The organism is Nonomuraea sp. KM90, from assembly GCF_052246675.1.
GTDB lineage: Bacteria > Actinomycetota > Actinomycetes > Streptosporangiales > Streptosporangiaceae > Nonomuraea.
This window is the reverse complement of record NZ_JBQQCB010000091.1, coordinates 1-44358: the sequence shown is the minus strand read 5'-3', so window position 1 is coordinate 44358 and position 44358 is coordinate 1. Positions and strand designations below refer to the sequence as shown.

The following is a 44358-nucleotide window of genomic DNA, read 5'->3' as shown; positions in this document are numbered from 1 at the left end:
AAACTCACCAGGCCCGGCCCCGGACGCCCCAAAGGATCAAGGAACCGGCCGAAAGACAAGCGCCCGCCCTACCGCAAGACCGTAGCCGCCGACAACGAACACCGAGAGTGACGTTAAATCGCAAGCTTAGTGGTCCGGCTCGTAAGTCATTCGAGGGTTCACGCGGCCGCCGGTAGTGCGACAAGCTGGTGATCGTAGCCGGTGAGCTGCTGGAAGTAGCGCTCGTTCTGTTCGTGACGCTCGGTCCGGGCCAACAGGTCCTCGAGGTCGGCGGGGTGAACTTCCATCTGAAGGGCCGGGCGGTCTCGTTGTAACGGCGCTCGAAGGCGATCAGCCGGTCTTCGACCTGGTCATGGCCGGTGAAGTCGTTGGATGTGACCACCTTGCGCTGCACGATGGAGAAGAAGATCTCGATCTGGTTGAGCCAGGATGCGTGCACGGGGGTGTGGATCATCACCGCGTTGGGGAACCGGGCGGTGCGGCTTCTGGCCGCGTGGCTTTCACACCGGAGCGGGACGGAAGGGATCACATGCGGCCGGCCGGTGTGTTCCGCCAGGTGCGCGGGTGCACCACATGATCGAATGGAGAGGTTCAGCGATGATTCGGCAGGCAGTCGATTGACAGTCGGTTGACTACGCCGCTCGGACCCGCGCCGGTTGAGACGGCTGAGGCAGGGTGAAGCCCTTGGCGAACAACCAGATGGGCAGTACCAGGACTTCGAACAATCCGCCCGGCGCGAGCAAGAGCATGCCTGCTCCCGCGTCCATGTCCAGGACGCCGAGCAGGTCCAGCGGCACTCCCAGCAGCAGCAGGGCGTAGCCGATGAGGCCGAGGGCCGCGATGGGCTGCGGGACGATGCGTGAGACGAACAGCAGGTAGGTGAACACCAGGCCGCCGATGGCCGTGGGGATGTACACCCACAACATCGTGTTGGGGACGGCTTGCAGCTGCGTCAGCAGGTAGACGCCGCAGGTGGCGGAGACCGCGAGCTCGATGACCCTCATGACGGGGTACCACAGGGCCAGTTTCTGGTTAAAGCCCTTCAGGATTCGGTACATGAGCAGGCCGATGCCTACCACGGCCAGGCCCGAGCAGATCATGAGCGCGACGCCGGTCGTCAGCGCTGTTTTGTCTGGGTTGCCGTCGATGAAGGCCCGGGTGAGGGTTGTGCCGATCATGGCGGAGATCATCTGGAAGATGAACAGGGCTCCTACCGTGACTGCGATTTGCCGGGATGTCATGACTGGGCTGTCCTTTCTCGGTCTGGTTCGGCATGCTCTGCCGTCTCTGGTTCGGTGATCAGCCGACGGCCGCTGATGGGCCGTCAGAAGATCAGCGCCACTTCACCGGAGGTGAGCAGAGCGATGTTGAGCGAATGGGCCGGGACCAGCACCAGGTCGAGCCCGGCGATCACCAGCAGGATGCCGATCACGCGCGGTGGGCTGCCCCATGCGCGGGAGAAGGTCAGCCTCCGGCGGGGATCGAGCGGAGGGCGGGGTCCTCGCTGGAGGTGGTGGGCTCGCTGGGGGAGGTGCCGGGGTCGTCGCCGCCGAGATCGAGCCGGAAGGGCGGGTAGCGGTCGGTCATCAGCGCGGTGTAGCCGCCGACGCGCAGCGCCCAGCGGTTCAGGCCGAGAATGAGGTCGAACAGGGGGCGCGGGTAGGTGCCGGTGACCGCGAGCAGGATCGCGGCGACCAGGACGAGGAGTCCGGTCACTCCGCCGCCGCCCCAGAGCCAGGCCTGGTCGCCGGCCTGCCAGGTGAGCCAGCCGCCGCCGCCGAACAGAACGCCGACGATCAGCAGGTGTGGGATGGCCAGGAGCCATTTCACCAGGACGAGACCGCGGTGCAGCCGCGCCGGGTAGTCGACGGTGAGGCCGGCCGGGTAGCCGGGGACCTCCGCGAGGGTGAAGGGCGGGTAGCGGTCGGTCGCCAGCGCGCTGTAGGCGTAGTAGCCCACCCGCCAGCTCCAGCGCAGCACGCCGACGTTGAAGTCGAAGATCGGCCGAGGGTATCGGCCGGTGGCCACGATCGCGACCAGCGCGACGAGGCTGAGCAGCAGGAAGGCGATCCATAACGGGAGCAGCACCAGCGCGTGGGGCAGGATCAGCAGCCACTTCACCAGCCACAGCCATCGCGATGGAGGGCTGTCCGGGTGGGCGTGCACCCGGAGGGGGTACGGCCGTTCCCCATGATTGGGGGCGCGGGGGCTCATTGGAGTCGTGGAGCTCACGATGATTTCCTCTCAGGCCGACACCGGCTCGGGGGTCGGCTGGGTTGGTGCCGGAGGCGCCGGATGGGCGTGCGCCTCACAGGGTGATGACGACCTCGCCCCGGGCGCGGCCTTCGCGTACGTACCGGATGGCCGCGCGGGTTTCGTGCAGCCGGCGCATGCGGGCGGCGCCGCCGACCCTAAGGAGCCCCGCCTGGCAGCAGGTGGGTCGACTGCCAGACAGGGGCGGGTCCGGGTCAGGGCGCGGTGGTGGGCCCTGGCGTGTCGGGCTAGGGCGTGTATTTGGTTGTGATCAATCTGCGGGATCCGCCCTCGTTTCGGGGTCCGATCCGGTAGATCGTTTTGCGTGACGCGAGTGCAATTGACGGATGTGGAGTGGGAGTTCATCGAGCCCTACCTGCCGATCGGTGGGTTCGGCCCGTACCCCGAGCGGCTGCGGCAGCAGTTCGAGGGCGTGATCTGGCGGTTCCGGACGGGCGGGCAGTGGCGGGAGATGCCGGTGGAGTTCGGTGCCTGGTCGACAGTGCACAACCGCTTCCGGCAGTGGAGGGACGCCGGTGTCTTCGAAGCTCTGCTGGAGGGCATGATCGCGGAAGCCGCAAAGCGGGGCGAGGTGGACTTGTCCCTGGTCAGCGTGGACTCCACCACCGCGCGGGCTCACCACGACGCTGCCGGGATGCACCTCGGCCCAGATGTCGTCACCGCCCTGGAGAAGGCCGCCGAGGAGGAGAAGGCCCGGCAAAAGGGGGCGGCTCGGAAGGAGACGGGCAGAGCCGCGCAGAGGACCCCGAGAGGGAAGAACGGCGACGCATCCGGTGCCGGCGCAAGCTCCGGTTGAAGGCCGCCCTGCTCGGACGATCGAGGGGCGGGCAGACCAGCAAGGTCCACCTCGCCGCTGATCGCAGGTGCCGTCCGCTGGCGTTCGTGCTGACCGCGGGACAGGCTGCCGATAGCCCGCAGTTCATCCCCGTGCTCAACAAGGTACGTATCCGCGGGCCCATCGGCCGTCCGCGTACCAGGCCTGACCGGGTCGCCGCGGACAAGGCCTACTCCTCCCGCGGCAACCGCGCCTACCTCCGCAAACGCCACATCAAAGCCGTCATCCCGGAGAAGAAGGACCAGGTCGCCAACCGGAAGAACAAGGGTGGCAGGGGCGGCCGGCCCATCAGCCACGACGCAGAGGTCTACGAGGATCGCAACACCGTCGAGCGTCTGATCAACAAGCTGAAGGCCTGGCGAGGCATCGCCACCCGCTACGACAAGACCCCTGAGAGCTACATCGCCGGCCTCCACCTTCGTGGCGCGATGATTTGGATCAAAGACCTCACACGACCCACCCCTTGATCACAACCCAATACACGCCCTAGTTCTCCTGATAACCCGAGATAACCCTGAAGATCCGTTCAGGGCCTCACCAGCGAGCAACGATCTACCAGCTGCCTGCGGTCCCTGCGAGGATCTCGAAGATCCGTCCGACCGAGCGAAGGGACCATGCGTGAACACTGGAAAACCGCCGATCACCGGCTTGCGCGAGCACTACCGGCACCTCCGTACCAGCCACCCCTGGCTGGACGAGGCCATGTGCTGGACCGTAGTGGTGCCGGACAGCGGACGTGCATTCAACCTCGACGAGATCGCCGTCCGGCTCAGCGGGGGCACGCCATACCAGCTTCACGAGCCGGCATCATTCACGGCCGCCGGGCCTCCTACCGAGGACGCCTATCCCGTGCTCGTCGACTGGTGCGGTACCGCCGCCATGCTCCTGGAGATCGACTACCTCGGATCAGTCCCTTCCGTGCTGCAGCGGCTCAGCCAGGGAGCTCGGGCCTACAGCGCTTGGTGGAACGTCAACCTCCACAATCGGCTGAGCTTCGCAGCCGGAGGCGAGCTCATCTTGGCGATCGACGCGTTCTTCCCCGGGACCTCGGAAGACTATCCCGGCATCGGCCAATGGCCTGAACTGCAGGCGATGACAGACTTCTTCGTCGAGTTCGAGGAACGTGACGAGGACTACGACTGGATCGCCGCCTGGCTCGCGGTCATTGAGCAGACCACTGGAGCAAGGCTGACCAGCGAGTGGCTGGAACAGGCACACCCGTACATAACGGTCCGTATGCCCGACGCGGCACGCTGAATTCCCGGATGCTCGGCTGGGAAACGATCACGAGCATCTTGGGAAGCGATCTTTGCTCGTTTGTCATCGTCGCTGCTCAGCCACACTCGTGAACACCCCCAGTCGCTGCTGGGAGGCGAAGCATTGCAGGGCCTTGGTTTTGGCGTCGAGGAGGTCGGGGTGATCCCATGAAGAACACATCGAGAACCAGGACAAGGGCTTGCCGTGGGGGTGTTCACGAGACGTGGCACGCCGCACCGATGGCGGGCTGCATGTGCCCGAAGGTGAGGTCGCCGAGTCGGTTCCCGCCCGGCCCCTGACGCTTTTGCTCCGCGAAGGCCGGCCGGCCTTGCCCGACGTGCCGCCGAACGCTGCCGCCGTCCTGGGCACCCAGGCCGAGCGGCCCGCCACCTCGGCGGGTGTGGGTGGGCTGTTCCTGGCTGCCACCGCGTTCGACCCGGACGGGGCCGGAGATCCGCGGGCGGCCAGGCTGCGCGCGGATCTGCTCGATAACGTCGTGGTGGTGGACAACCCGGAGGCGCTCGCTGCCATGTTGGGCGGCACCGCAGATGGCCTCCTGGTCGAGCTCGCGCAATGGCATCAGCGCAGTGTGGGGGAGAGCGCCTGAACGGTCGTCGCCCCGGGCGATGGGGATTGCCGGAGACAATCACAGCCGTCCACTGCCCCAGGGATCTGCCATTGCCGCGGGAGACCCCTGCACCATCGGGGCCACCTGGACACCAGAGATCGCCTCGGAAGAGGCGACGGCGACCTGATCGTACGCCGCAGGCCGTGCGGCCCGCCTCCGGCAGGTCCAGTACCGTGCGCCGGAACTCCGGCGGGTGGCCTCGCCGTCCCATGCCACTTCCTCTCATCAAGCGGCACAAGAATCCAGAAATCCACCTCTACTCAACCCGGGACACACCAAAGTCTCCACCGAACCCGGGGCGATTTACTAGCTGGTCAGTGCCGATTGGATGGACTTCGTCACCACGCTGGCGGCGTCGTGCGGGGGCAGGCGTCCCGCGCGTACCTCGTTGGCTGCGCCGTGCAGGATGAAGTGGGTCATGCTGACCAGCCAGGTGGCGGGCAAGTCGGTGCGGAAGACGCCTTGCTCCTGCCCGCGGCGGATCAGCTCGGCCATGCGCTCGGCGGGTTCGGCGTGCAGCTCTTGTACCCGTCCTGTGGGGAGGACCCCTTCGGCGGCGGTGAGCAGGGCCGCGGATTCGGCAACGAGCTCCCAGCTCGAGGCCAGTAGGCGGGCCATGGCTTCGCGTGCGTCTCCGGTCAGGTCGATGGAGGCCAGGGTTTCCTCGCCGGCTCGCAGCGCGTCCATGAGTGCGGACTCGATGAGGTCGGCCCGGGTGCGGAAGTGCCCGTACAGCGTCATCCGTCCGACGCCGGCGGTTTGCGCGATGTCGTCGGTGGTCGCATTCGGGTTCGAGCTCAGCAGCTCGCGCGCTGCGGACACGATGCGGGCGATGTTGCGCTCGGCATCGGCACGGTGTTTGGAGCCCGCAGGAGTAGCAGCCATGCCACCACCTTAACTCGTATGCGCGGATACGGCTTATAGTGAGGCGTGGAACTCGTATATGGACATACGAGTTAATGCATGGAGGTTTCGATGACCCGACCCGCAGTGCAACAGACAGTGGCCCAGGAGCCGCATCCGGCGCGGTGGCGCATCCTCGGCTTCCTCGGCGTGGCACAGCTCATGCTGATCCTCGACGTCACCGTCGTGGCCATCGCGCTGCCTCACATGGAGACGGACCTCGGCCTCAGTCGCGAGGCGCTGACCTGGACGGTCAGCGCCTACACGCTCACCTTCGGCGGGCTGATGCTGCTCGGCGGGCGCATCACCGACATTCTGGGCGCCAAGCGGATCGTGCTCGCTGGGCTGCTGCTGTTCACCACGGCGTCGCTGCTCACGGGACTGGCAGGATCCGCAGGCATGCTGCTGGCCGGCCGCGTGGCCCAGGGTGTCGGGGCCGCGCTGCTGTCTCCCGCGGCACTGTCACTGGTGGTGGCCCTGTTCGACGGGGAAGAGCGAAACAAGGCCCTGGGCGTCTGGTCCGCGCTCGGCGGTGGGGGCGCCGCACTCGGTGTTCTGCTCGGTGGCCTGCTCACGGCCGGCCCTGGATGGCCATGGGTGTTCCACGTCAACGTGCCCATCGGGCTGGCGATCGCCGTGATGCTCGCCGTTCTGCTTCCGGCCCGGCCTCCGGTGTCAGCCAACCGGCCCCGGCTCGACGTCCTCGGCGCAATCTTGGTGACTTCCTCCTCTGCGTCGTTGATCTACGCGCTCATCGCCGCCGGGGAGCAGGGGTGGCTGAGCGCGGTCACCGGATGGCTCGTACTGGCGGCGGCCGCGGGCTACGTGCTGTTCGTGCTGTGGCAGAGGCGGGCGCGCTCGCCCCTGATGGATGTGCGACTGCTGGCCCGTCGGCCTGTGGCGGTCGGCGCCTTCCTCATCTTGATGGCGACCGCGCTGATGATCGCGGTGTTCTTCCTCGGAACCTTCTACTTCCAGCACGCTCTGGGATACGGCGCGTTGCAGGCAGGACTGCTGTTCCTGCCGGTGTCGCTGGCGACGATGCTCGGCGCTAACCTGACCGGACGCCTGCTCGGCCGATGGGGTGGGCGCGGCCTGGCCGTCGCGGGTCTGATGGTCGCGGCGATCGGCATGGCCGTGCCGGCGGTGTCGATGAATCCTGTCAGCGTCGTGGCCGGCGTGGCCGTCGCGGCGGCGGGTACGGGAGCGATGTTCGTCATCGCCTCGGCCACCGCACTCGGTCAGGTGGCGCCGTACGAGGCCGGGATCGCGTCCGGCATCGTGAGCACCTTCCACGAGTTCGGCGCCTCCATCGGCGCCGCCGTCGTTTCGAGCGTCGCAGCCGCGAGCCTGACCGGGACCACCTTGAGCGGCTTCACCAGCGGGTTTACCGTGGCCGCGGTCGCGGCGGCGGCCGGCGCTGTCGCTGCCGCGCTGGTGACGCCCGGGCGGGCGGCTCAACCGGCGGGAGCCGGCTCCCAGTAAGGAGCCGAGAGGGAGGGCGGCGGCGTGAGGGCCGCCCTCGCAGCCGGAGGACCAGGTCGGCAGCACGGCGCGCACGACATCGGGGCATTCCTCGGTGACGGTCCGGCGGCTTCGCCGTCCGCGTCGAGGAGGTGGCGAACTGGCGAGGTGATGAGCCTACGGTGCGGCTGTCCGATTGCGATCATAGTGGCGGGCGGCCTTGGTGCGGCTGCCGCAGCCGTCCATGGAGCACCAACGCCGGGTGCCGTTGCGTGAGGTGTCGTAGAAGTACAGGACGCAGGCGGGGTGGGCGCAGCGACGAATCCGTGACGGTTGCCGGCGCAGCAGTTCCAGGTAGTTGTCGGCCGCCCGCCAAGCCGGCAGCCAGCCGTCCTCGACATGGACTTCTTCGTCAGGCGCGCCGTCGCGCAGGGTGTGACGCACCGCGCCGCGGGCAAGGACGGCGTTGAATTGCTCCTCGGAGCGATCCCCGCGGCGTTCAAGAACGTCGCGTAGGGCCGCGCGAGCGTGCCGCAAGGGAGTCTCGGCAAGGTCGACCGCGCCAGGCAGTTGGTGCTCAGCCAGCCAGGCGGACAGGCCGCCGGGTTCGTCGAACAGGTCGAAGCTGCGGCCTCGGTCCACCCATTGCGTGTTCACGAGATCGAGGGCGAGAGGCTCGCCGACCAGTGGTCGCTGCATCATTCCCCAATCTTACCGTCGTTTGGGGTTTGACAGGTAAGACAGAAGAGCACTAGCGTTCTAACCGTTCAAAGTCCGTACAGAGGTTAGAGGAGTTTGGGATGTCGCGTACGCCCGACGCCTGCTCGCCGGTCTGCCGGTTCACGGATCGTGGCGGGTGACGATGCTGGTGATGACAGTCGCGTTCGGGCTCAACACCGGCTCGGGGTTGTCCTCGCCTCCTGATTTCGGGGCCGAATCTGGTGGTCTTGTTCTGCGCCAGCCGGGCGTCGATCCGACCTCACCTGCCATCCCCTGATCCACGGCCACGGTCAACCGGCCGCTGTCCACCACCCCAGAAGGAGAACGTCATGAGCAACACCACACCCGGGACCGCCGTCGGTGGGCCTGCCGTCCACCACCGCACCGCCACTGTCAACGATCACACCGTGTTCTATCGGGAAGCCGGTGACCCCACAGCGCCGACCCTGGTGCTGCTGCACGGATTCCCCACGTCCTCGCACATGTTCCGCCGCCTGATCGTCGACCTCGCCGACCGGTACCACCTCATCGCCCCCGACCACATCGGCTTCGGCTATTCCGACGCCCCGGCCGTCACCGACTTCGACTACTCCTTCGAAAACCTCACCGCCATCACCCTGAGCCTGCTCGACAAACTCGGTCTGGACCGCTTCGCGCTCTACATCCAGGACTACGGCGCCCCGATCGGGTTGCGAATCGCTTCCCGCCAACCTCAGCGGGTCACCGCACTGATCGTGCAGTCTGGTAACGCCTACACCGAAGGCTTCACCCCGTTCTGGGAAATATTGTTCGCCTACGCCAAAGACCGCGCCGCGAACGAGCCGGCCGTCCGCAAGCTCCTGGAGCTCGATGCGACCCGGTGGCAGTACACCCACGGCGTGCCCGACCACCGGCTCGACCGGCTCACCCCGGACACCTGGACTCTCGACCAGGCCCTGCTGGACCGGCCCGGCAACAAGGAAGTTCAGCTGCAGCTGTTCTTCGACTACCAGTTCAACCTCGACGCCTACCCCTCCTTCCAGGAGTACTTCCGCACCCATCGGCCACCCACCCTGATCACCTGGGGCGAGCACGACGAGATCTTCGGCGCCGACGGCGCCCGCGCATTCACCCGCGACCTGCCCGACGCGGACCTCCACCTGCTCGACGCCGGTCACTTCGCCCTGGAGACCCACGGCGACGAGATCGCCGAACTGATCCGCGACTTCCTCGGCCGCACCCTGCACTGATCAACGCGACGTTCGAGCACTGGTGCACGACCGGATCGGGCTGCCCGCCTTCGACCTGGTCGCGCACGACCTCGGCGGTGGAGTCGGATTCCAGTACGTCTCGCAGTTCCCCGCCACCCGCCCCACCCTGGCGCCGTTGCCGCGGAACATCACGCGCGCGGTCGAGGTGCCCGAATCGGGGCATTGGCCGGCGGAGGAGAATCCCGTGTTCGTGGTGCGGGAGATCCTCTCGTTCACCGGCAGGTGACGTACGGGGGTCGCGGCAGCCCCAGAGGGCGCCACACGAGCCGCGCCCGCACCCGGCCCGGCACCCGTCGCCAGCACCAGTAGCGCCGTGTCGGAGTCGGCGGCGTCGTCTCTAGGGCTTTTCTAAGGTTCGCCGACGGCGTGGTGAAGGTCGGCCCGGTTGGCTGGCGGCAACCGCCGGCCCAGAGGTGCCGGCCGATCGGGGCAAGGAGCGGCGACATGGACAGACGGATGGCGGGCCTGGCAGCGGGGATGGTCGCGGTGCTGGTGCTGGGAGGGTCGGGAGCCCTGGCGGCTTCACCTCAGCGCAACCTCGACGGCGATCCGTGCACCGGAACGGCGACGTGCTCGCCCACCGACCTCGCGAAGGCGAAGGAGGCGGCTGCGGCCAAGGCGGACGACCCCGGCAAGGGCGGGTCCGGCTGCTCGCCCGAAGGAGAGCGGCCCGGGACCCTCGAATCGGAGAACCTCTCTCAGAGGCTCGCCCAGGCGCTGGCCGACGCGCTGGGCGTCGGGCTCGACCGGGCGAGCGCCGCCGTGCACGGCCTGAACGCGCTTTCCCAGAATGGCGGGATACGTCCTGACTCGCCGGAGTTCGCCGCCGTAGCCGAGCGCCTCGGCGTGTCGGCGGAACGGCTGCAGGAGGTGCTGAAGGAGTTCAAGCGGGCGAACGAACCACAGGGCGCCAAGCCCGGCCCCGGCAAGGCGCCGGACTCCTGAGCATCCGGACGGCCGGGTGGGCGCTCGTCCCGGGCGATGCCCGGGGACGGGGCGACGGCCATCCCGCCCGGCGGTCCGGGACGTGAAGGCTGGGCGGGGACGGGGTTCGGCGAGGAGAGTGGCATCATGCACGTCCTTGTGGCCGACGACGATGAGGCGGTACGCCGTTCGCTCGCGCGTGCGCTCACCCGCGAGGGCTACCACGTGAGCACCGCCGCCGACGGCCTGCGCGCGCTGGAGAGCGCCGGCGGCGGACGTCAGGACGCGGTGGTGCTGGACATCATGATGCCCGGGCTGGACGGGCTGGAGGTGTGCCGCCGACTCCGGGCGGGCGGCGATCGTACGCCGATCCTGATGCTCACGGCCCGCGACCTCGTCGCCGACCGGGTGGCCGGGCTGGACGCCGGGGCCGACGACTACCTGGTGAAGCCGTTCGCGCTGGAGGAGCTGCGGGCCCGCCTGCGCGCCCTGCTGCGGCGCAGCGGCGCGGCGGAGGAGGTGTTGCGCTTCGCCGGCGTGGAGCTGGACACCGCGGCCTGCCGGGCCTCCCGCGGGGCGCGGCCGCTCGACCTGACCAGGACCGAGTACACGCTGCTGAAGGTGTTCATGCGCAACCCGAACCGGGTGCTGAGCCGTGTCGTGATCTTCGACGCGGTCTGGGGGTACGACTTCGGCCCGTCCTCCAACGCGCTGTGGGTCTACATCAGTTACCTTCGGGCCAAGCTGGAGGCCGGCGGCGAGCCGCGGCTGATCCAGACAGTGCGCGGGCTCGGATACGTGCTGCGGGAGGAGCCGTGAAGCTGCGGACCAGGGTCGCGCTGGCGGGGGCGGCCGTGGTGGGAGCGGCGCTGCTGGCGGCCTCGCTCGTGCTGTATCCGTCGATGGAGGCCGGGCTGGCCGCCCAGCACGACGGAGAGCTGGTGGTGGCCGCCGCTGAGGCGCCCCGCCTGCTGCGATCGTTCAAGGCCAACTCCACGGAGGTGCCCACACGCCCCGTCTCCGCGGGCGGCACGCTGCTGCAGTTCGTCCCGCATCCCGCGGAGCCGGGCGCGGCGGGAGACCTCGCCCCGCTCACCGGCAGGGACCTCGACGTCGCGTTGGGCATGAGCCCCCCGTACTTCCAGAACGTGAGCCGCGACGGGGTGCTCTACCGCGTCTACACGGCTTCGCTGGGCCAGACCGACCTGGCACTGATACGCACCGCGTTCACGCTGGACCGGGACGACCCGACGCTGAACACGCTGAAGGTCCTGCTGGCAGGGCTGACACTGGGCGGCGCGTTGCTCGCCGGAACGGGCGCGCGGCTGCTCGCCGGGCGGGTGCTGCGCCCCATCGGCCGTCTGACCGAGGTGGTCGAACACGTCACCGCCACCCGTACGCTCACCGCCGCCGGCCTGGACGGCAACGGGCGCGACGAGGTGGCCCGGCTGGCCCGCGCCTTCACCACGATGACGGGCGCGCTGAACGAATCCCTGCTGGCCCAGCGGCGCCTGGTCGCCGACGCGTCGCACGAGCTGCGTACCCCGCTGACCAGCCTCATCACCAACCTGGAGCTGCTGGCGGAAGGGCGGGGCACCGCCGACCCGCAGGCCCCGGCCCTGGTGCGCGAGGCTCACGAGCAGGCCGAGGAACTGCGAGTGCTGGTCAACGACCTCGTGGAGCTGGCCAGATACGGCGACATCCAGATCCACATCGAGGACGTCCGCCTCGACCTGGTGGCCGAACGCGTGCTGGACAGGGCGCGGGCGCGCGCGCCGCACGTACGGCTGCGGGCCGAGCTCGCCGAGTGCCTGGTGTCCGCGGACCAGGACGCCGTCGAACGCGCCGCCGCCAATCTCGTCGACAACGCGATCAAGTGGAGCCCGCCGGGCGGCGAGGTACTGGTGCGGGTGGAGCCAGCCGGCACGCTGTCGGTCGCCGACCAGGGACCCGGCATCGCGGCCAAGGACCTGCCCTTCGTCTTCGACCGCTTCTACCGCGCCGAGGCGGACCGTTCGTTGCCCGGCTCGGGGCTCGGCCTGGCCATCGTGCGGCAGATCGCCGAGGCGCACGAGGGGACCGTACGCGCCGAGCCGCTCCGGCAAGGGGTCCGGCTCGTCCTCTGCCTGCCCGTCGCGACCTGAGCCCGGCTGCCTGGCAGGAGACGCCGGTGGGCGGCCCGCGTCCCCGATCCCGGTTTCGATGCGGTTGCACCCAGAAAGGCCCTCCGATGGTCATCTGGGGTGGTCGAGCGAAATGGGGCGATCACAGGACGAGCACGAGCTTGCCGCCGGGCCGGCGTGACTGGCTGAGCTCGGCCGCCTCGTGGATCTGGTCGAGCGTGTAGGTGCGGGCGAGCGATACGACCAGGACGCCTTCGCCGGCCAACCGGGCGAACTCGCCCAGCAGGTCGTACCGCAGGTCGATCTGGGTGGTCCGGGTGCCCAGCTCGGCCGCCGCGGCGAAGTCCGAGACGGTGAGGACGCGGTCGGGGTCCCCGGTCAGCTCGATCAGGGCCGGCAGCGAGCCGCCGGCCGGGCTGGGCTGGTCGGTGCGGTCGATCCGGCCGCCGCTCGGGGCCGTGTCCAGGGCGCGGTCGAAGCGGCCTGCGGCCAACCCGGTGACGCGTTCGGCCATGCCGTCGCCGTAGCCGGTCACCTGGGCGCCGATCGCCCGCAGGGCGGCGGCCCGTGTCGGCCCGGCGGTGGCGATCACCCGGACACCCCGGTGCAGCGCCAAGCGCACCGCCGCCTCACCCACGGTGGTGCCCGCGCCGTGGACGAGCAGCAGCTCGCCCGGCTGGACGCCGAGGTCGTCGAGCGCGCGCCACGCCGTCTCGGCCGCCATCGGCAGCGCGGCGGCCTGCTCGGCGGTGACGCCCTCGGGAATGCGTGCCCACGCCACCATCAGCGCATACTCGGCGGCTCCGGCCGTCGGGCCGTCGAAGGTCGCCGGCCCGAACACACGGTCGCCGATCTCGACGCCGGTGACGCCCGCGCCCAGGGCATCGACGGTGCCCGCCATCTCGAGGCCGAGCCCGCGCGGCAGCGGCGGCAGCTGGTCGGCGAAGAGGCCGTCGACCACCGCCCAGTCGGCCGGGTTCAGGCCGCACGCCCGTACGGCGATCCGGATCTGGCCGGGTCCCGGCTCCGGCTGCGGGACGTCGCGGAGCACGATCACGTCCGGGGAGCCGAATCGGTCGAACTGCAGGGCCTTCATGACAATCTCCCAAGTGATGACAGCATCTGCTGTCATTGACCCTAGCACCCGCGATGACAGCCTCTGCTGTCATATCCTGGTGGGCATGCCGAGATGGGAGTCCGACGCAAAGGGCCGGCTCGAGCGCGCGGCGCTCGAGTTGTTCGAGACGCAGGGGTACGAGCGCACGTCGGTCGCGCAGATCGCGCGCACCGCCGGTCTGACCGAGCGCTCCTTCTACCGCCACTTCCCCGACAAGAGGGAAGTGCTCTTCGCCGGCAACGAGCTCGAGGCCCATCTCGTCGCCCAGGTCGAGGCGGCCGACCCGGGCCTCACGCCGATCGAGGTGCTGCTGGCCGCGCTGGGCACCGGCGACGAGGTCTTTCGCCCGCGCGAGTTCCTGCTGCGCCGCGTCAGGGTGATCGCCGCCAGCCCGGCACTGATCGAGCGCGATCTGATCAAGCTCGCCGACATCGCCGACGCGCTGGCGCGGGCGCTCGAACGCCGCGGCGTCGAGCCCGGCGAGGCACGCTTCGTCATCGACGTGGCGATAGCGATCTCCCGGCGCGCCACGTCCCGCTGGCTGGCCGCCCCGGACGCGAACCTCTCCGAGTTCGTCGCCCAGGCCGCCGCCGAGCTGTACGAGGCGGTCGCGCCGCTGGCCCCGACGGTCCGCTGAGCCCGCCGCGAGGAGAGCGGCACCCATCTGGCCGGCCGCGACCCTGCGGTGTGGCGCCCGGGCAGGGTTTCCAGCCAGTCACCACGACGGGATTGCCGCGCGTGGTGGCGTGATCGCCGTCGCGATCAGCCAGTCATCCGGGGATCATCCGGGCCGTTCAGGCGTGCAGGGAATGCATCTCGGAGGTGGCGCTCGTCTGGCGGCTGTGCTCGAGGAGTTGCCGGTAGTCGCCGGCTACGCCCCGGAGTAGCGTTTCGACTGCGTGCTCGATCTCCCTGTCGTCGACCGGGAGGTGGCTGAACAGAACGCGGTAGTACACGAACGAGCCGAGGAGGTCGAGGACGACGGCCGGGTCGACCTCCTCGCGCAGGTCGCCGCGCTCGTAGGCTCGGGCGAGCGTCCGCTGGACGGCCGTGCGCGGCGGCTCGAACAGTGTCGTCATGAACGTCTCCCGCAACTCGCGGTCGCCGGCGCAGTCGGCGAGGAGCGGTCCGAGCACGTCTGGCGAAATGCACTGGAACGCCCGAGCGAACAGCTTCAGGCATTCGTCGAGGTCGCAGAGCGTGCAGCCGGTGTCCGGCGCCGTGACAGCACCCAGGCGGGAGCCGAGCGCGGCGAGCACGAGGTGCGAGCGGCCTGGCCAGCGCCGGCGGATCGCCGGCTTGGTCGTACCGGCCTGTCGTGCCACCTCCTCCAGGCTCAGCCGGGTGTAACCGACGCTGAAGAGCGCCGCCAGTGTCGCCTCGAGCACCGCGACGTCGATCGCGGGGTCGCGCGGACGCCCGGCCCGCACGGTGTCTGGGGAGGTTTCGCTTGCCGCCATCATCGCGTACCACGATACGGCAGTTTCGTTGCGGTGGGGAACGTAATTGGGCCAGTGTCGCGGCCCCCGGAAGAGGCCTCGTTGCATGCCCGGAAGCATTACGTTACGTTAGGTATCGGAACATTATTAAGCGACTTCGCTGTTTCGAGGGCGGAGCGAGACCGTGGATCAGCTCGGTCTCAAGCCGACACCGCACTCGGCCGGCCGACCGACCCCCAGGAGTGTGCCAGGCATGTCCGTCAGCGCATCGCGGCCCATCGCCATGCGGGCCGGTCCACGGGAGTGGACCGGCCTCGCCGTTCTGTCCCTGGCCGGCGTGTTGATCGCCATGGACAACACCGTGTTGTTCCTGGCGCTGCCGCACGTCACCGCGGATCTCGGTGCCTCGGGACCACAGATGCTGTGGATCCAGGACGTTTACGGCTTCCTAGTCGCTGGGCTGCTGATCACCATGGGCACGCTCGGCGACCGGATCGGGCGCAGGCGGCTGCTGATGCTCGGCGCGGCCGGGTTCGGGGTGGCGTCGGTGCTGGCCGCGCTCTCCACCGGCGCGGAGATGCTGATCGCCGCCCGCGCCGTCCTGGGCATCGCGGGTGCGGCGCTGGTGCCCTCGATCCTGGGCATCCTGCGCAACGTCTTCGCCGATCCGAAGCAGCGCATCGCGGCCATCTCGGTGCTGATGACCTGCTTCACAACCGGTGGTGCAATCGCCCCCTTGATCGGTGGTCTGCTGCTGGAGAGCTTCTGGTGGGGTGCGGTGTTCCTGGCCGCTGTCCCGGTGATGGCGTTGATCCTGCTGCTCGCGCCGATCCTGTTGCCCGAGTCCGCGGACCCCGGTCCCGGAAGGCTCGACCTGCCCAGCGTGGGACTGTCGGTGGTCGCCATCCTGCCGACCGTCTACGGCGTCAAGGAGTTGGCCGGCCACGGCATGTCCTTGCCCGTGCTGCTCGGCCTCGTGATCGGCGCCACCTTCACCGTGTTGTTCATCCGCAGGCAGAACCGGATGGACAGCCCACTGCTGGACCTCCAGCTGTTCCGCGGCCGTACGTTCAGTGTCGCGCTGGGAGCGTTGCTGGTGGGGCAGTTCGCGATCGGCGGCGTGTTGTTCCTGATGCCCCAGTACTTCCAGTTGGTGCTCAACAAGTCACCGATCCAGGCAGGGCTGTGGCTGCTACCGGGAACCGGGATCTTCGCGCTGATGGCCCTGGTCATCCCTCCCATCGCGGGGAGGCTGCCACGCGCATGGCTGATGGCAGGCGGCCTCATCGTCGCAGCAGCCGGGTACGGCCTGCTCGCCATGGTCGACCCAGGGTCGGGCCACGGGACCCTGGTCGTGGCGATGGTGCTCGTCCTGGCCGGCATGGCCCCGCTGGTGCTGCTGGTCACCGACCTGGTGGTGGCCAGTGCTCCGCAAGACAAGGCGGGCTTTGCCGCGGCCATGTCGAGCACCAGCATCGAGCTCGGGCTCGCGCTCGGCGTCGCGTCCCTGGGCAGCGTCCTTGCCGCCGTCTACGGCAACGGGATGAGCGACGTGCCGGCCGGCGTGCCAGCGGGGAGCGCCGATGCCGCACGAGCAAGCCTCGCAAGCGCGAACGGCGTGGCGCAGCAGCTGCCCGACCCGGTAGCCACGAGCCTGCTCACAACGGCCAGGGAGGCGTTCATCGCCGGGTTCAACGTCGTCGGCGTGATCAGCGCCATGACCGCAGTCGGCGCGGCGGTCGCTGTCGCTTGGCTGCTGCGAGACATCACGGCGACCGCAAGGGGCCGACGGCTCGGGCCGCACCGGCGTTCCGGTCCCACCTCATCAGCACGCTGACCGGCGCGGCGCCTGTTGCGGATGCGTGCCGCTCAAACCCGGTGGGCCGCGCGCACCGGGTCGCGCCGCGGCGTCCCCGGCTTCGGCGGGGTCAGCACCGAGCGGAGGTGCCGGCGCGAGCTGACCCCGAGCTTGGCGAAGACGTTGCCGAGGTGCCACTCCACCGTGCGCGGGCTGATGAACAGCTGGGCGGCGATCTCGTCGTTGGTGTGCCCGTCCCTGGCCAGGCCGGCGATCTGGGCCTCCTGGCTGGTGAGCTCGGCGACGGCGGCGACCGTGCGCTTGCGTACGGTCTCCCCGGTCGCCTGCAGCTCCCGGCGGGCACGCTCGGCGAAGCCGCCCGCCCCGGCCCCGCTGAACGCGTCGTAGGCGGCGCGCAGCTGGGCGCGGCCCTCCAGGCGGCGGTTGCGGCGACGCAGCCACTCGCCGTACAGCAGCTGGGAGCGGGCCAGCTGGACGGTGATCCGGCAGCGTCGGAGGTGCTCGATGGCCTCCCGATAGAGCGCATCGGCCTGCCGGCCGTCGCTGAGCAGCGCGCGCGAACAGGCTTCCGTGCCCAGGGCCCATTCGGTCCCGCAGGCGCGGGTGCGCTCGGCGAGCTGGTCCAGCGCCGCGGCGGCGGTCTCGGGCTGCCCGCTGCGGGCGGCCGCTTCGATCAGTTCGAACAGTGCCCAGCCGAAGAATCCCAGGTCCTCGTACTGACATGCGCGCGTCGCGGCGGCCAGCGCGGCGTCGTAGCGGCCGAGGCCGTTGTACAGCACCGCGGTCGCGTACTCGGCCAGGCTGAGCGCGCGCCCCTCACCCCGGGCGCCCACCTCCACGACGGTGCTCCGGATGAGGTCCAGCGCCTGGGACTCCTGCGCCCGCCAGGCGCCGAGCACCAGCGACGTGTACATCATGGGCGCGCCGCCCGTGGCCTCCGAGATCGCCGTCGCCTCGTCGATCAGGGCCGCCGCGGCGTCGAACTCGCACGTGTGCACGAGGAAACACGCGTGGTACGTCAGCGCCATGGGGAGCACGGCGAGCGCCCCCGCCTCGCGGGCGATGCCGACGGCACCGGTCGCCAGCTCGTGCCAGGCGTCGTCGTCCCACAGCTCCGGCGCGATGGGCTCCGGCGTCACCCGGAACGCCAGCCACAGCCAGCGCCGCTCCGCGTCCGTCGCGCCGGATCTCTGCTCCTGCCGGACCACCCGCAGCGCCCGCCTGAGGGCGTCGCCGCCGGCGGCGTGGCCGTCGAGGATCAGGCCGGCCATGCTGTCCAGCAGGACGTCGACCATCCGCGGCGGCGTCGGGGGAGGCGGTCCGGCGCGGGCCGCCTCGGCCACCTCCCGCTGCCCGGGTCCCTCGCCGAGCCGGCCGGCGAAGATGGCGGCGCCGGTCGCCTCCAGCAGGGTGTCGCGGGCGAGGGCTGCGTCGAGTGGCGCCAGCCGGCGTGCGGCGTCCAGCAGCAGCCGGGGCGCGTCGTTGCCGCGTACCTGGGAGAACACCAGCCGGGCGCGCAGCCGTTCGAGCCGGGCGCGCTGCAGGTCGTCCAGCGGTCCGGCCTCCGCGGCCGCCAGCAGGCTGTCGGCCTGGTCCGCCCCGCCCGCGTCGATCGCGGCCTGGGCGGCGGCCAGCGCACGGGTGACGCGGTCCGCGGGATCTGGCGTCAGCTCCGCCGCCCGCCGCAGGAACGAGGCCGCCGCCGGGCGGCTCGACCCCGAGCCGCCCGGCCACCCGGTGCGGGGAGGAGGCCCTCGATTCCACCGGCGTCCCCGTCCGCGCCGCAGCCACCGCCTGCTGACAGGGCACGCACAGGCTCTGCTTGACGTCGCTTCGCCGTGCTCGCGGACGCGCGGGCGGCTTGTCGTTTCCGGTCTCAGCCTTTGCCCGCCGCCGCGACGGGCGGGGTAGGCATCCCGACATGAGTCTTCCCGCCGCCGTCAGGCTGCGAGGCGAGGGGTGGCTGCGGAAGCAGGTGACGCACGCCGATCAGCTCACGCGCGATGCGCCGGGGTCGCCGAGGAGAGTCGGAAGGAGGGCGGCCGATGGTTGCCGACAACCTTGTTCTCGTCGCCGGCGCCGGTGGCACGGGCCGCACGGTGCTCGGCCGACTGCGGGCGCAGGCCGTGCCGGTGCGCGCGATGGTCCGCCGCGACGACGAGCGTGCGGCTGAGTTGCGTGCCCTCGGGGCGGACGTCGTCGTCGGCGACCTGACCCGGCCCGAGAACGTCGCGGCCGCGCTGGAAGGCGTCGGGCGGATGTACTTCTCGATGCCCGTGTCACCGGACCATCTGCTGGCGGCGACCGTGGTGGCCACCGTGGCGCGGGAGCGCGGGGAGCTGACCGCGCTGGTGGACATGTCACAGATGACGGTGTCGGAGATGACCGCCACCGGCGCCGGCAAGGAGGAGTCGCACCAGCACCGGCTGCACTGGCTGGCGGAGCAGGTGCTCGAATGGTCGGGCCTGCCGGTGGTCCACATCCGGCCGACCGTCTTCCTGGAGAATCCGCTGTTCACCACGTTGGCGGCCCGGTCGATCCGGGAGAACGGCACGATCGCGCTGCCGTTCGGCACCGGACGCACGGCGCCGGTCGCCGTGGACGACGTCGCCCGGGTGGTCACCACCGTGCTCCGCGACCCGGCTCCGCACGTCGGGCACGCGTACGAGCTCACCGGGCCACGCATGGTCGACATGACCGAGATGGCGGAGGAGTTCTCACGGGCCTTGGGGCGTCCGGTGCCCTATGTGGATGTGCCGCTGGACCGGTGGCGGGCCGAGGTGCTCGCCAAGGCGGGCCTGCCGCCGCACGTCGAACAGCACCTCGCCACCATCTTGACCCGACTGCACCAGGACAACCGCTACGACGCCGCGTCCGACGACGTCGAACGCGTGACGGGCGTACCCGCCCGGACGATCGAGGCGTTCGTGGCTGCTCGCAGGGACTTCTACCTGGGCTGAGCCGGGTGTGGGACACCGCGCCTGCCGGGAGTTCCATGCCGGCGCACGTTCGGGTCGGTGACCCGCCCGCTCCTCACGCGATGCGCCGCTCCGCCCTCGGCGGCGCGAGCACACGCCAGAGACCCAGTACGGCCAGCAGGGACGCCGCGCCCGCCGCGCCGACGACCAGGCCGGGCGCCACCAGCTCGCCCAACGCCCCGCCGCCGGCCGCGAACAGCCCCTGCGACGTCATGGTCCCGGTCAGCGCCAGCCCGAAGGCCTGGCCTCGGTTCGCCTCCGGCACCGCCGCCAGGAAGCGCCGGGCCAGCCCCAGCTGGTACGCGACCCCGACCCCGGACACGGCCAGCAGCAGCGCCGCGATGACCGGCCCGGGCGAGAGCACGAACCCGAGCAGCGGCGCGCCGAGCAGCAGCGCCAGCGGCCCGGCCAGCCGTTCCCTTCGCTCCGGGGTGACCAGCCGGCCGATCGCGAGGTCGCCGGTGAGCATGCCGAGCGCCACGGCGGTGAACAGCAGCCCGGCCGAGTCCGGCGTGCCGACCCGGACGGCGTACGGGACGAGCACTCCCTCGGCGCCGACCACGAGCGCGGGCGGCAGCCACTGGGCCAGCAGCAGCGAACGGATCGCCGGCGTGCGCAGCAGTTCGCGATTGACGCGCCAGGTCTCGCGTACCGCGTACCCTGCGGCCGTGCCGCGGCGCGGCCGCTCGGCCAGCCGCAGGCGCAGCAGCGCGGCGGACAGCAGGCAGCTCGCCACGGTGATCCAGAGCGCGCCGTACGGGCCGAGCGCCGCGATCAGCGTCCCGCCCACGGCGAAGCCGAGCACCTGCGTGCCGCCGGCGGCCATGGAGAACACGGCCCGGCCGAGCACGTACCGGTCGCCGTCGAGCAGTTCGGGCAGCAGCGCGCCGCGCGCCGCGGAGGCGACCGCGCTGGGGATGCCTGTGACGAACACCAGCACCAGCATCGCGGTGGGGGAGAGCCGCCCGGCGGCGAGCACCGCGGCGACCGCGGCGCGGACCAGGTCGTAGCCGACCATCACGGCCCGCGGCGGCCACCGGTCGGCGTACGCCAGCAGCAGCGTGCCGCCGAGGGCGTAGGGCAGGAAGCCGGCGACGTAGGCCAGCGCGGCCAGCAGCGGCGAGCCGGTCCCGGCGTAGACGGTCACCGAGAGCGCGAGCATCTTCACCGTCTCGCCGCCGAGGAAGAGCGTGTAGCCGGTGAACAGCACGCGGAACTGGCCCACTGCGAACACCTCGCGGTAGGTGGCCCGCGCCGGTGCGGCCTGGAGCGTCGTCATGCGGGCCAGTCTCGGGGCGGTGGGGACGGAGGCGTTAAGCTTTCGTGTGGAGGCGAAAGATGCTTGCCATCGAAGTCGGGCCGGTCGACGTGGCGCACACCCGATACGCGATCTCGCCGCTGGGTGAGGCAATGAACGCGCTGCGGGTCGCGGCGGGCAAGCAGCCGGCCGGGCCGCTGCGGCCCTGGGCGGAGCGCATCGCGCCGCGGTACGCGCGGCTCCTCCGCGAGACGCCCGCGGTCGGGGCGCTGACGACGCTGTTCCGCCGCGGCGGCTACAACGCCGACTTCATCCATCCTCCGCCTTCGGGCTCCGGCGGCGACTTCGCCGTCGAACTCGCCGCGGTGCGGGCGACCCCGCTGCCTCAGGTTCGCGCGGAGATCGCCCGCAACCTGGTCGGGCTGCGTACGCCGCCGCGCCACGTCCAGCAGATCCTGGCCGCCCCGGACGTGCTCACCCGGCTTTCGGACGCGATGGAGGCGACCTGGCACGCGCTGGTCGAGCCCGACTGGCCACGGCTGCGTACGGTGCTGGAGCGCGACCTGGTGCACCGCGCCGGGCACCTCGCCATGTACGGCTGGGCCGCGGCGCTGTCCGACCTGGATCCGCGGGTGAGCTGGCGCTCCGAAGGGGCCGACGGTGTGATCGAGGTCCACACCGGCCCCCGGAACGAGTGGGAGCGGCACCGGCTGGGCGGCAAGGGGCTGCTGCTGATGCCGACCGTCTTCGGCACCCTCATCAGCTACGTCGAGCCGCCCTGGCCGTACGCCCTGGTCTATCCGGCGCGCGGCGTCGCGGACCTGCTCGGGCCGCCGCCCGCGCAGGCCGGTGCGGCGGCGCTGGCGCGGCTGGTCGGCCCGCACCGCGCGCAGGTGCTGCGGGCGCTCGCGGTGCCGGCGACGACCACGCAGTTGGTCCGCCAGCTGGGTCTCAGCCTGGGCGCGGTCGGCGGCCACCTGGCCGTGCTGCGCGAATCCGGCCTGGTCACGCGGACGCGGACCGGCCGATCCGTGCGCTACGAACGCACCCCTCTGGGCGGGACCCTGGCCGGCGACTGAGCACGGCCGCTGGTGGCGGGCACGCGCCGACCCTGTGTTCGTTTCCGGTCACAGCACCGATCAGCGAGTGCGCGGGGAGGGGCCGGTGGGCGGGGTGGAGTCCCGCCGCAGCTGTCGGCTGGAGTATCGGCGGGTGGGGCTGATGTGCTCGCGTCATGTGGCGGGTGCGCGCCGCGCGCGGCCAAAGGCCGCCGGTGATGCGATACGGGGTCCGTCACCATTGGTACGGGAGATACTTCCCGTCCATGGTGATCACGATGCGGTCGCCGGCCGGGTCCGGCACTCGCCGCACGTCGAGCCGGAAATTGATGGCGCTCATGATGCCGTCCCCGCACTGTTCATGGATGAGCTCCTTGATGGTCGGCCCGTAGACCTGGATGACTTCGTAGAGCCGGTAGATCGTCGGATCGACCGGGACGGCCGTGTCCAGCGCGCCACGGGTGGGCTGCGTCTGGAGGGCGAGCGCGACGTCTTCGCCGAGCTCCAGGAGGGCTGCCGCCGTGGTCGCCTCGTCCTTGCTCATCGGATGCTGGCCGAGCAGCGCGGCCGTCGTCCACGCCAGGGGCCTGCCGACCGCCTCGGCGAGCTGGGCCCACGTCACGCCCGTGACGACTTTGGCGTTCCGGATGGCTTCGGCCGCTTCCTTCTTGGTGAGCACAACGCCTCCATCGTGTGTTCAGCACAATGCGTCACAACGTAGCAATCACTCGGAGAAGCCGCCCGAATGGCCGCTCCGACACATCCTCGAACTTGGGAATCGGGGGCGGGCGCGAGCACTGAGTGCCGGGCCCGAACCCGGCACGCCACTGACCGCGCCCATCCCCGCTACTGCTGGCGGGTGCTGTAGGAGTGCGCGCCGGTCCCGGCCAGCGCGCCGCCCTCGACGATGAGGTACTCCTCGCGGATCGGGGTGCCCTCCAGCCACGCCTCCAGGATCTCGCGGGTGCCGGCGGCGTAGCGGGCCTGGGCGGACAGCGAGGAGCCGGAGATGTGCGGGGTCATGCCGTGGTGCGGCATGGTGCGCCAGGGGTGGTCGGCGGGAGCGGGCTGGGGGTACCAGACGTCGCCGGCGTATCCGGCGAGCTGCCCGCTCTCCAGCGCACGGACGATCGCGTCCCGGTCGGCGATCTTGGCGCGGGCGGTGTTGATCAGGTACGCGCCTCGCTTCATCGTGGCGATCAGATCGTCGCCGAACAGGCCCTCGGTCTCCGGGTGGAGCGGGGCGTTGATGGTCACCACGTCGCAGACCGGGACCATGGAGGCGGCGTCGGGGTGGAAGGTGAGCCCGAGCTCCTCCTCGACCTCGCGCGGCAGGCGGTGCCGGTCGGTGTAGTGCAGGTGCACATCGAACGGCTTGAGGCGGCGCAGCACGGCCGTGCCGATACGGCCGGCGGCCACGGTGCCGACGTGCATGCCCTCCAGGTCGTAGGAGCGGGCGACGCAGTCGGCGATGTTCCAGCCGCCATCCAGCACCGTCCGGTGGGCGGGCAGGTAGTCGCGTACGAGAGACAGGATCATCATCACGACGTGCTCGGCGACGCTGATGCTGTTGCAGTAGGTGACCTCGGCGACGGTGACGCCGCGGGCGATGGCGGCGTCGAGGTCGACGTGATCGGAGCCGATGCCGGCGGTGACGGCCAGCTTCAGCTTGGGGGCACGGGCGATGCGCTCGGCGGTCAGGTACGCGGGCCAGAACGGCTGCGAGATCACCACGTCCGCGTCGGCCAGCTCGCGGTCGAACTCCGAGCCGTCGCCGTCCTTGTCGGAGGTGACCACCAGCGTGTGACCGCGCTCCTCCAGGAAACGGCGCAGCCCCAGCTCGCCGGAGACGCTGCCGAGCAGCTGACCCGGGGTGAAGTCGACGCCCTTCGGGCTGGGCAGCGTCTGGCCGCCCGGGTAGCCGGCCAGCGCAGGCAGGCCGTCGCGGGCGTAGCTGGTGGGGTAGCCGTCGATCGGGTCGTCGTAGAGCACGCACAACACTTTCGCCATGGTTCCGGCTCCTTGTCGGTCTGGGTGATCTCACTGTCCGACGAGGTGTCTTCGCAGGTCAAAGCGTTTGTGTCTATCGGGTGATAGGCGCCGTCTATGCCAGGTGCTCGTGGGTGAGCCGGTCGAACACCTCACGCAGATCAAGGTCCCGGGCGAGGTCCAGCACCGCCCTGGCCATCACCGACTCGGGGCCCGTACCGGCCACCACCAGGCCGACGCGGGGTTCGCGCGCGGGCCGCTCCAGCCGGATCACCCGCATGCCCTCCGGCACGCCGAACATGTGCAGCCACGCGTGCGCGATCACGCTGGACCACCGGTGCGTGGCCACGTGGGCGAACAGGGCGGAGACGGTGTCGGTCTCGATCGCCGGGACGGCCACCGTTCCGGCCTGGCGGAAGTTGGCGTCCAGGATGCGGCGGTTGCGCATCTCGGGGGCGAGCAGGCACAGCGGCAGCGCGGCGACCTCGGCCCAGCGCGCCACCCGCCGGTCGGCCAGCTCGCCGTCGGACGGGGTGAGCAGCAGGTAGCGTTCCTCGTACAGCGGGCTGGTGCGCACCTCGCCGAAATCCTCCTCCTCGTCGTCGAGGTACGTCATCGCCATGTCGATCTCGTAGTCCGCCAGCCGCCGGGCGATCTCCCGGGACGACAGCGACGTCAGCCGCACCCGTACGTGCGGATAGCGCTCGCAGAACGGCGTGGTCAGCAGCGAGGCCGCGGTCAGCGCGGTCGGGATCGCCCCCATGCGCAGCGTCCCCGACAGCCCTTCCCGCATCCGGGACAGGTCCTGGCGCAGCCCGTCGGCGTCGGCGAGGATGCGGTGCGCCCACAGCACCACCCGCTCACCCTCGGGCGTCAGCCCGGCGAAGCGTTGCCCGCGCCGCACCAGCGGCACGTCCAGCTCGCGCTCCAGCTTGCGGATGGCCGCGGACAGCGATGGCTGGGAGACGTGACAGGCCGCGGCGGCGCGGGCGAAATGCCGCTCCCTGGCCAGGGCGACGAGGTACTCCAACTGGCGCAACAGCACGTCACAGGATGTCGCGTACGTACCTCTTCCGTCCACCCTCCGAGAGCCCGCCGGTCGGGCTCACCGCCGCCAGGTTGAGCGCCGCCCCCGCCGCCGGCCCGCATCGACGACCTGACCGCCCGCGGCCGGCGCGGCGACACCGCGAAGCTCCCGGTGCGCAACGGCTTCGCCTGACCCGCCGCGAGCTCGAGGTGCTGCGGGTCCCCCTCGCCGGCGCAGCACAGCGGCCATGACGAGGCAGGGACGGCACACGAGGTGTGTGGTTGCCGTGTGGACGCCCTTGAGCGCGGCCTGCTCATTCGGGGAAGTGCGCGCCTGTACCGCCCGCCGGATCCGCGTGGACACGGACTCGATGGCATTGGTCGAGTAGATCACCCTGGTCGACGAGCCGGAGGTTGTCTAGAGGTCGTCTATTGGGGCACCTACCCCGACTGTGCGACTAAACGCATTGCCCAGTGATCCGGAGTTCGGAGGAAGCAGATGAGCGACACCCAGGACAACACCCCCTCCAGCGCGCAGGGCGTGGATCGGAAGGCGGCGGCCGGCTACCCGCTCGCGCAGGATTCCGTGACCGCGCATGGCAGCGAGAGCGAGAACCCGGCAATCGACTCGCCGACCCCGAAGACCGGCGGTCGTCCGCGCACGAACCGGGACTGGTGGCCCAACCAGCTCGACCTGTCGGTCCTGCGTGCGCACTCGTCCAAGGGCAACCCACTGGCAGAGGGCTTCAGCTACGCCAAGGAGTTCGAGAAGCTCGACGTCGAGGCCCTCAAGCAGGACATCATCGAGGTGCTCACCACCTCGCAGGACTGGTGGCCGGCCGACTTCGGCCACTACGGCGGTCTCATGATCCGGATGAGCTGGCACGCCGCGGGCACCTACCGTATCCACGACGGTCGCGGCGGGGCCGGCGACGGCGGCCAGCGTTTCGCCCCGCTCAACAGCTGGCCCGACAACGCCAACCTCGACAAGGCCCGCCGGCTGCTGTGGCCGGTCAAGCAGAAGTACGGCCAGAAGATCTCGTGGGCCGACCTGCTCGTGCTCGCCGGCAACGTCGCCCTGGAGTCGATGGGCTTCAAGACCTTCGGCTTCGGCTTCGGCCGCGAGGACGTCTGGGAGCCTGAGGAGATCTTCTGGGGTCCGGAGGACGCCTGGCTCGGTGACGAGCGCTACGTCACCGACAACGAGATGGTGCCGAACGTCGGCGCGACCGAGATGGGCCTCATCTACGTCAACCCGGAGGGCCCCCGCGGCAACCCGGACCCGGCCGCGGCAGCGCATTTCATCCGCGAGACCTTCGGCCGGATGGCGATGAACGACGAGGAGACTGTCGCCCTCATCGCCGGCGGCCACACGTTTGGCAAGACCCACGGCGCCGGCATCGCGGACGACCACGTGGGGCCGGAGCCCGAGGCCGCGCCGCTGGAGGCGCAGGGCCTGGGCTGGCTGAGCAGCCACGGCACCGGCAAGGCAGGTGACACGATCACCAGCGGTCTCGAGGTGACGTGGACCGACCGGCCGACGCAGTGGAGCAACCGCTTCTTCGAGATCCTCTTCGGCCACGAGTGGGAGCTCACCACGAGCCCCGGCGGCGGGAAGCAGTGGGTCGCGAAGGACGCCGAGGCGATCATCCCGGACGCCCATGACCCGGCGAAGAAGCACAAGCCGACGATGCTCACGACCGACCTGGCGCTGCGCGTCGACCCGACGTACCAGAAGATCTCCCTCCACTTCCTGGAGAACCCCGACGAGTTCGCGCTGGCCTTCGCCAAGGCCTGGTACAAGCTGCTGCACCGCGACATGGGTCCGGTCACCCGCTTCCTCGGACCGTGGGTCGCCGAGCCCCAGCTGTGGCAGGACCCGGTGCCGGCGGTCGACCACGAACTCGTGGGCGACGCCGACGTCGCTTCCCTCAAGGCGAAGGTCCTGGAGTCCGGCCTCACGACCGCTCAGCTGGTCTCCACCGCCTGGGCCGCCGCCGCGAGCTTCCGGGCCACCGACAAGCGCGGCGGCGCCAACGGCGCCCGGCTCCGTCTCCGGCCGCAGCGCGACTGGGAGGTCAACCAGCCCGAGCAGCTCGCGACGGTCCTGGACACCCTCGAGGGCATCCAGCGCGAGTTCAACGAGCTCGGGGGCGCGAAGATCTCGCTCGCCGACCTGATCGTCCTGGCCGGCTCGGCCGCCGTCGAGAAGGCGGCACGCGAGGCCGGCGTGGAGGTGACGGTGCCGTTCCGCCCGGGCCGCACCGACGCCACCCAGGAGCAGACCGACGTCGAGTCCTTCCGGGTCCTCGAGCCGCGGGCCGACGGGTTCCGCAACTACCTGAGTTCCGGTGAGAAGACCCAACCGGAGGTGCTGCTCGTCGATCGTGCCTACCTGCTCAACCTGACCCCGCCCGAAATGACCGTCCTGCTCGGCGGCCTGCGTTCTCTCGGAGCCAACTTCGGCGGTACCCGGCACGGCGTCCTCACCGACCGGCCCGGCGTGCTCACCAACGACTTCTTCACCAACCTGCTCTCCCCGGGCACGCGGTGGAAGGCCTCGGGCTCCGAGGATCATGTGTACGAGATCCGCGACGTGGCCACCGATGAGGTGAAGTGGACCGCCACCGCGGTCGATCTCATCTTCGGCTCCAACTCCCAGCTACGAGCCCTCGCGGAGGTCTACGCCAGCCAGGACGCCCGCGACAAGTTCGTGACGGACTTCGTCGCAGCCTGGACCAAGGTCATGGAACTCGACCGGTTCGACCTCGCCTGACCCGTCCCCACCCGACGAGCCCGGTCGAGCCACCATGATCGACCGGGCCCGTCCGCCATGGGATCTGTCCGCACAACTCATCCACGGCGCGGGCTTCGATCCCGCCCTGGCGAAGGGCTCCTGCCTGCACGGGCTACGGCGCGACGACAAGTTCAGCTTCGGAAGCCGGGAACTCCATGGGCGGCTGATGGCGTGCCGTCACGGCTCGCGGAGTGGCTATCCCTTCTCGGTGGGGGATGCCTTGGGGCTGGACGTCGCGCTCGGCGAGAGCGTGGGCGTGGGGGTGGTCGTGGTTGTGGTCGTGGTCGTGGTCGTCGGCCGGGCCGTCGCGGAGGCCGAAGGCGGTGCGGTCCCGGCGGCGGGCGGGGAGGAGTTGCCGACCGACAGGTACGCCAGCACCCCGATCGCCACGAACACCACCGACACCACGGCGGCGGCGCCGTAGCCGACCCTGCGCCTGAGACGCCTGCGCTGCTCCTGCCGCAGAGCCTCCGCGCGCCGCATGGCAGCGCGCCTGCGCTTCACCTTTCGCTGTGACATGGAATCGCTCCCGAGTACGGTCTCGGGCGACACCATAAAAGGCGCCACATAATGTCGGTCTAAGCGGTCGAGCGCGTAAGTCCTTCGAGGGTTACGCGGCCTGGTCAAATACGGGAGGCTGTTGATCGCCGCCAAGGGGCTGCTCGGAGTTCGACCCTTTCTGTTCGTGCTGCTCGATCCGGGCCGGCAGGCCGTGCGTGGCATCCAGCACGATCCGGCCCCGGATCAAGAGCTGGTACGCGCCAGATGAGGGCGTAGAGCACCGGCTCGCCGTCCTTGCCCCGCCGCTTCACGATCGCGGCGTGGTCGCCGAGGTCGGTGGTGGCGGGAAGGTCACGTCGTCGATGGACTCACCGATGCGCTGCCCTTGCTCGCGCAGCGCCCGGAAGCGGCCCATGAACTGGGCCGTGGTCAGGGAGAACGGCGAACGGCTCCCACTGATGCGGCTGCGCCGTGGCGGCTCGGCCCGCCGCCGGGGCGCGGCCATCTACGCCGCCGGCTCCGCCCACCAGAGCCAATTACGCGGACGATATTTCGGTCTGGTCTCCGGAAGGCCGTTTCAAGGCCGTTGCTCGGCTGGTGGGTACGGCAGGCCGGCCGGATGCGGTTGCGCGGGTCGCCGGGTCAGGAACAGCACGAAACCGCTGACAGCAGCGACGATCAGCCCCACGACCAGAGGAAGCACCGTGAAGAGGTATCCCAACCTCCACGACAACGCGCTCGACAGCCCGTGATTGATCAACGGGCCAAGAATCAGAGCGAGGACACCAAGACCTGCCAGTATCGCGATCATCGCGCCCCGGCTGCGGCCCGCCCGCCGCGCGACCGCCACCGTCGCCCCCACCACGCCACCGGCACCGAGCCCGCTCAGCACCCGGCCGGTCACGTAGATTCCGCTGTCGGGGGCGAGCGCGTTCAGCAGTACACCGATGATCATGAAGGCGGTGGCCGTCATGCCCACCGTCGTCAGCAAACGTCCACCGAGGCCAACGCCCAGCGCTCCACCCGCTGCCGCGCTGACCAGGTACGCAACGAGAGTCATGAGCAGGGCGGTTTGGCCGGGCAAAGCCAGGTCCGACTGCAGCGAAACCCGCGCTGCGGGCCCGAAAGGCATCGTCAGCAGGTAAAGGCCGGTGAGCGCGGCGATCCCTGGGCCGATCAACGCCCATGCCGGTCGCTCCCCGCCCGGCAGAGCGGCATTCTGTTGCGGTTGATGATCGTGCATGGGGATCAGTTTGCACCGGACTTGACTACCCCGTCCATCCCACTGCAAGGAGAACACCGAACGCCCACCAGCGAAGAGCGAGATGCCTTCCCCCGGCCACTTCGAACGGCTCAAGCTCGCGGACGGCAGACGTCGAGGCTACGTGACCGCTTCGACGTGGTCGGCGTCGACCCCGCGCAACACCGTCGAGCCCGGCGGCGTGCTGCCGTACGAGTGCCCGACCGGGGCCGCCTGCACGGGGGTTCGACCGGAAGGTGGCCGCCGCCCCCAGCTTCACCTCGCCCGGCCCGGAACCGGACGTCCCGCACTGGGTCGAGCTGAGCGAGGCGATCAAGAAGGCCGCCGAGGGCGACGCCTCCGGGTTCGCCGGAGAGGTTTGGTCGTGGCAGCAGTCACGCGGCGGCGCATTGATCCGGAGCGTCGCTGTCATGGGCGAAGGCTCGGTGACGTGTACGGATGCGCGTGCCGGCGGCGCCGAGGACGAACCGCGGCTCGAAATACCGGTCATCGGCCAGGGCTGAGAGGGTGTCCGGCCGGCCGGACGGTCAGCGCGTTTCCGGTGGGCACCTCGCCGGGTGGTCGGGTCCGGTCGACGGGCCAGCCGTAGAGGGGGCGGCCGGCGGCCGTGAAGTCGCTGGAGGAGCCCGAAGGCTCACATGGTGGAGCCAGGCCCGCCGCGCCGGCGTCGCACGAGGTCGTCGGCGGCCTCCGGCCACTGCGGGTAGTCGAAGGCGAAGCCCGCTTCGAGCAGGCGGCCGGGGACGACGCGGCGGCTTTTCAACAGGAGTTCGGTGTCCGAGCGCAGCGCGAACGCGCCGAGCTCGGCCATCCACTTCGTTGCGGGCAGGCCCACCGGAACACCCCACGCGGCGCGCAGCACGCGCATGAACGTGCGCTGCGGTAAAGGAACGGGAGCGGCGAGGTTCACCGGCCCGGCGAGGTCGTCGCGGTCGGCCAGGAACTCGACGGCGCGGACGAAGTCGCGGTCGTGGATCCAGGACACGTACTGCGCGCCGCCGGCGATCGGGCCGCCAAGGCCGAGGCGCGCGAGCCGCTGCAAGGCGTCGAAGACGCCGCCGCGGTCGGGGCTCATCACCATGGCGGCGCGCATGCTGACCTTGCGCGTGTGCGGGGTTTCGGCCTGCTCCTGCTCCCGCTCCCACGCTTTCGCGATCTCGACGCTGTAGGCCCAGTAGCCGGGCACGCCCGGTTCGTTTCCGCCCACCACGCCGGTCGCCTCGTCGTTGGGGGCGTCGAAGCGGTGGGAGTAGAGCGTGGCGGTGCTCATCTGCAACCAGACGCGGGGAGGCCGTACGGCGGCCGCGACCGCCTCACCCACCGCCCGGGTGGAATGCACCCGCGAATCCATCATGGCCCGCAGATTGTCAGGCGTGTAACGACAGTTGACGCTGCGTCCGGCCAGATTGATCACTACGTCGCTGCCGTCGAGTTCCTTCGCCCATGGGCCAAGCGTCTGGGCATCCCAGCGGACGTCGCGATCGCGCACCGGCCGCCTGGTCAGGATCACAACGTTATGGCCGGCGGCGGTCAGCGCGCGACTGAGGATGGCGCCTACCTGTCCGGTTCCCCCGGGTATCACAATCTTCATCCGGCTTCTCCCAAGGTGAGTGGGACAAGCCTAGCGCGCCTGGCTGAACGCGTTCAAAAGTGGCTCATGCCGCGACAGCGTTACAAGGGCGCAGTGGCGGCACGTGTCGTCGGCGTGTCGACCAGCTGCGGATCGCTGTGGTTCCTGGATGCCGGCGGGATGCTCCTTCCTGATCTCGGCCCCGTATCGCCTGTCCGGCGCCAGAACGGCGAATACTGTAGCTGAGCTGGGCGTTCGCAGGGCGATCAGGCTGCATTGCGGTACTCGCTGATCAGTCCTGTGACGGTCTTTCGAGGGTGGATTCGGGAGGCCAACGCCGTCAGCCAGAGCCGGTCGGTGCGTCGCGGTGCGGCGGTCGGTTATTGTCCGGCCGCTCGGCGTGCCGCCGCCACGATCGTGTTGTCGCTGGTTGCCCAGGCCACCTCGAAGTAGTTGCCCTCGGGATCGGCCAGGTAGGCCGACCGTCCCTCGAAGAACTCGGCGTCCTCCGGCTCCTTGGTGATGCGCGCTCCCGCCTTGCGGAAGCGGTCGACCAGACGGTCCACGTCCTCGGCGCTGTCGGTCATGATGCCGATGGTGAAGCTGATGCCGTTGTCGATGGGGGCCGGCTCGGTGTTGCCGTCGGCCGCGAGGTTCTGCAGGGGGAAGAGTCCGAGCACGGCGCCGCGGAGCTCGAAGGCGGCGTAGTTGTCGTCGTCGACCACCTGCGGCCAGCCCATGCTGCGGTAGAAGTCGCGCTGGGCGGTGAAGTTGCGGACGCCGATGGTGAAGACGTTCGCCAGCGGGGCGGGGGAGTGGGGCATGACGCTCTCCTTGTCCTGGGGGTCTTCTCTCAAACGTGTCCCCGGCCCGTACCGCTTCTTAACGGCTTCACCGGTTGTGGGCTCGGGGTGCAGCCGGCAGCGATCCGGTGGTTGCGCAGTGCCCGGGGGAGTAGGCGGGCGAGGGCGCGGAGTAGGGCGCGGTCCGGCCAGGTGAGGCTTTGGCGGGGCAGAAGCTGTGCAGCCGTTCTGGAGCGTTACGGGGCCACCGGGGTGCCGATGTGGTGAGGCGCCGCGGCCGGGTGAGGTCGCCGATGATCTTGCGCGAAGGGTGACATACGGATGCCACATGTGCAGGTCAGCCCGGTCGGAGTCCCTTGGTGATGCGGGTGCGCAGGGCATGCAGGGCTTGCCTGAGTTCGGCCGGTTCGATGTCTGTGATGTCGGCGTCGAAGGTGAGGAGCAGCCCTGCCAGTCCTGGCCATGACCATGCGCCGAGGGTGAGTCGGCAGGTGGTTTCGGTGTCGTACCCGACTGTTGATCCGCCGGGGGCGAACCGGGCGACGGTGGAGGTGGGCAGGGCGAGGATGGCTGAGCCACGGCATGGCCATTCGGCGGCGGCGTCTCCGCGGTCGTGCGCGGTCATGACGAAGGCGGCGGGATCGCCGTGCGGGATGTCACGCCGGTCGAAGGAGGTGTGCGTGGGCATCCGTGGTCTGATGCGATCCACGCGCATCGCGCGCCATCGGTCCGCATCCGGGTCGAAGGCGACCAGATACCAGCGTGCGGCCCAGACCACGAGGTCGTGCGGCTCCAGCGTGAGCGTGACGGGTTCGCCGTCGCCGGTGTAGTCCACGCGAACGAGGTGCCGCCGGTTGATCGCGCTGCCGACGGCGCGGACGATCTCGGCGTCGATCGGTGGCGCGGGGAACTCCCAGTAGTTGCGGGCTGATGAGACGGTGAACGCTTCGGCGTGCAGGCGGCTGCGCGCGGGCATCGCCTGGTGCAGCGTGGCGAGAGCACGGGCCGCGTTCTCGCGGATGCCGGACAGGACCGTCGGCACGGTCTGGAGCGCGACCGCCGTGGCGACGGCCTGGTCCTCATCGAAGACGACCGGCGGCAGGCGGGTAGCACGACCGAGCCGATATCCCCCACCCGCTCCGCGGACGGCCTCGATCTCGTACCCGAGATCCCGGAGCGTATCGATGTCGCGACGTACGGTTCTCACTGACGTTCCAAGCCGGGAGGCGAGTTCCTCGGCGGTCAGGGTCGCACCGATCCCAAAGATGGACAGCAGCTTGAGCGTCCGCGCGGAGGTAGCAGCCATGATTGTCGGATTTTCTCACCTGTAGCGGTCACTCGATGGCAACTATGCCGGTGATGGTGGCCCGCATGACCGATTCACCGAGCCCCGGAGGGGGCACCCGTACCACTGAGGCTTCTCCGACACCCATCGCCGGCGCCGGCGGGACCGCGGCGCTGTTGGTGGTGCTCTTCGGTTCCTTCCTGGACCTTCTCGACGCGACGATCGTCACCGTCGCGGCCCCGGCGATAGCCCGGGACCTGGGTGCCGGCGACGCTCAGATCCAGTGGACGATCGCCGCCTACATCCTCGCCCTGGGCGCGGGCCTGATCACCGGTGGACGCCTCGGCGATCAGTACGGCCGCAAGCGGTTGTTCGTGATCGGGCTGGCCGGATTCATGGTCACCTCGGCGCTGTGCGCGCTGGCCGTCGATCCGGGGATGCTCATCGGCATGCGGGCCGGGCAGGGGCTGACCGCCGGGATCATGGTTCCGCAGGTGTTCGGGATCATCCGGGCGTCATTCGCTCCGGGCGAGCGTGCCAAGGCGTTCGGCGCCTACGGAGCGGTCCAGGGCCTCGCCTCGGTCGCCGGCCCGCTGCTGGGCGGGCTGCTCGTCGACACCAACCTGTTCGACCTGGGCTGGCGTACGATCTTCTGGATCAACGTGCCCGTCTCGATCCTGGCGCTCGTCATCGGCGCGAAGGTCCTGCCGGAGTCCCGCTCCGCCTCGACCGCGCGACTGGACCTCCCAGGCGCGCTCCTCGCGGCCACGGGCATCCTTCTCCTGCTGCTGCCGATCGTCCAGACCGAGACATGGGGATGGACCTGGGCCAGCTACGCCCTCCTCGCCGCCGGAATCATCGTGCTCGCGATCTTCCTCACCCACGAGCGCCGCCTCACCGGACACGGAGACGAACCCGTCTTCGACCCGGCTCTGCTGAGAATCCGCGCCTTCGCAGTCGGCCTGAGCGCTTCGGTGCTCTTCTTCGGCGGCATCGGGTCGTACTTCCTCACCCTCTCGATCTACCTCCAGAACGGAACCGGCCGCACCGCAGGGGAGACCGGCCTGGTGATCCTCCCGTACGCGCTCGGCTCGATCATCACCTCCGGCCTCGGCGTCGCGCTCGCCGCCAAGGCGGGCAGAACGCTCCTGATCGCCGGCTCGCTCACCATCGCGGCATCCCAGCTCGTCCTGTGGTCCATCGTCAAGGACGGCAACGATCCCGGATACTGGCTCCTCGCCCTCGCGCTCTTCATCGGTGGCCTCGGGCTCGGTCTCGCCGCACCCGTTCTCGTCAACGTCGTCCTCGCAGGCGTCCCCGGACGCAACGCGGGCGCCGCCGGCGGGGTGCTCTCCACCGCCAACCAGATCGGCGGCGCCGTCGGCATCGCCGTTCTCGGCACGATCTTCTTCACCTCCGTCACCGGGTCAGCCACCGGAGCGCCGGTGCCGGCCGACTACGGTCACGCGCTCAGCATCGTCCTGATCGTCTCCGCCGGGCTCTACCTGATCACGGTGCTCGTGCTGCTCGCACTCCCGAAAGCCGCAGTCGAGCATGCCGAGTAGAGAACCCCTGCCGCCCCCACGTCACGAGCGGCCGACCGGTCGGCAAGCCCGTACGTGATCAGGTACGTGAAAAGGGCCGATATCACGTACATGAGCGATCATGCGACGGCGGTGGGCCCCCAGGGCATCGGCCCGCCGGACCGCTGCGCGACTTCGGTACGTCCCATGGCATGGTGGCGGCGATCTTGGCAAGCTCCGCCATCACGTGGAACAGCCGCACGCTCACCTCGTGGGGTGGCTGTCGCGCAGCAGATCCGCCCCCATGTGCGTCGCGTCCTCCAGTTGGGCGACCTGGTCCAATCCGATCCATCCGCTGCGCCCGGAGGGCACACCGGCGTAGCCTCCTGACCCGCCGATCGGGACCGGAAAGGGCACTTCTTGCCTGCGGAAAGCCAGGTCAGGACTCTGGCGGTCTCCAGGGGAGTCGCTGAGAAGGATCAAGGGTCGAAGCTAGGGTCTGTGGGGTGCCGACACCGATGGAGACCGTCACCTCCGAGTCCGCGCAGCGGCTCCGCTCTGAGATGGTCGCGGCGCTGCTCGAGCAAGGCTCGATTCGCCGGCCCGAGGTGGCGGCGGCGTTTGGCAACGTTCCCCGTGAGGTTTTCGGCCCGGAAGCCACGAGCCTGAAGGCCGCCTACGCGGTCCACGAGGTCATCCGGACCCGGTTCGACGAGCGCGGGCGGGCCACCAGCTCTGTCAGTGCCCCTTGGTTGCAGGCGCAGATGATCGAAGCGGCACGGATCGGGTCGGGTGACCGGGTGCTGGAGATCGGTTCCGGTGGCTACAACGCCGCCGTCATCTCCGAGATCGTGGGACCGGAAGGGCACGTCGTCACCGTCGATATCGATCCATGGGTGTGCGAACGTGCGAGCAGATTCCTCGCCGAGACCGGCTACCCGCAGGTACAGGTCGTTCTCGGCGACGCCGAACACGCGGTCGACGATCTTGGCCCGTTCGACGCCATCTTGGTGACGGTCGGGGTCTGGGACTGCCCGTGGGGCAAACTGCTCGCACCGGGCGGTCGCCTGGTCGTTCCGCTGATCTTCAAGTCGACCACCAGGTCGATCACCTTCGTCCAGGAAGGAGATCGGCTCGTCGGCCGTGACCCCACCGTGTGCGGGTTCGTCGCGCTGCAGGGCGAGGGCGCCCACCGGTCCCAGGAAGCGGAACTGGCCGGCGGTGCCGTCTCGTTGACGATCGACGGCGGACCTGAACTCGACGAGGCCGCGCTCAACCGTGCCCTGGAGGGGGACCGGACAGAGTTGTGGACGGGGGTCACGGTCGACAGCCATGAGTCGTTCGAGACACTGAACCTGTGGATCGTGACCGAGGACGATCTGTTCGGGCTCATCTACCGCGACCCCGCCAGTGAATGCGCCCTCGTTCGCACCGCCGCCCGCTGGTTCTGCCCGGCACTCATCGCGCCCGACAGCTTCGCCTATCTCACGGCCCGCGAGGCCCACCGTGACGACCAGAGTGGCAAGGTCCGGCATGAATTCGGCATTTACGGACACGGCCCGCAGGGCGCCGATCTGGCCCGCCGGCTGCATGATCACGTACTGACCTGGGACCGTGACCGGCGGCACCGCCCCGGGCCCGGCTTCACCCTCTACCCGGCGGGCGCCGCAGTCCCCGAACCTGCCGTGGGACGGGTATTCCGCAAGCGCCACACGCAGCTGGTCATGCAGTGGCGGACGTGATCAGGGTTCAGGCCGAACCCCGCGGGGTGCGAGCGGCGGTGGAGGCGGCGTCTGGGTGGTATGCCCGGACGCAGGCCGTAACGTGTTCACGGGATGGGAGCGCAGACGCCGGTTGCCACGGGCGACCAGGGCGACCGCCCTGGTCGCCCGCGCGTGCGGTGGCGCCACCGCCACCGGTGACGACCGCGACCGTTCCGTCCAGCGATGGGTGTCTCATGCCGTGGGGTCGAGGACGGCGCGGAAGCGGGCGTCGCCGTTGATCATGTGCTGGTAGGCCTTGGGTGCCTCGCTCAGCGGGAACACCTCGTTGTGGGACCGGATGCCGTGGTCGAGGGTGAAGTGCAGGTTGTCCTCGTTCTCGATCGCGGTGCCGGTCAGGCTGCCCCGCACGACGTGCTCGCCGAAGATGAGGTCGCTCGTGGCCACCTGGATCGGGTCGGGGGCGGCTCCGACGACGACCAGTTCGCCGCGCCGGCCGAGCCCTTGCAGCAGTGGCGACATCGACGCGCCGGAGGCGGCGGTGGCAACGATGACCGCGGCCCCGCCGAGCTGGCGCAGGGCGGCGCCGGGGTCGGTCTGCGTGCTGTCGATGTAGTGGTGGGCGCCGAGCTCGGCGGCGAGCGTGGCCTTGGCGGTGCCCCGGGCGATGGCGACGACCCGGTGGCCCAGCGCGCGGGCGTACTGGATGCCGAGGTGGCCGAGGCCGCCGATGCCCTGCACCGCGACCAGTGAGCCGGGCCGCGCCGAGGCCGAGATCAGCGCGTTGTACATGGTCAGGCCCGCGCACAGCAGTGGCGCGCCGGCGAGAGCGTCGAGGCCGGGCGGGATCCGTACGAGGCCGGTCGCCCGCGCGTAGGTAACTTCGGCGTAGCCGCCGTCGATGCCGGTGCCCGTCTGCGGCTGGTCGGAGCAGTTGACGAAGTCGCCGCGCCGGCACGCCTGACAGGTGTTGTCCTGGCCGCCGAGGAATCCGACGCCGACGCGGTCGCCGACCTGCCACGTCGGATCGACCCCGTCGCCGAGGGCCTCGATCACGCCGATGATCTCGTGGCCGGGCACGATCGGCGCCGAGGGATCGGGCCGCAGCCCCTCCACGGCGAGGACGTCGGTGTGGCAGATGCCGCAGGCCTCGACCCGGATGCGCACCTGACCGGGTGACGGCTCGTGCCGCTCGCGCTCGACGAGGGTGAACTGCCGCTGGCCGGTGACGATGAAGGCCCGGTAGGTGGAGTCCTGCCCGGCGGAGGCCGGATGGGTGGAGCCGCGGTAGGTGTTCTCGCTCATGCCGGCAGCTCGCTTCCGGCCTGCTCGCGTACCAGGTAGTCGGCGTACCAGTCCGGCCAGTTGGGGTCTTCGGCGCCGGTGCGGGCCTCGTGCTCGCCGTGTGCGGCGGCGGCGCGGCGCAGCGCGGCGGCGAGGTCGGCGGTGGAGGCGTACGTGGTGGCGGACGGGTCCACCCGTCCCGGGAGCCGGGTGGTGACCTCCTGCAGCACCCAGCCGTTGCCGTCGGGGTCGCTGAACGACAGGAACGAGCCGTAGCTGCTGCGCTGCGGATCCGCGCCAGGGATCCGGGCGTCGGTGCCGGCGTGGTGGAAGACGCCGCCGGCGTCGTGGAAGACCTCGCTGGGTTCGGCGCCGAGCCGCTTGAGTTCGTCGTGGGCGGCGGCGATGTCGTCGACGATCAGGTGCAGGCCCTGCGCCGAGCCCGGCGTCTGCGACGTGACCGACGTACCGAAGATGACCGAGGCCGGCGAGCCGGGCGGGGTCACCTGCACGACCCGGAAGTCCTCACCGGTGGCGATGTCGGCGTCCAGCCGCCAGCCCAGTCCCGTGTAGAAGTCCTTGGCCCGGTCGACGTCCGCGACCGGTACCACGACCACTTCTAGCTTCATGTCCATGATGTGCGCCTCCTGCGCTTGGTAGGAAATGCCGGCAATGCGAGAGGCTCGCGCAGCCGGCTGCGATCGCTTGTCCTCAGTCGAGGTGGGAGACCTGGTAGTGGGTGATGCGCCAGCCGTCTTCGGTCCGTTTCACGAGCACGCTGAGCCACACGTGGAGGGTGGGCCGGTCGGTGAAGGTGAAGTCGACGGCGAGGTAGCCGAGGACGAGGTCGTCGGCGAGGGCCCGGGTCTCGACGATGCGGTAGGCGGCGGCCAGCCCGGGCGGCTGCGAGTCGTAGTAGGCGGCGATGCCGGGCCGGCCGACGCTGTAGGGACGCAATCCCTGGAAGATCGCGTCCTCGGTGAACAGGGCGGCGACCTGCTGCGGCCGGTGTGCGTCGACGCCGGCTCTCCACCGGTCAAGGACGTCCCGGAGCACCGCTTCGGTGTCGGTGTTCATGGTCAGTGTCCGGCGCTCATGCCGCCGTCGACATGGAGGATCTCACCGGTGACGAACGGGGCCTGCTCCAGGAACACGACCGCGTCCACCACATCGCTGATCTCGCCGAGCCGGCCCACCGGGTGCAGCCCGGCGAGGACTTCGTGGGTCTCCTCCGGGTGCATGGGCGTCTTGATGGTGCCCGGCGAGACGGCGTTGACGCGGATGCCGCGCTTGGCGTACTCGATGGCCAGGGACTTCGTGGCGGACTGCAGGCCGCCCTTGCTGAGGCTGGCCAGCACGGACGGGACCCGGGCGTCGGCGTTGTCGACCAGGCTGGTGGTGATGCTGACGACGTGACCGCCGCCATCCTGAGCGAGCATGCGCTCGATGGCGAGCTGGGTGATGTGGAAGAAACCGTCGATGTTGACTCCCCTGACGGCGGCGTAGTCGTCCACGGTGTAATCGGTGAACGGCTTCGCCACGAAGATGCCGGCGTTGTTGACCAGGCTGTCGACCCGGCCGAAGCGCTCGACGGCGGCGGCCACGGCGCGTTCGGCGGTGGCGCGGTCGGCGACGTCGCCCTGGACGGTCACGACACCCGGGTCGGTGGAGGGGGCGATCGTGCGCGAGACGGCGACGACGCCGTAGCCGAGCTTGCGGTAGGCGTCGACGACGGCGGCGCCGATGCCCTGCGAGGCGCCGGTGACGATGGCGACCTTCTGAGAACTCATGATGACCTTCCTTGAAGAGTTAGTAGACAACCGGTCGTCTATTTGGCTGAACGTAGACGGCAGGAGAAGGGAAGTCAAAGGCGTACGCCGCCCGCGCCAGGATCGGCTTTCTCCTACCTGATAGGCGTAGGCTCCTACCGCAGGTCAGCGGCGGTGCGGGGAGCCAGGGGGCAGCCGGGCGTCCGAGCCTTGGATGCCGAAGTCCCCTCGTCGCCCAGGGCCTCGGCGACGGCCAGGACGGAGGGGCGGGTGGCGCCGGCGGTCCGCGCTGCTTCCTCTGGCCATCGCGGGCGGTACGGGCAGTCAGGTCAGGAGGGAGCCAGTTGGCGTAACCGAGCCGTAGCGGCTCCGATCCGGACAGGCGGCGGACCCGGCTGTGGAGGTTGTCGGCGGCGGCCGGCAGCTCTTTGGTGCGCGGCAGCGGGGCGGCGCCGACCGGGGTCAGCTCTTCGGCGACCGCGGCGAAGTCTTGCGAAGCTCTACGAGCCTGGGTGCGAGGCTTTGCCTACCACCAGGGAGGACGCCGGTCGTGGCGGCCGGCCAGGGGAAGCGCGCACCATGAAACCATGACCGCCCGATTTCGAGTGATCTGCCCATGACCGGACGTTCCCTGACCGCCGCCCTCCCGGTCCGGACGGGCGGGGCTGCGCTCCGCTCGCCCTGGGTCCACGTCGGCCAGGCGGCCGCGGCGCTCGCCGCGGGCATGGGGATCGGCCGGTTCGTCTACACCCCGATCCTGCCCCTGATGCACGCCCAGGCCGGCTTGTCCGCGACGACCGGGGCGAACCTGGCGACGGCCAACTACGTCGGCTATCTCCTCGGGGCGCTCGCCGGCAGCGTGTCGCCCGCGCTGATCCGCAGGCCCGCCCCGCTGCGGGCCGGCCTCGTCGTGCTGACCATGAGCCTGGCCGCGATGCCGCTCACCGGCGGTGCGGCGGTGTGGATCACGCTGCGGCTGATCGCCGGGGTGAGCAGTGCGCTGATCTTCGTCACCGCGGCCAGTTCCCTGCTCAGCCACCTGCGCGAGCATCCCACGCACCTGCCGGGCTGGGCGTTCGGAGGCGTTGGGGGCGGCATCGCGCTGTCCGGCCTGCTCGTGCTCGTGGTGCGTTCGGCCGCCGACTGGCGGGCGGCCTGGTGGGCGTCGGCCCTGCTGGTCGCGCTGCTCACCGCCGCCGCATGGAACCTGCGCCCGGAGACCCCGCAGGCCAAGCCCGCCAGGTCCGGTGGGGTGAAGGCCGGCGGAGCGGCGCTGCGGGGTCGGTTCGCCGTGCTGTTCACCTCGTACACGCTCGAAGGCGTCGGTTACATCGTCGCGGCCACGTTCCTGGCGGCGGCGATCGAGGAGACGAGCCCCGGGTGGGTGGGGAGCTGCGCCTGGGTGCTGGTCGGGGTGGCGGCCGTGCCGTCCGCGGCCTTGTGGGCCCGGCTCGGGCGCCGCTGGTCGGTGCCGGGGCTGCTGCTCACCGCCCTCGTCATCCAGGCGGGCGGCATCGTGCTGCCGGCCCTGGTGCCGGGGGTGACGACCGCGCTCGTCGCGGCGGTGCTGTTCGGGGCGACGTTCATCGGGGTCAGCACGCTCTCCCTGGACGCGGGCGCCCGCCTGCGCTTTCCCCGCTCCGTCGCGCTGCTGACCACCGGGTACTCCGTGGGCCAGATCCTCGGTCCCCTGGTCGTGGCCCCGCTGCTGCGCCACGGTTACCACCGGGCGCTGATCCTGGCTGGCGCCATCGTTCTGGCGGCGGCCGTGGCCGCTGCTGTGCTGCGCGTTAGCTACCCGCGCCACTCCGCTTAGCGGCGGGGGTCAGAGGGCCTCGGGCACCTTGTTCTGCGCCTGGGCGCCGAGGACCGCCAGGCAGTTCGCCCACAGGGAACCGAGCGGGTGCGGGTCGTTGGAGAGCATGGCGAGCAGCACCTGCCTCTCCAACTGCGCCACCACCGACCGCGCGGCCTCCCGGGTGTCGGCCACGGTCACCTCGTAGGTGCCCGGAACTCGGCCATCGGGTTGGCCTGGGGTGGGTTCGGCGTTCCCGTTCTGGTGGGCATGATCGCTGCTCATGGTGCTGTGGTCGCTTCATGCCAGGCTTGCCGGGTTGGCTGGTGCTGCCGGCTCGCTCCCCGCCGACCTCATCGACCGGCATCAGCTTGCCTGCCGGCCCATCCGGGACATGGCCCTCAACCAAGATCGAGAACAGGCTCAAGAAGTGTGCATCAAACGCCCTTCAGAACACGATCAAGTGCCGCCCGGCCTGCAGGTCCCCAGCTCGGTTTACCGCCGGGAAGGCCCCGATCTCCGTTCTGCCCCATGAGCATCAGGAAGAGGCTCTTCATAGCGGCCAGCCCGCGGGCGCGCCGGATCGTCGCCTCGTCGGCGTGCGCGTACGCGTCGAAGAATCGTGCGGCCGCGCCCGCGGGCAGCAGCACCCACGCGGCGCCGAGGTCCCACGCCGGGTCGCTGGCGAACAAGGCACCGAAATCGATCACGCCCGAGAGTGTTCCGTTCGAGACGATGACATTGGCGGGATGGAGGTCGCCGTGCACCCACACCGGCGGGCCTTCCCACTCGGGGGCCGCGACGGCATCGGCCCAGACGGCCCGGACGGCGCGGACATCGCCGACGGCGTCGGGGTCAATGGCCTACAAGAACTGCTCGAAGCCGCCCGTGCACCTCTTTGGGTGAGCGCCGAAGTCCGAACTGGCCGGGGCCTCGGCGGGCGCCTCCCCATGGAGCGCCTGGAGGAAGCCCGCCAGTGTGTCGGCCGCGTGGGCGCCGCGGCTGATCGAGCCGTGGTCCAGCGGCTCGCCGGGAACCCACGTCATCACGGTCCAGTGTTTGGGGAAGCGCGCGGACGGTTCGCCGAACCGCACCGGGGTCGGCACCGGGAGCGGCAGGCGCGGGGCCAGCACGGGTAGCCACCGCCGCTCCTTGAGCTGGAGCTCCGGGGTGGGGTCCATGCGCTGCATGCGCACGGCCAACTCGTCCCCGAGACGCCACATCTGGTTGCCCCAGCCACCCGCCACCTCGCGGATGGCCAGCCCTGCAAGGTCTGGATGTTGATCCTGCAGCAGGTCGCGGACCAGGTCTGCGGTGATCTCGATCTCGGTATCGGTCATGCGAAGTCACAGTACTGAGGTGGCAGGCGGAGCGGCTCTCGCTCTCCGCGCGGCCGGTTGGAGGAGATCCGTGACAACCTCGTCGCCCGCATCGCTGAGGCCGAACGCGAAGGCTGGCTCGGGGAAGTAGTAGGCCTCAAGGTGAGCCTCGTCGACGCAGAAGACAAACTTGCCCAGATCGACCGGCGTTCCCACCAGCGAACAGTCGTCGGCCTCGGCATGCCTACCGCCAGGAGTAAAGATCATTGAGCACCGAAGTCGTACATACAACTCGCCTGCTGTGACGTTACTGTGAGCGGATGAGTGAGGAGTTGTCGCCGCAGGTGTTCTCGAATCGCTGGGCTGAGGCCGTTGGTCCCGGCGGCCAAGGTTCGCCTCGTGATCTCTGCGGGTGCATCGAGCAGACCAGCACCAAGCCGCAGCGAACGACCCGCTTCCACCGAGAACGCCAGGACACCACGGCATCCGGATGGATCCGCCTTCTCGAGCTGATTGAAGAGGCAGCAGCCGACGGACGGGAGGTCTTCAAGCCGCTGGTCGAACTCACCGCGGAACAGCGGCGCCAGGTCGTCACGCTCCCGCCAACCATCGCCAAACTCACCTCGGTGAAACACCTCGTGCTCTATGGCAGCAATTTGGTGCGTATCCCGCCTGAGATCGGCGCTATGCGAAGCCTTGAGGAGTTCACCCCGTATACCTCCTACCGCCTGCACTGGTTCCCGTACGAGATCACCCGGTGCCCCAACCTACAGCGCAGCACGGTGAGCACCCGCGCCCTCTACGGTAACTACAAGCGGCGACCGCCCTTTCCGCTGTTGTCGGCCGTAGCGGCAGGCACCCAAGACATTGGCCTCGAAGACCTAGACCCCGGTGTATGGGGTGCCTCCGCCATCCGTACGTGCAGCGTTTGCGATCAGCACGTCGAAGGCGTGAACCTCCGCCAGGTCTGGATCTCCCTATGGACGTCGGGCGCTGACATTCTGCCCTTGCTGGTCAACGCCTGCTCGACGGCATGCGTCGAGGCGCTTCCCGTGCCTGCCGAAGGCTACGTCCAGATGCCGCACACGGGCGGGCCAAGGGTCGAGCAGCCCTCCGCTGGCCGACGACCTCGTTAACGTGGTGCGGACCCAGCAGAAGACCGTAGTTCAGAGAAGCCTGTGTCAGCTGTGCTCTTCTTCGCGTTGATCCAGCTCAGATGCCTCGACGTGAAGAAATTCGCGCCAACCCGATCGACCGCCTCTCCGAAGCCAAGGATCAAGGCTGGCTCGGTGAAGTCTCCGCGATCGAGAGCACTCTCGCCGCCCCTGAGCAGAAGCTTCAGGCCATGCGGGCAGCGGCTGCGCGCACAAGCATCGTGAGCCTGGGTATGCCCAGTGTCCACCGTGACCCCCTCGCCGGTGAGTGGCCCAGATCGCCAGTGGGGGAACAAAGCTCGCAGGCTCAGCCGATAACAACGCGGCCATGTCTTGACCTGAGAGGACGGGCGGGATCCCGCCCAGCAGGCTCGCCAGCGCTTTCTTAGCCTGAATCCACGGCTTGATTCTTGGTGATCATTTCTCGGTCCAATTCGTCGACGAGGACCGTTCCCGCAGGTAGAGGCCTTGGTTTCAGAGCGTGAGGCACCTGCCGTGCTCGGGTCGCGGCTTG

The 44358-nt window shown here is 70.0% G+C and carries 44 protein-coding genes and 4 pseudogenes; 24 read left to right on the top strand and 24 right to left on the bottom strand.

What is annotated here, in order from left to right; translation table 11 throughout:
• Positions 1 to 158: 158 nt before the first annotated feature.
• The 3 genes from ACTWPW_RS47000 to ACTWPW_RS46990 all read right to left on the bottom strand — a co-directional run bounded on the left by ACTWPW_RS47000 (position 159) and on the right by ACTWPW_RS46990 (position 2121).
• On the bottom strand, positions 159 to 287 hold the full coding sequence (locus ACTWPW_RS47000; protein WP_443172577.1) for a hypothetical protein: 129 nt from the start codon (positions 285 to 287) through the stop codon (positions 159 to 161).
• A 345-nt stretch (positions 288 to 632) separates the two neighbouring features.
• Positions 633 to 1241, bottom strand: coding sequence for a DUF4386 domain-containing protein (locus tag ACTWPW_RS46995; protein WP_443172576.1), 609 nt, complete (start codon positions 1239 to 1241; stop codon positions 633 to 635).
• Positions 1242 to 1464: 223 nt separating this feature from the next.
• Entirely contained in the window at positions 1465 to 2121 is a 657-nt protein-coding gene (locus ACTWPW_RS46990; protein ID WP_443172575.1) for a DUF4389 domain-containing protein, read from the bottom strand.
• 457 nt (positions 2122 to 2578) lie between these two features.
• Here ACTWPW_RS46990 and ACTWPW_RS46985 point away from each other — a divergent pair.
• The 3 genes and pseudogenes from ACTWPW_RS46985 to ACTWPW_RS46975 all read left to right on the top strand — a co-directional run bounded on the left by ACTWPW_RS46985 (position 2579) and on the right by ACTWPW_RS46975 (position 4973).
• Positions 2579 to 3576, top strand: a pseudogene (locus ACTWPW_RS46985) (IS5 family transposase).
• 151 nt (positions 3577 to 3727) lie between these two features.
• Positions 3728 to 4366 (top strand): DUF6461 domain-containing protein, encoded by a 639-nt coding sequence (locus ACTWPW_RS46980; protein WP_443172574.1) that lies wholly within the window; start codon positions 3728 to 3730, stop codon positions 4364 to 4366.
• Between the two features lie 223 nt (positions 4367 to 4589).
• Positions 4590 to 4973, top strand: coding sequence for a hypothetical protein (locus tag ACTWPW_RS46975; protein WP_443172573.1), 384 nt, complete (start codon positions 4590 to 4592; stop codon positions 4971 to 4973).
• 327 nt (positions 4974 to 5300) lie between these two features.
• On the opposite strand, the gene ACTWPW_RS46970 is transcribed toward ACTWPW_RS46975, so the two are convergent.
• Positions 5301 to 5879 carry a TetR/AcrR family transcriptional regulator gene (locus tag ACTWPW_RS46970; protein WP_443172572.1) on the bottom strand — a complete coding sequence of 193 codons (579 nt, stop codon included), beginning with the start codon at positions 5877 to 5879 and terminating at the stop codon, positions 5301 to 5303.
• Between the two features lie 78 nt (positions 5880 to 5957).
• Between ACTWPW_RS46970 and ACTWPW_RS46965 the strand changes: the two genes are divergently transcribed.
• Entirely contained in the window at positions 5958 to 7382 is a 1425-nt protein-coding gene (locus ACTWPW_RS46965) for an MFS transporter (protein WP_443172571.1), read from the top strand.
• Between the two features lie 156 nt (positions 7383 to 7538).
• Here ACTWPW_RS46965 and ACTWPW_RS46960 read toward each other — a convergent pair whose 3' ends face one another.
• A complete protein-coding gene (locus ACTWPW_RS46960; protein WP_443172570.1) occupies positions 7539 to 8063 on the bottom strand; it encodes a CGNR zinc finger domain-containing protein in 525 nt (174 codons plus the stop codon).
• A gap of 154 nt (positions 8064 to 8217) precedes the next feature.
• Here ACTWPW_RS46960 and ACTWPW_RS46955 point away from each other — a divergent pair, with 154 nt between their 5' ends.
• From ACTWPW_RS46955 to ACTWPW_RS46930, 6 genes are all read left to right on the top strand, one after another.
• Positions 8218 to 8358, top strand: a complete 141-nt coding sequence (locus ACTWPW_RS46955; protein ID WP_443172569.1) for a hypothetical protein — start codon at positions 8218 to 8220, stop codon at positions 8356 to 8358.
• A 52-nt stretch (positions 8359 to 8410) separates the two neighbouring features.
• Positions 8411 to 9310, top strand: coding sequence for an alpha/beta fold hydrolase (locus ACTWPW_RS46950; RefSeq protein WP_443172568.1), 900 nt, complete (start codon positions 8411 to 8413; stop codon positions 9308 to 9310).
• A 22-nt stretch (positions 9311 to 9332) separates the two neighbouring features.
• On the top strand, positions 9333 to 9557 hold the full coding sequence (locus ACTWPW_RS46945; protein ID WP_443172567.1) for a hypothetical protein: 225 nt from the start codon (positions 9333 to 9335) through the stop codon (positions 9555 to 9557).
• A 218-nt stretch (positions 9558 to 9775) separates the two neighbouring features.
• Complete coding sequence (locus tag ACTWPW_RS46940; RefSeq protein WP_443172566.1) at positions 9776 to 10276, top strand: hypothetical protein; 501 nt, start codon at positions 9776 to 9778, stop codon at positions 10274 to 10276.
• A 126-nt stretch (positions 10277 to 10402) separates the two neighbouring features.
• Positions 10403 to 11074 (top strand): response regulator transcription factor, encoded by a 672-nt coding sequence (locus tag ACTWPW_RS46935; protein ID WP_443172565.1) that lies wholly within the window; start codon positions 10403 to 10405, stop codon positions 11072 to 11074.
• The gene (locus ACTWPW_RS46930) at positions 11071 to 12399 is read left to right on the top strand and encodes a sensor histidine kinase (protein WP_443172564.1); all 1329 of its coding nucleotides are present in this window, start codon (positions 11071 to 11073) and stop codon (positions 12397 to 12399) included. The genes ACTWPW_RS46935 and ACTWPW_RS46930 overlap by 4 nt, the downstream gene beginning before the upstream one ends.
• Positions 12400 to 12520: 121 nt before the next feature.
• Here ACTWPW_RS46930 and ACTWPW_RS46925 read toward each other — a convergent pair whose 3' ends face one another.
• Positions 12521 to 13474: an NADP-dependent oxidoreductase gene (locus tag ACTWPW_RS46925; protein WP_443172563.1), complete on the bottom strand. Its 954-nt coding sequence runs from the start codon at positions 13472 to 13474 to the stop codon at positions 12521 to 12523.
• A gap of 85 nt (positions 13475 to 13559) precedes the next feature.
• On the opposite strand from ACTWPW_RS46925, the gene ACTWPW_RS46920 reads away from it, so the two are divergent.
• Entirely contained in the window at positions 13560 to 14132 is a 573-nt protein-coding gene (locus ACTWPW_RS46920; protein ID WP_443172562.1) for a TetR/AcrR family transcriptional regulator, read from the top strand.
• 157 nt (positions 14133 to 14289) lie between these two features.
• On the opposite strand, the gene ACTWPW_RS46915 is transcribed toward ACTWPW_RS46920, so the two are convergent.
• The gene (locus ACTWPW_RS46915) at positions 14290 to 15042 is read right to left on the bottom strand and encodes a TetR/AcrR family transcriptional regulator (protein WP_443172561.1); all 753 of its coding nucleotides are present in this window, start codon (positions 15040 to 15042) and stop codon (positions 14290 to 14292) included.
• A 145-nt stretch (positions 15043 to 15187) separates the two neighbouring features.
• Between ACTWPW_RS46915 and ACTWPW_RS46910 the strand changes: the two genes are divergently transcribed.
• Positions 15188 to 16771, top strand: coding sequence for an MFS transporter (locus tag ACTWPW_RS46910; protein ID WP_443172560.1), 1584 nt, complete (start codon positions 15188 to 15190; stop codon positions 16769 to 16771).
• 32 nt (positions 16772 to 16803) lie between these two features.
• On the opposite strand, the gene ACTWPW_RS46905 is transcribed toward ACTWPW_RS46910, so the two are convergent.
• On the bottom strand, positions 16804 to 18258 hold the full coding sequence (locus ACTWPW_RS46905) for a helix-turn-helix transcriptional regulator (RefSeq protein ID WP_443172559.1): 1455 nt from the start codon (positions 18256 to 18258) through the stop codon (positions 16804 to 16806).
• 540 nt (positions 18259 to 18798) lie between these two features.
• Here ACTWPW_RS46905 and ACTWPW_RS46900 point away from each other — a divergent pair.
• Entirely contained in the window at positions 18799 to 19713 is a 915-nt protein-coding gene (locus ACTWPW_RS46900; RefSeq protein ID WP_443172558.1) for an NmrA family NAD(P)-binding protein, read from the top strand.
• Between the two features lie 73 nt (positions 19714 to 19786).
• Here the strand turns inward: ACTWPW_RS46900 and ACTWPW_RS46895 are convergent, their stop codons facing one another.
• Positions 19787 to 21010 (bottom strand): MFS transporter, encoded by a 1224-nt coding sequence (locus tag ACTWPW_RS46895; protein ID WP_443172557.1) that lies wholly within the window; start codon positions 21008 to 21010, stop codon positions 19787 to 19789.
• A gap of 59 nt (positions 21011 to 21069) precedes the next feature.
• Here ACTWPW_RS46895 and ACTWPW_RS46890 point away from each other — a divergent pair, with 59 nt between their 5' ends.
• Positions 21070 to 22068: a helix-turn-helix domain-containing protein gene (locus ACTWPW_RS46890; RefSeq protein WP_443172556.1), complete on the top strand. Its 999-nt coding sequence runs from the start codon at positions 21070 to 21072 to the stop codon at positions 22066 to 22068.
• Between the two features lie 214 nt (positions 22069 to 22282).
• Here the strand turns inward: ACTWPW_RS46890 and cynS are convergent, their stop codons facing one another.
• The 4 genes and pseudogenes from cynS to ACTWPW_RS46870 form a co-directional block, all read right to left on the bottom strand.
• Entirely contained in the window at positions 22283 to 22726 is a 444-nt protein-coding gene (gene cynS / locus ACTWPW_RS46885) for a cyanase (RefSeq protein ID WP_443172555.1), read from the bottom strand.
• Positions 22727 to 22893: 167 nt separating this feature from the next.
• Positions 22894 to 24057 (bottom strand): NAD-dependent formate dehydrogenase, encoded by a 1164-nt coding sequence (locus ACTWPW_RS46880; protein ID WP_443172554.1) that lies wholly within the window; start codon positions 24055 to 24057, stop codon positions 22894 to 22896.
• A gap of 94 nt (positions 24058 to 24151) precedes the next feature.
• Entirely contained in the window at positions 24152 to 25081 is a 930-nt protein-coding gene (locus ACTWPW_RS46875; RefSeq protein ID WP_443172553.1) for a LysR family transcriptional regulator, read from the bottom strand.
• Between the two features lie 252 nt (positions 25082 to 25333).
• Positions 25334 to 25459: pseudogene (locus ACTWPW_RS46870) on the bottom strand (transposase); the annotation flags it as partial.
• A 102-nt stretch (positions 25460 to 25561) separates the two neighbouring features.
• On the opposite strand from ACTWPW_RS46870, the gene katG reads away from it, so the two are divergent.
• From katG to ACTWPW_RS46855, 3 genes are all read left to right on the top strand, one after another.
• A complete protein-coding gene (gene katG, locus ACTWPW_RS46865) occupies positions 25562 to 27838 on the top strand; it encodes a catalase/peroxidase HPI (protein ID WP_443172552.1) in 2277 nt (758 codons plus the stop codon).
• 34 nt (positions 27839 to 27872) lie between these two features.
• A complete protein-coding gene (locus ACTWPW_RS46860) occupies positions 27873 to 28283 on the top strand; it encodes a hypothetical protein (RefSeq protein WP_443172551.1) in 411 nt (136 codons plus the stop codon).
• A gap of 216 nt (positions 28284 to 28499) precedes the next feature.
• Complete coding sequence (locus ACTWPW_RS46855; RefSeq protein ID WP_443172550.1) at positions 28500 to 28628, top strand: hypothetical protein; 129 nt, start codon at positions 28500 to 28502, stop codon at positions 28626 to 28628.
• A 39-nt stretch (positions 28629 to 28667) separates the two neighbouring features.
• Here the strand turns inward: ACTWPW_RS46855 and ACTWPW_RS46850 are convergent, their stop codons facing one another.
• Both ACTWPW_RS46850 and ACTWPW_RS46845 read right to left on the bottom strand, forming a co-directional pair.
• The gene (locus ACTWPW_RS46850; protein ID WP_443172549.1) at positions 28668 to 28865 is read right to left on the bottom strand and encodes a hypothetical protein; all 198 of its coding nucleotides are present in this window, start codon (positions 28863 to 28865) and stop codon (positions 28668 to 28670) included.
• Between the two features lie 72 nt (positions 28866 to 28937).
• The gene (locus tag ACTWPW_RS46845; RefSeq protein WP_443172548.1) at positions 28938 to 29603 is read right to left on the bottom strand and encodes an MFS transporter; all 666 of its coding nucleotides are present in this window, start codon (positions 29601 to 29603) and stop codon (positions 28938 to 28940) included.
• 254 nt (positions 29604 to 29857) lie between these two features.
• On the opposite strand from ACTWPW_RS46845, the gene ACTWPW_RS46840 reads away from it, so the two are divergent.
• Positions 29858 to 30124 carry a hypothetical protein gene (locus ACTWPW_RS46840; RefSeq protein WP_443172547.1) on the top strand — a complete coding sequence of 89 codons (267 nt, stop codon included), beginning with the start codon at positions 29858 to 29860 and terminating at the stop codon, positions 30122 to 30124.
• 131 nt (positions 30125 to 30255) lie between these two features.
• Here the strand turns inward: ACTWPW_RS46840 and ACTWPW_RS46835 are convergent, their stop codons facing one another.
• Positions 30256 to 31212: a TIGR01777 family oxidoreductase gene (locus tag ACTWPW_RS46835; RefSeq protein WP_443172546.1), complete on the bottom strand. Its 957-nt coding sequence runs from the start codon at positions 31210 to 31212 to the stop codon at positions 30256 to 30258.
• A 66-nt stretch (positions 31213 to 31278) separates the two neighbouring features.
• On the opposite strand from ACTWPW_RS46835, the pseudogene ACTWPW_RS46830 reads away from it, so the two are divergent.
• Positions 31279 to 31404 (top strand): annotated as a pseudogene (locus ACTWPW_RS46830) (IS30 family transposase); the annotation flags it as partial.
• Positions 31405 to 31571: 167 nt separating this feature from the next.
• Here the strand turns inward: ACTWPW_RS46830 and ACTWPW_RS46825 are convergent.
• A complete protein-coding gene (locus ACTWPW_RS46825; RefSeq protein ID WP_375117698.1) occupies positions 31572 to 32015 on the bottom strand; it encodes a VOC family protein in 444 nt (147 codons plus the stop codon).
• A gap of 316 nt (positions 32016 to 32331) precedes the next feature.
• Positions 32332 to 33300, bottom strand: coding sequence for a helix-turn-helix transcriptional regulator (locus ACTWPW_RS46820; RefSeq protein ID WP_375117697.1), 969 nt, complete (start codon positions 33298 to 33300; stop codon positions 32332 to 32334).
• Between the two features lie 65 nt (positions 33301 to 33365).
• On the opposite strand from ACTWPW_RS46820, the gene ACTWPW_RS46815 reads away from it, so the two are divergent.
• Together ACTWPW_RS46815 and fxlM are read left to right on the top strand one after the other, a co-directional pair.
• Entirely contained in the window at positions 33366 to 34844 is a 1479-nt protein-coding gene (locus tag ACTWPW_RS46815; protein WP_443172545.1) for an MFS transporter, read from the top strand.
• Positions 34845 to 35320: 476 nt separating this feature from the next.
• Positions 35321 to 36544: a methyltransferase, FxLD system gene (fxlM, locus tag ACTWPW_RS46810; RefSeq protein ID WP_443172544.1), complete on the top strand. Its 1224-nt coding sequence runs from the start codon at positions 35321 to 35323 to the stop codon at positions 36542 to 36544.
• 213 nt (positions 36545 to 36757) lie between these two features.
• Here the strand turns inward: fxlM and ACTWPW_RS46805 are convergent, their stop codons facing one another.
• The 4 genes from ACTWPW_RS46805 to ACTWPW_RS46790 all read right to left on the bottom strand — a co-directional run bounded on the left by ACTWPW_RS46805 (position 36758) and on the right by ACTWPW_RS46790 (position 39597).
• Complete coding sequence (locus tag ACTWPW_RS46805) at positions 36758 to 37828, bottom strand: alcohol dehydrogenase catalytic domain-containing protein (protein WP_443172543.1); 1071 nt, start codon at positions 37826 to 37828, stop codon at positions 36758 to 36760.
• Positions 37825 to 38442, bottom strand: coding sequence for a VOC family protein (locus ACTWPW_RS46800; protein ID WP_443172542.1), 618 nt, complete (start codon positions 38440 to 38442; stop codon positions 37825 to 37827). The genes ACTWPW_RS46805 and ACTWPW_RS46800 overlap by 4 nt, the downstream gene beginning before the upstream one ends.
• Before the next feature lie 76 nt (positions 38443 to 38518).
• Positions 38519 to 38884: an SgcJ/EcaC family oxidoreductase gene (locus ACTWPW_RS46795; protein ID WP_443172541.1), complete on the bottom strand. Its 366-nt coding sequence runs from the start codon at positions 38882 to 38884 to the stop codon at positions 38519 to 38521.
• Between the two features lie 2 nt (positions 38885 to 38886).
• Positions 38887 to 39597, bottom strand: coding sequence for an SDR family NAD(P)-dependent oxidoreductase (locus ACTWPW_RS46790; protein ID WP_443172540.1), 711 nt, complete (start codon positions 39595 to 39597; stop codon positions 38887 to 38889).
• A gap of 595 nt (positions 39598 to 40192) precedes the next feature.
• Here ACTWPW_RS46790 and ACTWPW_RS46785 point away from each other — a divergent pair.
• Positions 40193 to 41392 carry a YbfB/YjiJ family MFS transporter gene (locus ACTWPW_RS46785; RefSeq protein ID WP_443172539.1) on the top strand — a complete coding sequence of 400 codons (1200 nt, stop codon included), beginning with the start codon at positions 40193 to 40195 and terminating at the stop codon, positions 41390 to 41392.
• A gap of 9 nt (positions 41393 to 41401) precedes the next feature.
• Here ACTWPW_RS46785 and ACTWPW_RS46780 read toward each other — a convergent pair whose 3' ends face one another.
• Both ACTWPW_RS46780 and ACTWPW_RS46775 read right to left on the bottom strand, forming a co-directional pair.
• Positions 41402 to 41656, bottom strand: coding sequence for a hypothetical protein (locus ACTWPW_RS46780; RefSeq protein WP_443172538.1), 255 nt, complete (start codon positions 41654 to 41656; stop codon positions 41402 to 41404).
• Positions 41657 to 41808: 152 nt separating this feature from the next.
• Positions 41809 to 42711, bottom strand: a pseudogene (locus ACTWPW_RS46775) (aminoglycoside phosphotransferase family protein).
• A 57-nt stretch (positions 42712 to 42768) separates the two neighbouring features.
• Here ACTWPW_RS46775 and ACTWPW_RS46770 point away from each other — a divergent pair.
• Entirely contained in the window at positions 42769 to 42960 is a 192-nt protein-coding gene (locus ACTWPW_RS46770) for a hypothetical protein (protein WP_443172537.1), read from the top strand.
• A gap of 50 nt (positions 42961 to 43010) precedes the next feature.
• On the top strand, positions 43011 to 43826 hold the full coding sequence (locus tag ACTWPW_RS46765) for a hypothetical protein (protein ID WP_375117689.1): 816 nt from the start codon (positions 43011 to 43013) through the stop codon (positions 43824 to 43826).
• The last annotated feature ends 532 nt before the right edge of the window (positions 43827 to 44358 follow it).

Excerpts from the sequence above, each read along its gene's own strand:
- ACTWPW_RS47000 (WP_443172577.1), bottom strand. The coding sequence starts at position 287 with ATGGAAGTTCACCCCGCCGACCTCGAGGACCTGTTGGCCCGGACCGAG.
- ACTWPW_RS46995 (WP_443172576.1), bottom strand. The coding sequence starts at position 1,241 with ATGACATCCCGGCAAATCGCAGTCACGGTAGGAGCCCTGTTCATCTTC.
- ACTWPW_RS46970 (WP_443172572.1), bottom strand. The coding sequence starts at position 5,879 with ATGGCTGCTACTCCTGCGGGCTCCAAACACCGTGCCGATGCCGAGCGC.
- ACTWPW_RS46965 (WP_443172571.1), top strand. The coding sequence starts at position 5,958 with ATGGAGGTTTCGATGACCCGACCCGCAGTGCAACAGACAGTGGCCCAG.
- ACTWPW_RS46960 (WP_443172570.1), bottom strand. The coding sequence starts at position 8,063 with ATGATGCAGCGACCACTGGTCGGCGAGCCTCTCGCCCTCGATCTCGTG.
- ACTWPW_RS46950 (WP_443172568.1), top strand. The coding sequence starts at position 8,411 with ATGAGCAACACCACACCCGGGACCGCCGTCGGTGGGCCTGCCGTCCAC.
- ACTWPW_RS46940 (WP_443172566.1), top strand. The coding sequence starts at position 9,776 with ATGGACAGACGGATGGCGGGCCTGGCAGCGGGGATGGTCGCGGTGCTG.
- ACTWPW_RS46935 (WP_443172565.1), top strand. The coding sequence starts at position 10,403 with ATGCACGTCCTTGTGGCCGACGACGATGAGGCGGTACGCCGTTCGCTC.
- ACTWPW_RS46925 (WP_443172563.1), bottom strand. The coding sequence starts at position 13,474 with ATGAAGGCCCTGCAGTTCGACCGATTCGGCTCCCCGGACGTGATCGTG.
- ACTWPW_RS46920 (WP_443172562.1), top strand. The coding sequence starts at position 13,560 with ATGCCGAGATGGGAGTCCGACGCAAAGGGCCGGCTCGAGCGCGCGGCG.
- ACTWPW_RS46915 (WP_443172561.1), bottom strand. The coding sequence starts at position 15,042 with ATGCAACGAGGCCTCTTCCGGGGGCCGCGACACTGGCCCAATTACGTT.
- ACTWPW_RS46910 (WP_443172560.1), top strand. The coding sequence starts at position 15,188 with ATGTCCGTCAGCGCATCGCGGCCCATCGCCATGCGGGCCGGTCCACGG.
- ACTWPW_RS46900 (WP_443172558.1), top strand. The coding sequence starts at position 18,799 with ATGGTTGCCGACAACCTTGTTCTCGTCGCCGGCGCCGGTGGCACGGGC.
- ACTWPW_RS46895 (WP_443172557.1), bottom strand. The coding sequence starts at position 21,010 with ATGACGACGCTCCAGGCCGCACCGGCGCGGGCCACCTACCGCGAGGTG.
- ACTWPW_RS46890 (WP_443172556.1), top strand. The coding sequence starts at position 21,070 with ATGCTTGCCATCGAAGTCGGGCCGGTCGACGTGGCGCACACCCGATAC.
- ACTWPW_RS46880 (WP_443172554.1), bottom strand. The coding sequence starts at position 24,057 with ATGGCGAAAGTGTTGTGCGTGCTCTACGACGACCCGATCGACGGCTAC.
- katG (WP_443172552.1), top strand. The coding sequence starts at position 25,562 with ATGAGCGACACCCAGGACAACACCCCCTCCAGCGCGCAGGGCGTGGAT.
- ACTWPW_RS46860 (WP_443172551.1), top strand. The coding sequence starts at position 27,873 with ATGATCGACCGGGCCCGTCCGCCATGGGATCTGTCCGCACAACTCATC.
- ACTWPW_RS46850 (WP_443172549.1), bottom strand. The coding sequence starts at position 28,865 with ATGGCCGCGCCCCGGCGGCGGGCCGAGCCGCCACGGCGCAGCCGCATC.
- ACTWPW_RS46845 (WP_443172548.1), bottom strand. The coding sequence starts at position 29,603 with ATGCACGATCATCAACCGCAACAGAATGCCGCTCTGCCGGGCGGGGAG.
- ACTWPW_RS46835 (WP_443172546.1), bottom strand. The coding sequence starts at position 31,212 with ATGAAGATTGTGATACCCGGGGGAACCGGACAGGTAGGCGCCATCCTC.
- ACTWPW_RS46825 (WP_375117698.1), bottom strand. The coding sequence starts at position 32,015 with ATGCCCCACTCCCCCGCCCCGCTGGCGAACGTCTTCACCATCGGCGTC.
- ACTWPW_RS46820 (WP_375117697.1), bottom strand. The coding sequence starts at position 33,300 with ATGGCTGCTACCTCCGCGCGGACGCTCAAGCTGCTGTCCATCTTTGGG.
- ACTWPW_RS46815 (WP_443172545.1), top strand. The coding sequence starts at position 33,366 with ATGACCGATTCACCGAGCCCCGGAGGGGGCACCCGTACCACTGAGGCT.
- fxlM (WP_443172544.1), top strand. The coding sequence starts at position 35,321 with ATGGAGACCGTCACCTCCGAGTCCGCGCAGCGGCTCCGCTCTGAGATG.
- ACTWPW_RS46805 (WP_443172543.1), bottom strand. The coding sequence starts at position 37,828 with ATGAGCGAGAACACCTACCGCGGCTCCACCCATCCGGCCTCCGCCGGG.
- ACTWPW_RS46800 (WP_443172542.1), bottom strand. The coding sequence starts at position 38,442 with ATGGACATGAAGCTAGAAGTGGTCGTGGTACCGGTCGCGGACGTCGAC.
- ACTWPW_RS46795 (WP_443172541.1), bottom strand. The coding sequence starts at position 38,884 with ATGAACACCGACACCGAAGCGGTGCTCCGGGACGTCCTTGACCGGTGG.
- ACTWPW_RS46790 (WP_443172540.1), bottom strand. The coding sequence starts at position 39,597 with ATGAGTTCTCAGAAGGTCGCCATCGTCACCGGCGCCTCGCAGGGCATC.
- ACTWPW_RS46785 (WP_443172539.1), top strand. The coding sequence starts at position 40,193 with ATGACCGGACGTTCCCTGACCGCCGCCCTCCCGGTCCGGACGGGCGGG.
- ACTWPW_RS46780 (WP_443172538.1), bottom strand. The coding sequence starts at position 41,656 with ATGAGCAGCGATCATGCCCACCAGAACGGGAACGCCGAACCCACCCCA.
- ACTWPW_RS46765 (WP_375117689.1), top strand. The coding sequence starts at position 43,011 with ATGAGTGAGGAGTTGTCGCCGCAGGTGTTCTCGAATCGCTGGGCTGAG.